The 55,746-nt window shown below is 37.5% G+C and carries 68 protein-coding genes, 1 tRNA gene, 3 pseudogenes and 1 riboswitch (1 of these 73 cut by a window edge); of the genes and pseudogenes, 12 read left to right on the top strand and 60 right to left on the bottom strand.

Annotated elements, in window-relative coordinates:
* Positions 1 to 131: 131 nt before the first annotated feature.
* The 7 genes from IQ10_RS18710 to queC form a co-directional block, all read right to left on the bottom strand.
* Positions 132 to 260: a tyrosine-type recombinase/integrase gene (locus IQ10_RS18710; RefSeq protein WP_144449438.1), complete on the bottom strand. Its 129-nt coding sequence runs from the start codon at positions 258 to 260 to the stop codon at positions 132 to 134.
* A gap of 25 nt (positions 261 to 285) precedes the next feature.
* Positions 286 to 807, bottom strand: coding sequence for a hypothetical protein (locus IQ10_RS04625; RefSeq protein ID WP_144449306.1), 522 nt, complete (start codon positions 805 to 807; stop codon positions 286 to 288).
* 359 nt (positions 808 to 1,166) lie between these two features.
* Entirely contained in the window at positions 1,167 to 1,382 is a 216-nt protein-coding gene (locus IQ10_RS04630) for a hypothetical protein (RefSeq protein ID WP_144449304.1), read from the bottom strand.
* A 135-nt stretch (positions 1,383 to 1,517) separates the two neighbouring features.
* Positions 1,518 to 2,018, bottom strand: coding sequence for a preQ(1) synthase (gene queF, locus IQ10_RS04635; RefSeq protein ID WP_144449307.1), 501 nt, complete (start codon positions 2,016 to 2,018; stop codon positions 1,518 to 1,520).
* A gap of 18 nt (positions 2,019 to 2,036) precedes the next feature.
* A complete protein-coding gene (gene queE / locus IQ10_RS04640) occupies positions 2,037 to 2,750 on the bottom strand; it encodes a 7-carboxy-7-deazaguanine synthase QueE (protein ID WP_144449308.1) in 714 nt (237 codons plus the stop codon).
* Complete coding sequence (gene queD, locus IQ10_RS04645; protein ID WP_144449309.1) at positions 2,747 to 3,172, bottom strand: 6-carboxytetrahydropterin synthase QueD; 426 nt, start codon at positions 3,170 to 3,172, stop codon at positions 2,747 to 2,749. Before queD ends, queE begins: the two co-directional genes overlap by 4 nt.
* Positions 3,169 to 3,837 carry a 7-cyano-7-deazaguanine synthase QueC gene (gene queC, locus IQ10_RS04650; RefSeq protein ID WP_144449310.1) on the bottom strand — a complete coding sequence of 223 codons (669 nt, stop codon included), beginning with the start codon at positions 3,835 to 3,837 and terminating at the stop codon, positions 3,169 to 3,171. Before queC ends, queD begins: the two co-directional genes overlap by 4 nt.
* A 223-nt stretch (positions 3,838 to 4,060) precedes the next feature.
* Positions 4,061 to 4,104: riboswitch (PreQ1 riboswitch) on the bottom strand.
* Positions 4,105 to 4,228: 124 nt separating this feature from the next.
* Between queC and IQ10_RS04655 the strand changes: the two genes are divergently transcribed.
* Positions 4,229 to 5,461, top strand: coding sequence for an aminopeptidase (locus tag IQ10_RS04655; RefSeq protein WP_144449311.1), 1,233 nt, complete (start codon positions 4,229 to 4,231; stop codon positions 5,459 to 5,461).
* A 99-nt stretch (positions 5,462 to 5,560) separates the two neighbouring features.
* Here IQ10_RS04655 and IQ10_RS04660 read toward each other — a convergent pair whose 3' ends face one another.
* Entirely contained in the window at positions 5,561 to 6,031 is a 471-nt protein-coding gene (locus IQ10_RS04660) for a DUF948 domain-containing protein (protein ID WP_144449312.1), read from the bottom strand.
* Positions 6,032 to 6,078: 47 nt separating this feature from the next.
* Positions 6,079 to 6,420: a DUF5665 domain-containing protein gene (locus IQ10_RS04665; RefSeq protein WP_144449313.1), complete on the bottom strand. Its 342-nt coding sequence runs from the start codon at positions 6,418 to 6,420 to the stop codon at positions 6,079 to 6,081.
* A gap of 386 nt (positions 6,421 to 6,806) precedes the next feature.
* Between IQ10_RS04665 and IQ10_RS04670 the strand changes: the two genes are divergently transcribed.
* The gene (locus IQ10_RS04670) at positions 6,807 to 7,046 is read left to right on the top strand and encodes a DNA alkylation repair protein (RefSeq protein WP_144449314.1); all 240 of its coding nucleotides are present in this window, start codon (positions 6,807 to 6,809) and stop codon (positions 7,044 to 7,046) included.
* A 19-nt stretch (positions 7,047 to 7,065) separates the two neighbouring features.
* Here IQ10_RS04670 and IQ10_RS04675 read toward each other — a convergent pair whose 3' ends face one another.
* Positions 7,066 to 8,232 (bottom strand): alpha/beta hydrolase, encoded by a 1,167-nt coding sequence (locus IQ10_RS04675; RefSeq protein ID WP_242009742.1) that lies wholly within the window; start codon positions 8,230 to 8,232, stop codon positions 7,066 to 7,068.
* A gap of 181 nt (positions 8,233 to 8,413) precedes the next feature.
* The gene (gene msrA, locus IQ10_RS04680; RefSeq protein ID WP_144449315.1) at positions 8,414 to 8,953 is read right to left on the bottom strand and encodes a peptide-methionine (S)-S-oxide reductase MsrA; all 540 of its coding nucleotides are present in this window, start codon (positions 8,951 to 8,953) and stop codon (positions 8,414 to 8,416) included.
* Between the two features lie 178 nt (positions 8,954 to 9,131).
* Here msrA and IQ10_RS04685 point away from each other — a divergent pair, with 178 nt between their 5' ends.
* Complete coding sequence (locus tag IQ10_RS04685) at positions 9,132 to 9,374, top strand: YuzF family protein (RefSeq protein ID WP_144449316.1); 243 nt, start codon at positions 9,132 to 9,134, stop codon at positions 9,372 to 9,374.
* A 47-nt stretch (positions 9,375 to 9,421) separates the two neighbouring features.
* Here the strand turns inward: IQ10_RS04685 and IQ10_RS04690 are convergent, their stop codons facing one another.
* The 6 genes from IQ10_RS04690 to IQ10_RS04710 all read right to left on the bottom strand — a co-directional run bounded on the left by IQ10_RS04690 (position 9,422) and on the right by IQ10_RS04710 (position 13,848).
* Positions 9,422 to 9,721, bottom strand: coding sequence for a HesB/YadR/YfhF family protein (locus IQ10_RS04690; protein WP_144449317.1), 300 nt, complete (start codon positions 9,719 to 9,721; stop codon positions 9,422 to 9,424).
* Positions 9,722 to 10,052: 331 nt separating this feature from the next.
* Entirely contained in the window at positions 10,053 to 10,265 is a 213-nt protein-coding gene (locus IQ10_RS04695; protein WP_144449318.1) for a hypothetical protein, read from the bottom strand.
* Positions 10,266 to 10,348: 83 nt separating this feature from the next.
* Entirely contained in the window at positions 10,349 to 11,269 is a 921-nt protein-coding gene (locus IQ10_RS04700) for a chemotaxis protein (protein ID WP_144449319.1), read from the bottom strand.
* 250 nt (positions 11,270 to 11,519) lie between these two features.
* Positions 11,520 to 12,293 (bottom strand): SurA N-terminal domain-containing protein, encoded by a 774-nt coding sequence (locus tag IQ10_RS04705; RefSeq protein WP_144449320.1) that lies wholly within the window; start codon positions 12,291 to 12,293, stop codon positions 11,520 to 11,522.
* A gap of 294 nt (positions 12,294 to 12,587) precedes the next feature.
* A complete protein-coding gene (locus IQ10_RS18850; RefSeq protein WP_437177656.1) occupies positions 12,588 to 12,857 on the bottom strand; it encodes a HesB-like (seleno)protein in 270 nt (89 codons plus the stop codon).
* 61 nt (positions 12,858 to 12,918) lie between these two features.
* Positions 12,919 to 13,848, bottom strand: coding sequence for a dipeptidase (locus tag IQ10_RS04710; protein ID WP_144449321.1), 930 nt, complete (start codon positions 13,846 to 13,848; stop codon positions 12,919 to 12,921).
* 98 nt (positions 13,849 to 13,946) lie between these two features.
* Between IQ10_RS04710 and IQ10_RS04715 the strand changes: the two genes are divergently transcribed.
* Together IQ10_RS04715 and IQ10_RS04720 are read left to right on the top strand one after the other, a co-directional pair.
* A complete protein-coding gene (locus tag IQ10_RS04715; protein WP_158639987.1) occupies positions 13,947 to 14,381 on the top strand; it encodes an Hsp20/alpha crystallin family protein in 435 nt (144 codons plus the stop codon).
* A gap of 14 nt (positions 14,382 to 14,395) precedes the next feature.
* Positions 14,396 to 14,749, top strand: a complete 354-nt coding sequence (locus tag IQ10_RS04720; protein ID WP_144449323.1) for a YppG family protein — start codon at positions 14,396 to 14,398, stop codon at positions 14,747 to 14,749.
* A gap of 5 nt (positions 14,750 to 14,754) precedes the next feature.
* Here the strand turns inward: IQ10_RS04720 and IQ10_RS04725 are convergent, their stop codons facing one another.
* The 4 genes from IQ10_RS04725 to metA form a co-directional block, all read right to left on the bottom strand.
* Positions 14,755 to 14,964: a hypothetical protein gene (locus IQ10_RS04725; RefSeq protein ID WP_144449324.1), complete on the bottom strand. Its 210-nt coding sequence runs from the start codon at positions 14,962 to 14,964 to the stop codon at positions 14,755 to 14,757.
* A gap of 245 nt (positions 14,965 to 15,209) precedes the next feature.
* Positions 15,210 to 16,370: an MFS transporter gene (locus IQ10_RS04730; protein ID WP_144449325.1), complete on the bottom strand. Its 1,161-nt coding sequence runs from the start codon at positions 16,368 to 16,370 to the stop codon at positions 15,210 to 15,212.
* A 222-nt stretch (positions 16,371 to 16,592) separates the two neighbouring features.
* Positions 16,593 to 17,810 (bottom strand): EAL domain-containing protein, encoded by a 1,218-nt coding sequence (locus IQ10_RS04735; protein WP_144449326.1) that lies wholly within the window; start codon positions 17,808 to 17,810, stop codon positions 16,593 to 16,595.
* Between the two features lie 244 nt (positions 17,811 to 18,054).
* A complete protein-coding gene (gene metA, locus IQ10_RS04740; protein WP_144449327.1) occupies positions 18,055 to 18,963 on the bottom strand; it encodes a homoserine O-acetyltransferase MetA in 909 nt (302 codons plus the stop codon).
* Positions 18,964 to 19,138: 175 nt separating this feature from the next.
* Between metA and IQ10_RS04745 the strand changes: the two genes are divergently transcribed.
* A complete protein-coding gene (locus IQ10_RS04745; RefSeq protein WP_144449328.1) occupies positions 19,139 to 19,798 on the top strand; it encodes a reverse transcriptase-like protein in 660 nt (219 codons plus the stop codon).
* 37 nt (positions 19,799 to 19,835) lie between these two features.
* Here the strand turns inward: IQ10_RS04745 and IQ10_RS04750 are convergent, their stop codons facing one another.
* The 8 genes and pseudogenes from IQ10_RS04750 to hxlR form a co-directional block, all read right to left on the bottom strand.
* Positions 19,836 to 20,702 (bottom strand): PHP domain-containing protein, encoded by an 867-nt coding sequence (locus IQ10_RS04750; protein ID WP_144449329.1) that lies wholly within the window; start codon positions 20,700 to 20,702, stop codon positions 19,836 to 19,838.
* Between the two features lie 5 nt (positions 20,703 to 20,707).
* Positions 20,708 to 21,181 (bottom strand): DUF4352 domain-containing protein, encoded by a 474-nt coding sequence (locus tag IQ10_RS04755; RefSeq protein WP_144449330.1) that lies wholly within the window; start codon positions 21,179 to 21,181, stop codon positions 20,708 to 20,710.
* Positions 21,182 to 21,279: 98 nt separating this feature from the next.
* Entirely contained in the window at positions 21,280 to 22,098 is an 819-nt protein-coding gene (nadE, locus tag IQ10_RS04760; protein WP_277877940.1) for an NAD(+) synthase, read from the bottom strand.
* 62 nt (positions 22,099 to 22,160) lie between these two features.
* Positions 22,161 to 22,469: a hypothetical protein gene (locus IQ10_RS04765; RefSeq protein ID WP_144449332.1), complete on the bottom strand. Its 309-nt coding sequence runs from the start codon at positions 22,467 to 22,469 to the stop codon at positions 22,161 to 22,163.
* A gap of 141 nt (positions 22,470 to 22,610) precedes the next feature.
* Positions 22,611 to 23,663 (bottom strand): alpha/beta fold hydrolase, encoded by a 1,053-nt coding sequence (locus IQ10_RS04770; RefSeq protein WP_144449333.1) that lies wholly within the window; start codon positions 23,661 to 23,663, stop codon positions 22,611 to 22,613.
* 288 nt (positions 23,664 to 23,951) lie between these two features.
* Positions 23,952 to 24,785, bottom strand: a complete 834-nt coding sequence (gene pgoN / locus IQ10_RS04775; protein WP_144449334.1) for a glyoxal/methylglyoxal reductase — start codon at positions 24,783 to 24,785, stop codon at positions 23,952 to 23,954.
* Positions 24,786 to 24,878: 93 nt separating this feature from the next.
* Complete coding sequence (locus tag IQ10_RS18855; RefSeq protein ID WP_242009762.1) at positions 24,879 to 25,172, bottom strand: winged helix-turn-helix transcriptional regulator; 294 nt, start codon at positions 25,170 to 25,172, stop codon at positions 24,879 to 24,881.
* 117 nt (positions 25,173 to 25,289) lie between these two features.
* Positions 25,290 to 25,550, bottom strand: a pseudogene (hxlR, locus tag IQ10_RS18860) (transcriptional activator HxlR); the annotation flags it as partial.
* Between the two features lie 209 nt (positions 25,551 to 25,759).
* Here hxlR and IQ10_RS04785 point away from each other — a divergent pair.
* A complete protein-coding gene (locus IQ10_RS04785; protein ID WP_144449336.1) occupies positions 25,760 to 26,926 on the top strand; it encodes an iron-containing alcohol dehydrogenase in 1,167 nt (388 codons plus the stop codon).
* A 48-nt stretch (positions 26,927 to 26,974) separates the two neighbouring features.
* On the opposite strand, the gene IQ10_RS04790 is transcribed toward IQ10_RS04785, so the two are convergent.
* The 6 genes from IQ10_RS04790 to IQ10_RS04815 all read right to left on the bottom strand — a co-directional run bounded on the left by IQ10_RS04790 (position 26,975) and on the right by IQ10_RS04815 (position 32,953).
* On the bottom strand, positions 26,975 to 27,385 hold the full coding sequence (locus IQ10_RS04790) for an acyl-CoA thioesterase (protein WP_144449337.1): 411 nt from the start codon (positions 27,383 to 27,385) through the stop codon (positions 26,975 to 26,977).
* A gap of 105 nt (positions 27,386 to 27,490) precedes the next feature.
* Positions 27,491 to 27,727: a small acid-soluble spore protein Tlp gene (gene tlp, locus IQ10_RS04795; protein WP_144449338.1), complete on the bottom strand. Its 237-nt coding sequence runs from the start codon at positions 27,725 to 27,727 to the stop codon at positions 27,491 to 27,493.
* A 61-nt stretch (positions 27,728 to 27,788) separates the two neighbouring features.
* The gene (locus IQ10_RS04800) at positions 27,789 to 28,211 is read right to left on the bottom strand and encodes an acyl-CoA thioesterase (RefSeq protein ID WP_144449339.1); all 423 of its coding nucleotides are present in this window, start codon (positions 28,209 to 28,211) and stop codon (positions 27,789 to 27,791) included.
* A gap of 3 nt (positions 28,212 to 28,214) precedes the next feature.
* Entirely contained in the window at positions 28,215 to 30,545 is a 2,331-nt protein-coding gene (locus tag IQ10_RS04805; RefSeq protein WP_144449340.1) for an AAA family ATPase, read from the bottom strand.
* Between the two features lie 44 nt (positions 30,546 to 30,589).
* Positions 30,590 to 31,519 carry a DMT family transporter gene (locus tag IQ10_RS04810; RefSeq protein WP_144449341.1) on the bottom strand — a complete coding sequence of 310 codons (930 nt, stop codon included), beginning with the start codon at positions 31,517 to 31,519 and terminating at the stop codon, positions 30,590 to 30,592.
* 150 nt (positions 31,520 to 31,669) lie between these two features.
* A complete protein-coding gene (locus IQ10_RS04815; RefSeq protein WP_144449342.1) occupies positions 31,670 to 32,953 on the bottom strand; it encodes a glycoside hydrolase family 18 protein in 1,284 nt (427 codons plus the stop codon).
* 156 nt (positions 32,954 to 33,109) lie between these two features.
* Between IQ10_RS04815 and IQ10_RS04820 the strand changes: the two genes are divergently transcribed.
* A complete protein-coding gene (locus IQ10_RS04820) occupies positions 33,110 to 33,751 on the top strand; it encodes a TVP38/TMEM64 family protein (protein WP_144449343.1) in 642 nt (213 codons plus the stop codon).
* Positions 33,752 to 33,770: 19 nt separating this feature from the next.
* On the opposite strand, the gene IQ10_RS04825 is transcribed toward IQ10_RS04820, so the two are convergent.
* The 7 genes from IQ10_RS04825 to acnA all read right to left on the bottom strand — a co-directional run bounded on the left by IQ10_RS04825 (position 33,771) and on the right by acnA (position 38,887).
* On the bottom strand, positions 33,771 to 34,229 hold the full coding sequence (locus tag IQ10_RS04825) for a VanZ family protein (RefSeq protein ID WP_144449344.1): 459 nt from the start codon (positions 34,227 to 34,229) through the stop codon (positions 33,771 to 33,773).
* 200 nt (positions 34,230 to 34,429) lie between these two features.
* Positions 34,430 to 34,570: a small acid-soluble spore protein N gene (gene sspN, locus IQ10_RS04830; RefSeq protein ID WP_144449345.1), complete on the bottom strand. Its 141-nt coding sequence runs from the start codon at positions 34,568 to 34,570 to the stop codon at positions 34,430 to 34,432.
* A 48-nt stretch (positions 34,571 to 34,618) separates the two neighbouring features.
* The gene (locus IQ10_RS04835) at positions 34,619 to 34,759 is read right to left on the bottom strand and encodes an FbpB family small basic protein (RefSeq protein ID WP_144449346.1); all 141 of its coding nucleotides are present in this window, start codon (positions 34,757 to 34,759) and stop codon (positions 34,619 to 34,621) included.
* A 67-nt stretch (positions 34,760 to 34,826) separates the two neighbouring features.
* A complete protein-coding gene (locus IQ10_RS04840; RefSeq protein WP_144449347.1) occupies positions 34,827 to 35,546 on the bottom strand; it encodes a DUF421 domain-containing protein in 720 nt (239 codons plus the stop codon).
* A gap of 125 nt (positions 35,547 to 35,671) precedes the next feature.
* Positions 35,672 to 35,878, bottom strand: coding sequence for a DUF1657 domain-containing protein (locus IQ10_RS04845; RefSeq protein WP_144449348.1), 207 nt, complete (start codon positions 35,876 to 35,878; stop codon positions 35,672 to 35,674).
* 10 nt (positions 35,879 to 35,888) lie between these two features.
* Complete coding sequence (gene ypzF / locus IQ10_RS18135) at positions 35,889 to 36,032, bottom strand: protein YpzF (protein WP_199757377.1); 144 nt, start codon at positions 36,030 to 36,032, stop codon at positions 35,889 to 35,891.
* 143 nt (positions 36,033 to 36,175) lie between these two features.
* Positions 36,176 to 38,887 (bottom strand): aconitate hydratase AcnA, encoded by a 2,712-nt coding sequence (acnA, locus tag IQ10_RS04850; protein WP_144449349.1) that lies wholly within the window; start codon positions 38,885 to 38,887, stop codon positions 36,176 to 36,178.
* Between the two features lie 262 nt (positions 38,888 to 39,149).
* Between acnA and sspO the strand changes: the two genes are divergently transcribed.
* Complete coding sequence (sspO, locus tag IQ10_RS04855) at positions 39,150 to 39,311, top strand: small acid-soluble spore protein SspO (protein ID WP_144449350.1); 162 nt, start codon at positions 39,150 to 39,152, stop codon at positions 39,309 to 39,311.
* A gap of 94 nt (positions 39,312 to 39,405) precedes the next feature.
* Here the strand turns inward: sspO and IQ10_RS04860 are convergent, their stop codons facing one another.
* Complete coding sequence (locus tag IQ10_RS04860) at positions 39,406 to 39,663, bottom strand: hypothetical protein (RefSeq protein WP_144449351.1); 258 nt, start codon at positions 39,661 to 39,663, stop codon at positions 39,406 to 39,408.
* A 109-nt stretch (positions 39,664 to 39,772) separates the two neighbouring features.
* Between IQ10_RS04860 and IQ10_RS04865 the strand changes: the two genes are divergently transcribed.
* Positions 39,773 to 39,910, top strand: a complete 138-nt coding sequence (locus tag IQ10_RS04865; protein WP_144449352.1) for a small acid-soluble spore protein P — start codon at positions 39,773 to 39,775, stop codon at positions 39,908 to 39,910.
* A gap of 147 nt (positions 39,911 to 40,057) precedes the next feature.
* Here IQ10_RS04865 and IQ10_RS04870 read toward each other — a convergent pair whose 3' ends face one another.
* From IQ10_RS04870 to IQ10_RS04880, 3 genes and pseudogenes are all read right to left on the bottom strand, one after another.
* On the bottom strand, positions 40,058 to 40,579 hold the full coding sequence (locus tag IQ10_RS04870) for an acyl-CoA thioesterase (protein ID WP_144449353.1): 522 nt from the start codon (positions 40,577 to 40,579) through the stop codon (positions 40,058 to 40,060).
* Between the two features lie 16 nt (positions 40,580 to 40,595).
* Positions 40,596 to 41,990 (bottom strand): L-seryl-tRNA(Sec) selenium transferase, encoded by a 1,395-nt coding sequence (gene selA / locus IQ10_RS04875; protein WP_144449354.1) that lies wholly within the window; start codon positions 41,988 to 41,990, stop codon positions 40,596 to 40,598.
* Positions 41,991 to 42,060: 70 nt separating this feature from the next.
* A pseudogene (locus IQ10_RS04880) lies at positions 42,061 to 42,252 on the bottom strand (Rdx family protein); the annotation flags it as partial.
* A 175-nt stretch (positions 42,253 to 42,427) separates the two neighbouring features.
* On the opposite strand from IQ10_RS04880, the gene selD reads away from it, so the two are divergent.
* A complete protein-coding gene (selD, locus tag IQ10_RS04885) occupies positions 42,428 to 43,477 on the top strand; it encodes a selenide, water dikinase SelD (RefSeq protein WP_144449356.1) in 1,050 nt (349 codons plus the stop codon).
* A 57-nt stretch (positions 43,478 to 43,534) separates the two neighbouring features.
* Here the strand turns inward: selD and IQ10_RS04890 are convergent, their stop codons facing one another.
* The 8 genes from IQ10_RS04890 to selB all read right to left on the bottom strand — a co-directional run bounded on the left by IQ10_RS04890 (position 43,535) and on the right by selB (position 52,056).
* Complete coding sequence (locus IQ10_RS04890; protein WP_144449357.1) at positions 43,535 to 44,266, bottom strand: hypothetical protein; 732 nt, start codon at positions 44,264 to 44,266, stop codon at positions 43,535 to 43,537.
* A gap of 131 nt (positions 44,267 to 44,397) precedes the next feature.
* Positions 44,398 to 44,931: a histidine phosphatase family protein gene (locus IQ10_RS04895; RefSeq protein WP_144449440.1), complete on the bottom strand. Its 534-nt coding sequence runs from the start codon at positions 44,929 to 44,931 to the stop codon at positions 44,398 to 44,400.
* 137 nt (positions 44,932 to 45,068) lie between these two features.
* Positions 45,069 to 45,815: a type I methionyl aminopeptidase gene (gene map / locus IQ10_RS04900; RefSeq protein ID WP_144449358.1), complete on the bottom strand. Its 747-nt coding sequence runs from the start codon at positions 45,813 to 45,815 to the stop codon at positions 45,069 to 45,071.
* A gap of 742 nt (positions 45,816 to 46,557) precedes the next feature.
* Entirely contained in the window at positions 46,558 to 47,292 is a 735-nt protein-coding gene (gene phnC, locus IQ10_RS04905; RefSeq protein ID WP_144449359.1) for a phosphonate ABC transporter ATP-binding protein, read from the bottom strand.
* A gap of 17 nt (positions 47,293 to 47,309) precedes the next feature.
* Positions 47,310 to 48,071, bottom strand: coding sequence for a phosphonate ABC transporter, permease protein PhnE (phnE, locus tag IQ10_RS04910; RefSeq protein ID WP_144449360.1), 762 nt, complete (start codon positions 48,069 to 48,071; stop codon positions 47,310 to 47,312).
* Positions 48,072 to 48,081: 10 nt separating this feature from the next.
* A complete protein-coding gene (gene phnD, locus IQ10_RS04915) occupies positions 48,082 to 49,026 on the bottom strand; it encodes a phosphate/phosphite/phosphonate ABC transporter substrate-binding protein (protein WP_144449361.1) in 945 nt (314 codons plus the stop codon).
* Between the two features lie 86 nt (positions 49,027 to 49,112).
* A complete protein-coding gene (locus IQ10_RS04920; protein ID WP_144449362.1) occupies positions 49,113 to 50,174 on the bottom strand; it encodes a glycosyltransferase in 1,062 nt (353 codons plus the stop codon).
* Entirely contained in the window at positions 50,146 to 52,056 is a 1,911-nt protein-coding gene (gene selB / locus IQ10_RS04925) for a selenocysteine-specific translation elongation factor (protein WP_144449441.1), read from the bottom strand. The genes IQ10_RS04920 and selB overlap by 29 nt, the downstream gene beginning before the upstream one ends.
* Before the next feature lie 179 nt (positions 52,057 to 52,235).
* On the opposite strand from selB, the gene IQ10_RS17965 reads away from it, so the two are divergent.
* Positions 52,236 to 52,332, top strand: a tRNA-Sec gene (locus tag IQ10_RS17965).
* Positions 52,333 to 52,433: 101 nt separating this feature from the next.
* On the opposite strand, the gene IQ10_RS04930 is transcribed toward IQ10_RS17965, so the two are convergent.
* The 6 genes and pseudogenes from IQ10_RS04930 to IQ10_RS04955 all read right to left on the bottom strand — a co-directional run.
* Entirely contained in the window at positions 52,434 to 53,054 is a 621-nt protein-coding gene (locus IQ10_RS04930; protein WP_144449363.1) for a site-specific integrase, read from the bottom strand.
* A complete protein-coding gene (locus IQ10_RS04935; RefSeq protein ID WP_144449364.1) occupies positions 53,055 to 53,588 on the bottom strand; it encodes a site-specific integrase family protein in 534 nt (177 codons plus the stop codon).
* A 128-nt stretch (positions 53,589 to 53,716) separates the two neighbouring features.
* Positions 53,717 to 53,899: a helix-turn-helix domain-containing protein gene (locus IQ10_RS04940; RefSeq protein ID WP_144449365.1), complete on the bottom strand. Its 183-nt coding sequence runs from the start codon at positions 53,897 to 53,899 to the stop codon at positions 53,717 to 53,719.
* Between the two features lie 379 nt (positions 53,900 to 54,278).
* On the bottom strand, positions 54,279 to 54,617 hold the full coding sequence (locus IQ10_RS04945; protein ID WP_144449366.1) for a DUF3221 domain-containing protein: 339 nt from the start codon (positions 54,615 to 54,617) through the stop codon (positions 54,279 to 54,281).
* A gap of 350 nt (positions 54,618 to 54,967) precedes the next feature.
* Positions 54,968 to 55,256, bottom strand: a pseudogene (locus tag IQ10_RS04950) (DUF1259 domain-containing protein); the annotation flags it as partial.
* 101 nt (positions 55,257 to 55,357) lie between these two features.
* A protein-coding gene (locus tag IQ10_RS04955; protein WP_144449367.1) for a hypothetical protein crosses the window boundary here: on the bottom strand, positions 55,358 to 55,746 show its 3' portion. 82 nt of this gene lie beyond the right edge of the window; the window shows 389 of its 471 coding nt (coding positions 83-471); its start codon lies beyond the right edge, outside the window; its stop codon occupies positions 55,358 to 55,360.

Consider the following 55,746-nt stretch of genomic DNA (forward strand, 5'->3'; position numbering starts at 1 on the left):
GAAGCCTTATAAAGGACTTCTGCCTCAATGCCCTAAGTAGCTCGGATTGTCGTTGGAGAGAGTTTAAGCTCTTCATGAAGTTTCTGATTGTAAGCTTGAATGATTGATTCTTCAAACTCACTCATTCGCACTTACCCGATATACGAAACAAGGTTGTAGCGGATTTGCTGCTCATAATTTTGAACTGTACTCGGCTTCAACTTAATTTTCTTTGCGTTGAACCACTGTTCTAGATACTTACGAAAATGAATGTCTAAAATCGCATCATTTTTTTATCTAAAGTTACTAATCTACTGGAATTAAGGTTGTTGAATCACCTGGAAGTAAAAGCTGAGGGATTTGATTGAGCCTATGGTTATAAACATCAATTTCCCAAATTAAATCAAAACGATCCGCAGGCCAAACTGTTGGTACATTAATTGCACCAAGAGCATCAGCAAGAATAGGGATATAGGAATGGCTCCAACAAATCAAAACCGTTTGACTTTGAAAGGACGGATTAGTGAGTATTTCTTTGGCTACGTCCTTCACTTCAAATTTTAAATGAACGGTGTTAATGGCTAATGCTTGATTAATATAAAGTAATACCTTAATAAGAAGAGGAATAATTGTTTGTATTTTCCTCTCACTTAAATCTGCTGGACCAGAACCAGCTGCGTATACGGCTTTCATTTGGGGATATTTTTTAATTAATAAGTCAGCCAGAAGCTCCGCCCTTAATTTTCCACTTTCGTTTAATCCATTTTCTTTTTCAAATTCGGGCTTTTCTGCATGACGGAAAATAATGATTCTCGAAGGACCTTTCATAGTGATTCACTCCTTTTTTAATGACCATTGTTATTAAAAAGTATGATGATTAACTTGTTTTATGAAACGTAACAGATTTACTACCTTCAAAAATATTGTATTAATTGCATGGTTTTTAATTGGAACGATGAAACTTTAATAACATTAGCACCCTTGTTTTTATCACTGATACGTTTTATTTCAGTTCTTTTCTCCCATTCATGATAAAACTTCACATTGCTCATATGTAGATTACGTCTAACATTTTTATTTTTTGTAAGGTACTTCGTATAGCGATAATGAGTTTCGTCTTGCTATGTATTATAAATAACAAACAAAAAGACCACTCTTTTGAGTAGTCTTAAGCAAATCCAAGATAACTATTTGATGATTTCTATTGATGAGATATGAGATGGGTTTATCATAATTGTTCCTTCTCTGCTCAACTGGACTAGGTAGTTTTTTATAACTTTAACACTGCCCCCCATTGGAATTTCATTAATATCGTAAAAACTGTTTAAGAAACTGTCCGCAGAATAACCAATTTCATTTAACAAGTATTCTTTTCCACTGTCCATTATTATTTTAACCTTCATCATTATCCCTCCCTAGCCCATACATTCGGCAAAAGGAAGAAAATTCCCTTCAATAAACTACTTATGGTGTAAAGAAATAAAAAGCACCTGCCACTAATATGTGACAGGTGCAGCAAAAGAATTATGATGAAAAAATTATCTGTTATCAATCGTCTCTGGATACATATCATGATTCATTAAACGGTGCTCTGCTATCTTCTCATATTTCGTCCCAGGCTTCCCGTAGTTACAATACGGATCGATTGAAATCCCGCCCCGAGGCGTGAACTTGCCCCACACTTCGATATAGCGTGGGTCCATCAGTTCGATTAAGTCATTCATGATGATGTTCATGCAGTCCTCGTGGAAATCACCGTGGTTACGAAAACTAAATAAGTACAGCTTTAGTGACTTACTTTCGACCATCTTCACATTAGGGATATAGCTAATGTAAATTGTCGCAAAATCGGGTTGATTGGTTTTTGGACATAGTGAAGTGAATTCAGGGCAATTGAATTTCACGAAATAATCACGGTTTTGGTGCTTGTTTTCAAACACTTCTAAAACGGATGGATTATATGAGAAATCATATGTTGTTCCCTGATTACCAAGTAGACTAACGCCTTCTAATTCTTTTTCATTTCGACCACTACTCATAGCTGGATTTCCTCCTTCTTAAACGCCGCGCTTATTTCCCCAAATTAAAGTGTGAAGCTGCGGCAACACTTTCGCATCATTCATTATTACTGACTTCGTTGCTTGCTCAATTAACCATTCATATCGCTTTAAAAGCTTCGACACTAACGATGCATCGTCCGTTGATGAAATATCCTCGTTCCCAATCTGCAAGAAAAATGGTACTTCAGGATATCGCTCATGGATCATTTCGGCATATAAAAAATCTTCTTCATTAAATATGACAACCTTTAAACTAAAATATGAATTCGCATTTGTTAGCTCTTCGATATAATAATCAAGTTGTTTAACATTCGTTTTCATCTTTGAACTTGGTGGCTTTGGTGAGATTGTTACATCATCAATTTTCGTCATCCACTCTTGCCAAATTGACCCTTGTGTTTCGATTGCCACCTTCCAACCATTTTCATGACACAAGTCCACAAGCTGATCAATTCCTTTATGAAGTGCTGGATTCCCACCTGAAATCGTTACATGCGAAAAAGCGTCGCCTCCGATTTCCTTTAGCTTAGCGACGATCTCGCTTGCTTCCATAGCCGTACTTCTTGCTGATCCGTCCCATGTAAAGCTCGAATCACACCAAGAACAAGAGTAATCACAGCCACCTGTGCGAACAAACATTGTCTTTTGTCCAATGACCATTCCTTCACCTTGAATCGTCGGACCAAACACTTCCATAACCGGGATTTTCATTTTAATTCCTCCGGTTTTGGACGGTATACGACATAGCTTGTCGGCGTTTCACGAACGACGACTTGTAGACATTTTGGCTTATTAGCCTGTGTATTTAACTCTTTTTGAATGGCCGACCAAATTTGTTCAGCCACTCGTTCAGTTGTTGGAAATACTGCCTTGTACTCAGGATGATCATTTAAGACTGAATGATCATAGCGTTTATGAACAATATCTTTTATTTTTTTGAAGTCAACAAGAAATCCAAGTCCATCAAGAGTATCGCCACCAATTGTAATATTAATGAAATACGTATGACCATGCATATGCTGGCATTGACCAGCATCTTCACTTGGAATAAAGTGAGCTGCAGCAAGATGCATGTCTTTATTTAATTCATAGCGATAAGAGTGCTGGACTTGTGGGTAAAATTGCTGCATCATAAGCTACCACCTCCTTGCTTTTGTGCAAGATAGGAATCTAACCCTTGCTTCCGTAGCTTACATGCTGGACATTTTCCGCACCCATCTCCACGAATTCCTTCGTAGCAAGTAAGTGTCTTCTCTCTTATAAACGAAAGAGCACCTAAATCATCAGCTAGTTTCCACGTTTCCGCTTTATTTAACCACATTAATGGTGTGTGAATGACAAATTGTTCTTCCATAGCCAAGTTTAATGTGACATTCAAAGATTTCACGAAGACATCCCGGCAATCGGGATACCCGCTAAAATCTGTCTCACAAACACCTGTGATAATATGTCGAGCCCCGATTGACTGAGCATAGACAGCTGCAAATGATAAAAACAGATGATTTCGGCCAGGAACAAAAGTCGACGGTAATTCTCCGTTCTCCCCTTCTTTGACTTCTATATCACTGCGAGTTAATGCATTTGCAGATAACTGATTAATAAGCTTCATATCTAAAACGTGAAAAGAAACGCCTATTTCTTCAGCAATTTCACGTGCACATTCAATTTCATATGAGTGACGCTGTCCATAATCAAATGTGACAGTAGCGACTTCTTTAAATTGTTTAAGCGCCCACAATAAACATGTCGTACTATCTTGTCCGCCGCTAAATACGACAACCGCCTTTTCATTTCTCATGTCTCATTTCTCCTTTTTTGTCTGGCATTCGCATATACTCATGCCTTACCATGAGAACGAGCATTCGATAAACTCCTAAATTGGTATATCAGTTCTTTTGATACAGTCAATCATAATTTACATTTCTTCGGATAAACTATACAAACAACTTTTATCGGTAATCATTGCATGAACTGATTAATGTCTTCATAAATGACAAGAAAACTGTACTAAGCGCACAGTTTACACCTTAGTTTTTTATAGAGGGAGTTTGCGAACCTCTTTCTTTTTTATTCAAATTCTATAATAGCATAATAAACATATGTAGGGCTATTCTTTTCACTTCTTCAAAATCTTTGGTAAGATATGAGTGATACATCCACTTTTATACATAGAAATGAGGAATGCAATGATGTCTACCTTTCAAAAGAATGTAGAAAAATATGCAGAGTTGGCAGTCAAAGTCGGCGTTAATATCCAACTTGGTCAAACGCTAGTCGTTCGTACTCCTATCACAGCTGTTGAACTCGTCCGAATAGTGGCAAAAAAAGCATACGAAGCTGGAGCAAAAAATGTTCATGTTGACTTTAGTGATGAAGAGTTGACCAAAACAAAATATGAGCTTGCACCTGATGAAGCCTTTCATGAAGCTCCTGAATGGATTGCAAAAGGTTATGAAGATCTCGCGGCAAACGGAGCTGCTTTCTTGAGCATTACTGGCTCAGACCCTGATTTATTAAAAGGTGTTGACCCAGAACGCGTTTCAAATGCAAACAAGGCAAACGGTAAAGCAATGGAAGGCTTTCGTTCATACATCACTTCTGACAAAATTAGCTGGTCGATTGTCGCGGTACCATCTACTGGTTGGGCAAAAAAGGTATTCCCGAATGAAACAGATGAAAAGGCAGTTGAAAAGCTTTGGGATGCCATATTTGCCGCTACTCGTATTAATCAAGAAGATCCTGTAGCCGCATGGCAAGAGCATTTAAAAACACTTGATGAGAAAATGAATACATTAAATGAAAAGCATTATAAAGCTCTTCATTACACATCTGAAGGAACTGATTTGACAATCGAGTTACCTGAAACTCATCTATGGGTTAGTGGTGGTAGTGAAAATAAAGAAGGCGTTTCATTTGTGGCGAATATGCCGACAGAAGAAGTATTCACATCAGCGAAGAAATCAGGCGTCAACGGCACAGTTGTCAGCACAAAGCCTTTAAACTATGGTGGAACAATGATTGATAATTTCTCACTTACATTTAAAGACGGGAAAGTCATTGATTTTAAAGCAGAAGAAGGATATGAAACATTAAAACGTTTGTTAGAAACAGATGAAGGTTCAAGCTTTATTGGCGAAGTTGCACTTGTACCACACCGTTCACCGATTTCAGATACAAATATCATCTTCTTCAATACGCTTTTTGATGAAAATGCCTCTAACCACCTTGCTCTCGGGTCTGCATACGCATTTTGCATCGAAGGCGGAAAAGAAATGAACAAAGAAGAGCTTGAGAAAAATGGCTTAAACACAAGCATTACCCACGTTGATTTCATGATCGGCTCAGCTGATATGAACATCGATGGGATAACGGCTGATGATAAGCGTGAGCCTATTTTCAGAAATGGAAACTGGGCGTTCTAATAAACAATCTAATATCAATAACAAAGATAGTCGTATTTTGTTTAAACAAAATACGACTATCTTTAACATAAAAATGACTGAGACAACAGTCAATCTTTCTTATTTAGCTACTTCATTCCTCAACTTTACCTCTACTGGCTCTTGCTTAAATTTATTCTTCCTCTTCGCTTCACGTAAATAATAAATAAGAGCGACACCTTTCATTAACCCTTTAAAATGATGCTTATTAACCACTTTGTTTCCATCTTTCACTCGTTCGATACGCTTCTCTGTAAAATCAGCAATTGTAGACGTCACACTATGAGCCGCTTGTCCTGAATCTTCTACTACATCAAAAATCGGATCAAGTTTAGCGATTTTATCATTTACGTCCATCAGTGTTTCGTTTGTATTATACAAAATTAATCTCGTTTCATTTGTTAACTCAGCCAAACTTTTTTCTGCTTGATCTACCGTATCAGCCGTTTTACTAATCGTTACCGTTAATTTTTTCAATACTGGAATAATGAAGGCTACTAGTACAGCAAACCCAATAGCAAGAATAAAGACACCAATACCTAACCAATCCATATCTATCACCTCTTTATTTCGTTTATATTTATGAACGTTTCATTCACTTACTCCCTATATTGATCAACAACTTCAAGTAAATTAGCAATCCACTCCCCAATTACTGGTAGAGAAAGCATCTGACTTAAAATAAAAACGAATAGTGCAATAAAAATGGCCGTACCAAGCGTTAAGCCTACACCTCGTGCTAAACCAGCTAGGAAGTTTACCTTTATTACTTCTTTCTTGTTTGTAAAATGATAGGCCATATCTTTTAATCTACCATTCGTCGTCATATTTTCGAGCTTGTCTAGTAATTTTTCAAAACGCTCATTTTCATCAAGCCGCTTTTCATCTCTCCTATATTTAGGAGGAAGTTTTCTGCTTTCTTGCTCTTTCGAAAGACCCATTTTTCCACCTCTTTCTTAATCAATCCATCTTTTTTTGAAAATAGTTATATTTATTTTTCTACCCTCTATAAAAATAGCTAAACTCTCCAACTAAATTAAATTGGTATAAAACCTAACGCATTTCCTTACAACATTTTTTATCGATGTTATCATCAAGTTAACCAAATAAACGAAACGACTTGAGGAGGTACTTCACATGACAAACAGTAAGCTTAGAAATCCAGGAATTCTATCATTACTAGCTCTCACGATGTCCGTATTCTTTCAAAAACCAGCCAACTAATGAATAAAGAAGAGCACTCATTCCACCCACGAGTGCTCTTCTTTGTGTCAGTAGTTATAATTTCTCCCGATTCAAGAAATACTATATTTAAGGAGGAATTAACATGCCTAATCCCTATTTATGTCCAAATTGTAAAACAAATCGTTCACGTTTTAATATGATTCAGCAAATAGCAACACCTGTCAAATTGGATCCAAAAAGTGGAGATATTATTGAGCAATATCAAAATAGTGATGCTGGTCCCTTCCATTTGACTTATCAGGGTCCTGAATTAAAAGTACAATGTGCAGCATGTGGGTTAATTGAAGATGAACGGATGTTTATTAAACGAGCACAACAATAGGCATTTAGGTGGAATCTTTTTATTGAGATTCAAACAGAGATAAGCCTTGCTTTCCGATGAGAAAACTTCCTATCGCATAAGCTTCGATATGATCACGCACTTGCGTTGGACCATTTGTTCCATTATAAACTTGAAGGTGATAGGGTTGATAAACAGGCTTATCTTCAAATGACGATTTGAGAAATTTAGCGGTTTGAGCAAGTCCGTGATTACCCCTATACATCACTTCGTAAAAGGAGATAAATCCATGCATGACGCCATTATACCTAATCGTTTCAACAGGTACACTGTGCTCAGCTAATCGACGTGCATAAGCTTCACCTTCGTCACGTAAAGGATCAAACTCTGCTGTAATCACTAGTGCAGGTGGGAGCTTATATAAATGCTCTGCTTCAAGTGGCGACGTATACGCAAGGTTCCACATCGATTGATCAGGTGTATACGTATCTCTTGCACGCATCATCACTTGACGAGATAGTAAGTAATAGCCACTGTTATATTTCATCCGTGATTCAAATTCTATATCTTGAAATGTTGTTAATGGGTAAAGGAGAGCTTGTGCCTTTATATTAGGACCTTGTCGATCTCTTGCCATTAGTGATACAACCGTAGCGATATTCCCTCCTGCACTATCACCAACGACTGCAATGTTAGTAGGATCTCCTCCAATTTTCCAAGCATTTAATTCAGCCCAGACAAGTGCATCATAGCTATCTTCAATTGCTGCAGGAAACGGATAAGCAGGGGCAACTCTGTAGTTAACGGAAATGACAATACTATCTGTTCTAGCAGCTAGAGCTCGTACAATATTGTCATGCGTATGAATGTCACCATATCCCTCCATAAAGGCTCCACCATGGTAATAAAGAATGATTGGATGAGGGCCCTCTGCTTTAGGTTGGTACATTTTCGTCTCGATCTTTGTTCCATCAGATACAGGGATTTCAATCATTTCGCTTGTATAATTCACAGTTTCAATCTTCGAAAAAAATTGAGGTGGTTTCATATCTGTTGTAACAAGATTATGATGAACAGCATGGAGTAGGACCGCTGTTTTAGGTGGGACTTTTCCAGCTTCAGTGTGAGCCCAATAATGAACCGAAATGATCACCGTCAGTACGATCAAAATTAGGCCAAGTGATACAATACTAGTCCACATGAATAGTTTTCTCATAAGTCTCCTCACAAAGTTCCCCCCTTTCTATAAAATTCTAATTGTTCTTATTATTTATATTATATCAGAAAAACACTATTTCGTCAGAGGTTTTTACAAATTAATTATATATTTTTACACATTTATGAAATATTTGTCGAAATTAGTTAGAGATTTCGACAAATAGATATAAAAAAAAGATAACTCACAAGAGTCATCCTTTCTTTTCCCAATTCGCAGAGATAAATTCATCTCTTCCTGATTTCTTTCGATCATCTTTATAGGCCTTAGGACTTTTCTTGTAAAAATCCTGATGCTCTTCTTCAGCAAGATAAAGAGTGGATGCTTTTACAATACTCGTTACAATTGGCTTAGAAAACCGTTTGCTTTCAATAATCGCTTGTTTAGATACTTCAGCTGCTTCTTTTTGCTCATTTGTATGGTAAAAAATCGCTGTACGGTATTGCGAGCCACGATCATGAAACTGTCCATCTGGATCTGTTGGATCAATTTGCGGCCAATACAGGGAAAGAAGCTTTTCGTAGGAAAATAACGTTGGGTCATAAGTGATTTGTACGACTTCATAATGACCAGTTTCCCCTGACTTTACTTGCTCGTATGTAGGATTGCTTATAACTCCGCCCATAAAACCAGATTTGATATCGATGATTCCTGGCTGTTCATCAAAAGGCTGGACCATACACCAAAAACACCCTCCAGCAAACGTTGCCTTTTCATAATTATTTTCGATCATCACTTTCCCCTCCTTATATTCAAGATAGCCATTAGTATAACATAACAAGTTATATCGACGTAACTAAATCGTCTTCATTCGCTTTGTTAATCAACTGTAAAACTGGACAATGGCCCAATCAACGTAAGGGCTCCTACATAGGATAACAGTGGATTTTTAAAGAAAAGGAGGACTGAAAATGATTGATGATAGAAATCATTATAATTCTGAACATAACCGTCCACAAATGATTGCAAATGTTGATCCATTTGTTGTGCAAACATTACAATCCATTACTGGAAGTAACGTTGTCATCGAAACCACACGAGGTAATGTACGTGGCAGCATTTCAGATGTTAAGCCTGATCATGTTGTCATTCAAGCCCACAATGCTTCTTTCTTTGTTCGCATCCAAGAAATCGTCTGGATCATGCCAGTCTAACGATCACAAACCTTCACTAAAATAATGGTGAAGGTTTGTTTTTTTATTTAAGCTTGCTCTTCATAGACAAATTCAATTTCATCACTCTTACGACTATACTTCACTTTTAAATCATGTCCCTTAAAATACCATAAATCGTTCTCCTCAATATAAAATGTAATGCCTTCTGCTTCTTCTTTCGCTCCAATGATTAAAGGCTGTTCTTGACTAATTCCTAAAGAAAAGCCACTTTGAATCGATCCGCACCCACCGTATCTTGCAAAAAATCGAATGTATTCGCCTTCTCCTTTTAAATCCAGTTCTTCTTTAAACCATTGCAGTGCAGGCTTCGTTACTTGAATGTTCATTGCTGTCACTCCCTCTTTATCAATTGCACGTGTATTTCATCTTATCAATGTTCCTATTAGCTTGTCTATGATCAGACTCTCAAAAAAAATCATGCCTTACACCCAAAATGTTTCCTATTAACAACATTTTCTACAAAAATGAATATTGTGTATAAAAGGAGAATAGCAAATGAATGTTCATGATAAAAAAATATACTTTGCACACCTTTTATGCAAATTAGGTATTCTAGACGAACAGCAAAAAGAAGAATTAATTAAACAATCTCAACTCAAAAGATAAGGAAATAACGCAAAAATCTCTGCCCCTTTTTTAGCAGAGATTTTTATTTTCTTATTTAAAAGCCCTACCTTTAGTCAAAATACAAGGAACCCCGTGACCAACCGCTCCAGGCTTCTGCATTTTATCAAGATATGCTAACCCTCTAGTACAAGGCGTTTTACAAACAAAACACGTATTGGACGTGACCATTTTCATCGTATACTTATATTTTTCACTAGCACTAATTTTTGGTGTAGCTTTCTTTTTTTTACGTTTTGTTGACACTTGTCATCCCCTCATTCCATCAATGATGATGTATTTTATGTGGAGATGACATCGACGTGCCTTATCAACAATACATTTCGAATTTATTTTTCAAAAACGTGCTTATCAATCGTTTCAACAAGTTGAACAATCTCAGGTTTGCTAATTTGTGCATCCGCTCCAACTTTTTCACCTTTGTGAAAAAGATCCGTTGATATGAGAGATGAGAAAATAATAACTGGTACATGATTTAGGGACTGTTCACCCTTAATTCGTAATGTTAAGTGATGACCATCCATTTGAGGCATTTCAATATCTGTAATAATTAAGTCAACTTTTTGATCAACAGCTTCCCTTCCTTTATTGGAAAGCTCTTCAAGATAGTCCCATGCCATTTTACCATTCTCAAAGAACTGTAAATGATTATAACCAGCTTCTGAAAGAGTATCGTGTAACAGCTTACGTAAAATTGCCGAATCTTCAGCGATTAAAATTTGCTTTGTCGAGCGCTCTCTAGGACCCATTGACTTCACTCGATCAACACTTAACCCTGTATCAGGATTAATATCGACAACAATTTTCTCGAAATCGAGTAAAAGCGCCATTTCCTCTTCCATCTTCACAATTCCTATTGTATGACCTAAGCCACCTTGTGATAGTTCACTCGGTTTTTCAATTTGTTCCCATGAAATGCGATGAATACGTGAAACACTATGAACATGAAAAGCGACTTTCATTTGATTCAATTCTGAAATAATAAACTTATTCTGACTTGGATTTTCTGACGCAGGCAAATTCAGTACCTTTTCCAAATTAACAACTGGGATTACTTCTTGCCGCAAGCGAATGACTCCTTCAACATGCGCATGTCCATTAGGGGTATCTGTAATAGGCAAAGGATTGATAATTTCTCTGACCTTCAGTACATTGATTCCAAAAGTTCCTTGCGCGACCTTAAACATAACAATTTCTAATTCATTTGTACCGCTTTCTAGTAAAATACCATTATTATCTGATTGAATCATGATTTATCCTCCAGTTATCACACGTTCAGGCTGAGAAGTGCGATATGAATATATGTATGCCGTTCTCACTACGACTAATCGGGTATCATCCATTAGTTTCAGTGTATAAGAGGCGACTTTGCACCGCAAGTGAATTTTTTATTAATTCAAAAATGGCTGAGCTTAATATTCACTTTAAACATTAAGAGCATATTTGTCCAAATCCATATAAATTAGGACTTGTACGAAATGTACAAGTCCTTATCACTATTTAAATATGAATTGTAATTTCACTTTCTTCACGCAAGCTTTCTACTAATTCAGCAAGCTGTTGTTGATGCTGGTCATTTTGTAGTTGCGCTTCAAGTTCACCTCTATATTCTTCAAAAGTAGGAATGTCAGATTCTGCAGATTCTTCCGATCCCTCTGACATTGCAACTAATTCATCGTAAGCTGCTTGTAACTCATCTTCAGAGATCTCTTCAGTTGTTGTATTCTGTTCGACGTATTTTTCAGTCTTGATATACTCAGCAATGTTATTTCGAATTTCTTCGATTGTAACGCCTTCTTGTTCTATCGCTTCATTAAATTGCTCTTCAGATTCAAATTGTGCATTAACAAATGTCGAAAGCTCTGCATCAATTTCCTCTTCTGTAGCTTCAATGCCTTCATCGGTTGCCGCTTGAATAATCACTCGCTCATTAACAAGCTGTTGTAGGACTTGATCTTGAATCATATTAATATAATTAGCAGCCTCTTCACTTTGTAAGTCCATCCCTTGTGCTTGAAGCATAAAAGTTTGTTGTTCAAGTAGTGCCACATAATTTTCTTTTTGAATATCCTCACCATTTACTGTCGCTATGACCTCGGGAATACTTTCCATATCAATAGCTGTTTCAGGAGTTTGATCTGTTTCTTCACCTTCAGGAGCTTGTTCCTCTGTTGGTGTTTCTTGATTCGGATCTTCTTGATCAGCCTCATTACCACAAGCAGCAAGTCCTAATGCAAGAACTCCTACACCAATCATCATCGTTAATTTCTTCATACTTATCAATCTCCTTCCTCATCTCGAAAACCTTTAGTTATTGTAACACAAATGAAATGTTCGTACAGGTACAAGGCTCTACTTTAATGTCAATCATAGGACATATGGCATATAATTATGAGAACTTATGAGATACGGAAACTTTCTAAAACCTTACTAGTTCAAGGGATTTGATTTCATTAGATCCGTTTTTTCAAAAACTATGTAAAACTATATTTCTTTACATAATTTCAGGCGGTCTTCAACTTTATATTGAAAAAGGATGACTCTCTATCCATGAGTCATCCTTTCTTATTAACAGCAATCATCGTTTCCCACAAGGACAAGACCTGTTTCGTGATAATCGAGCGTTACAGTAGCAATATGATCCACAACATTTGCTTCAATCGCTACGTTAACTCCATTTATCGTATCCTTCTTATCCGTTTCTGCCGGCTCATCCAGAGCCAGTCCTAGCTTAGGACCTCCTCAGCCCATGCCAGCAAATACAACACGAACTGTATTTAACCCTTGCTCATTCATGATGTCTAAAATATAATCTCTTGCACGATCTGTAATATTCATTTAACTTCACCTCACTTTTGCATTTTTATTATAGCATGCTACGATCATGGTCTTCCTTCATTTAGCTTGGTAAATGTCTGATGAAATTTTCACAAAGAAAACCTTCAACAATTGATGTAGAATAATGTTTCTCAAGTTCATTAACAAGATTGTCATATTGACCACTATGTCGCAAGTTTTCAACATACGTGGAAATACCGTCGAAATCAGAGCCGAATCCAATATGCTTTTGAGCCCCTAAAGAACACATATGATCAAGATGCCTTAGAATATCAGTAATCGTGGCTTGTTTTACCGTCGTTAAAAAGAGTGGATGAAAGACGATTCCGATAAATCCGTCCTTTTTCACTAATGCTTCAATTTGCTCATTATACAAGTTTCGTGGATGATCGCATAATGCTCTGGCATTCGAATGACTTGCAATTGGAAAATCAGCTAACTCAATCACATCCCAAAATCCACTAATACTTAAATGAGACACATCTGTTAATACATTGTTCTCATTATTTAAGCGAACGACTTCTTTTCCAAGAAGCGAAAGTCCTGCACCACGGGGCTCTCCTACCCCATCGGCGCACAGATTTGCTTGATTCCATGTTAAACCAACCGAGAGTACCCCTAGTTGATTGAGAATCGCTAGCTTAGTTAAATCGTCTCCAATTGCATCCACACCTTCAAGTGTTAAGACTGCTCCTATTTCATGTTCCTTTAAAGTATCAAGTTCAGACCATTTTTTGATATGCCGTATAAAAGGGTTAATGGCAACAACCTTATCAAAGAAAAGATTAATTTGATCAAGGACCACTTGAAATTTTTGTTCTTGCTTTATCCACGGCTCTACAAAAATAGCAAATAACTGTACTTTAACATTTCCAGCCTGCAACCTCTCTAGATTCGTATCGATGTCTTCGGAATTACGATAATGACGTGCTGGCTGTTCCCATAGTTTTAAAAGTGCATCACAGTGCGTATCAATGATGGCTCTTTTCATTCTTTCCCCTCCCTATTTTGGTCATATGAGGATGCACACATGCTACAAGCTTACATATTAATAAATTAAGAATCGATATAAGAAACGGAGGGATTATTGTGTCTGATAAAGAATCATGGTCTAAAAAGCTACCACAAAGATATCATGACGCACTTAAATCTATAGATGATTTCTTTACACAAACGTATGAGCAAATACAAACGAATCCACTATTCCTTCCTCCAATTCCTATTCGAATTAGGGAGGAAAAAGATTTATGGATTGCTGAGGCAGAGCTTCCTGGAATCGACAAAAAACAAATTAACCTAGATATATATCGGCAATCCATTCGTATACAAGTCAAACACACAGAACAAACAGAAATAATCGATCAAGAAAAAAAGGTTACGGAGTGGCACGGTCAAACACAAGTTAGACAACGCGTCATTCCCGTTCCCTTTCTTATCAATGAACAAAGTGTAAAAGCTACGTATAAAAATGGATTACTAAGAATTGTGATTCCTAATAAACATAAGAATATATCAATTGAGTAAGGAGGGTCTTAAACATGTTTCCACCACGTTCCCAAAGACCATGGGCACAACATACAAACCATTACCAGAACTATCCTCAACCACACAATCCAATGCAGTACCAATACCCTACTCGTCCCTCGCAAATGAGTAGATATACACATCCCGAGCAACAAAGAATGAACATTCCTCCGTATCAAATGGGATATAGACAAAAGAAGCCCTCGATGATTAAGTCGGCATTCATAGGGGAAAACGGAACCTTTGATGTCGGGCGAACGTTTCAAACCGTTGATCGCGTAATGAAAACCTATAACCAAGTTACACCAATTGTTAAACAAGTGACTCCTTTTGTAAAACAAGTAACCAGTCTCTTTGGTAGAAGATAAGCAGATCAAGTGATTGCGTTTTTCAATTGCTGCGCATAGGCTAGTGTTTGACTTTGGTTAATTAATTTTAGTCCTTGCGACTGAACATAATCAATTTTTACAAATTGACCAATTTCGTCACTAGCCTTCTTATCATATATGAAAGTAAAACCTTCAATATAAGCATGTTTATCATCTTTCCTCGGCTCATCCAGAGCGAGGTCATACTCAATCATCGTACTTCATTCATATGTATCAACAGCACGAATGCGAATCGTACGATGATCAAGTTTTAATTGATTGAAATAACTAAGAGCATGTTCTGTGACGATCACTTCCATTAACATCTACTCCTTTCCTATCATTTAATTACAGTGTAGCAGATTTCTTGACGGCACACAGTAAACAATACAGTCACTCTACCTGCATAAAGAGTGAAGAAGGTTGATTCGTTATATTGAATCATTCTTCTTTCATTTATTTATAAAAACATTTCACTATTAAGATGCACAAACCTTTTATAAATCATGAGGCTGACTGCCCCAACTAGTGCACAAATTCCGAGTACTACATAAAATGTAGATAAATGCGCTGTTTCAATCATATAGCCCCCAAATAAGGAACCAATAATTCCAGATAAACCAAAGAAAGTCGTAATAAATAACACGTGCCCTGTCGCTTGCAAATGCTCAGGTACTAACTTACTGACATAATGAAATGAAGCGATGTAGAACAAACCAAATGACAGACCATGCGTCAATTGGAGAGGTAAAATAAACCACGGATTCGTCAGTAACCCCATTAAAAACCAACGGCCTGCATAAATAAGAGCTGCAATCATCACAAAAGTAAGTGGCGACCAGTTTTTAAACCAACGATAGCTTGTTGCAAAAACCAAAGCTTCAGCCGTCACACCAATAAACCATGCCCAACCAATCATAGCTTCAGGTCCACCTAGTTCAACGATATAAATACCAAGATATGTATCGTTCGCTCTATGTGTAACGGAAATCAACGTAACACATATTAAAAAAAGGATTAAATTAGGGTTAGCCCCAAGCCTCAGTGCACTTAATACCGTCACAGGCTTATTTACTCCTGGAACATCATGAATAGCAAAAGCTACCAAAAGAGCTATTACCGCCATGAATAACACTGGCAGCATAATATTCTCGACACCGATCCACGTTAATATATATCCAGTAATTAAAGATGTCACAGCAAATCCTATTGATCCCCACATTCGAATGCGCCCAAAGCTAATACGGTATTTAATCGCTGTCTTTTGAGAAAGTGAATCTCCTAAGGCAGTTATTGGCGATAAAAAGATAAATAAAATAAACATCATGATAAAATACCCTGCAAATGCATTAACAAACAGGAATACAGTCACTGATATAATAAAACCAACTAGGGCAATTAATAACATTCTTCTTATCGACTTGTACTTGTCACTCCAGTAACCCCAAAGTGGTTGAGCGAGTATCGTTGCAAATGGTCCAATTGCCATCAGCATTCCAACTTGCGCACCCGTTAATCCTTGGCTTTGATAGAAAACAGGAAGGTAACTCGCAATAATCGTCATTGTCGAATACGCAAAAAAAAGATACACCATTAAGCTATGCAAAGAACGGTTATCCATGTATGCCCCCTTTCATCATAAGAAACACATTATTTTTCAAGCTCTTTAATAGAGTGAACGTTTCCGTTACCCTTTACTTATTCAAAAAAAGAAGAAAAACAGTGCTCTCCTTAATCTTAGAAATCTGTGCGATTACGTTCACCTCACAACCTCACTGATCTTAGACAAGGAATACACTATTTTTCTCTTATTTCATTTCTTTACCATTTATTTATTCTACTTTTACAGCAATCCTTCTTGCTCAAAAAGATAATCATAAGGGATATCGAGAAATAAAAATAAGTTATCGGAAATAGGGTACGAATACGTCCTGATACGCTCATCACGTTCAATATCTGTATACAAGTCAGAGAGTATCCCCTTCTTTTCAATATTCATTCGAACAATGTTTTCTAGAAAATACGGCCGCCAACTCCAATTTTTAAACCGACCCTCTTCTAATAAAACCCACTTTTTCTCTAAGTCCTTTTCAGCATTTGACGATTGTTGAAATCCATCAGCATTGCACACATATACCCGGAACGCATACTCATCACAATTACGTGCGACTTTCATAATCATTTCATCATATGTATCTTCTGAATGGATCGTTTTCATCGCCATTTTAAGACGAGCGTTCATTTCGTTTATTAATGTCAATTGAGCTTCCATTTTCTTACGTTCGAACACGATAAAATGTTGAAAATCCTTTTTCATCTTATCTAAGCAGCACGTAGCATCTACAAATTCTGGTTTTGGAGGCTGCAAGTAAACACCCTGATAATAACGACCACCATTACGCCAAGCATAATTCAACTGATTAAAATTAGAAATCCCTTCGAACAAAAGAGTTGCTCCAATTTTTCTAGAAAGCATGGATAAAGAGTTATGAACCTCGCGGTAGAGATGAGGGAGCGCGTCATCTTCCATAAACGCAACGTCGACTTTAACAATATTTGGCTTCAACGTTGCAATTCGGTCTAAATTGCTACCTGCTTGCCCGACACCATCAATCGCAATGCGAATACCTAGGCTTTGAAGGTACGTAAAGAAGTGCTTATACTCACTTACTTGTTCAATAATATCGCTTTCCTTTAACTCTAAAACAATATGTCGGTACACTAAACCTTGATCTTTAAAACTTTCAAGCCGACTTAAAAATGTTTCCCCATTATCCTTTAACAAAAGAGCCGCATCATAGTTAAAAAACAGAATGGCAGACTGATCTGTCTCTATAAAAGCATTTAAAGCTCGCTGTTGGATATGATCATCTAATTCTAATCTATATTCATCTGGTATTGTCTTATCCTCAAAAAACCAATCAAGTCTTTGCGGACCCTCATCTGTTTGCATTCTGGCAACCACTTCATAGCCAACAACCAGCTGGTTATCAGCACTTACAATTGGTTGAAAATAAGGTGTCACATTATCTTTATTCATCATGACGTCTAAAGGATCCATTGTCCAACCTCCTACCTAAAAAAACCGATAACCTCAAGAAGAGTGAAGACATCTCTTTGGATACCATCATTTCATTTTTTCTTCTTATCCATTACTTATTATACCATAGCTTCTAAAATTGCGTGAGTTGTGACATCAACTTGCTTTTTTAATGAGACATTAATCCTAGATAAATAACGGCTAATTGCCTTTGAACGTAAAGAGTAAACAAAAAAGAGCAGATAGGATTGTCTGCTCTTCTGTCTTATTTCAAATGAAAAGGTGTTTCTTGGTAGACGTAATAATTCAACCAATTAGAAAAAAGTAAATTTGAATGTGCTCTCCAACGTAATTTAGGCTGTTTTTTATCATTATTATAAGGGAAATAATTTTCAGGTAAAGCGATATCTAGACCCTTACTAATATCTCTTTCATATTCCTCTTGAAGGGTACAGGTATCATATTCAGAATGACCTGTAACAAAGATCTGTTTTCCGTTCTTAGATGCAACGATATAGACCCCTGCTTCGTCAGATATACTTAACACTTCGAGGTCAGCGACTTGTTCAATTTCTTCTTGTTTTACTTCCGTATAACGGGAGTGTGGGGCAAGAAATTCATCATCAAAACCACGTAATAATTTTACGTTTTGTTTTTCGATCGTATGAGAAAAAACACCAAACTTTTTCTCTTCTAGAAGATGCTTGTTAATTCCATAATGATGGTACAGGCCTGCTAGGGCACCCCAACAAATATGAAGAGTGGATGTGACGTTATCAATACTCCAATCCATAATCCATTGTAGCTCTTCCCAATAATCTACATCTTCATATTGAAGCTTTTCAATTGGGGCTCCTGTAATAATCATACCGTCAAACTTTTGCGTTTTAATCTCATCAATTGTTTTATAAAATGATTGCAAATGCTCGTGAGATGTATTCTTTGATACATGCGTGTTTGGGTATAAAAAAGAAACTTCTACTTGTAACGGCGAGTTCCCGAGTAAACGTAATAATTGAGTTTCTGTTGTTTCCTTGACAGGCATTAAATTTAGAATAACAATCTTTAAGGGTCGAATGTCTTGAGAATATGCTCGACTCTCATCCATAACAAAGATATTCTCTGCATTTAACACCTCTTTAGCAGGCAGTTGATCAGGGATTTTAATTGGCATAGCAACATAAACTCCTTTACAATTAGTTCAAATTCATTTGTATGTTATCGTAGTTATACATAAATACTACATTAGAATTCTTTTAATAAATTAAAACGACGTAACATTTCGATAATTTAACTTATCATGAAAATAAATTTTTAGCAATTATATTACATAAGAAAGGATGTTTTTTATGCAAATTCGTTTAGAATGGTCGTATCATTTACTTAAAAGAAAACAAACGTATTTTATGAAATCAGAATGGATGAGTGTGGAAGAATCATTAGCATTAGTCGCTGACTTAGAAAAGACAGGACGTTTAAAGGAAGTTGTCTTTTTAGATCAAGAAGATTCGACATGGACAAAAAAAGAATTACTGCGGTTCTTAAAACAACTGGAATCAGAGCCTCATAATGTCAAAGCGTATGTAGATGGTGGCTATGATCTTTCATCTAAGAAAGCAGGCATCGGAATCGCCATCTACTTTCAACAAAATCATAAAAGCTGGCGTGTGAGATTTAATGACCAGCTAGAGTTACTTCAAGACAATAATGAAGCTGAGTACGCTGCCTTGTATCGTCTTATTCAACAGCTAGAGACAATTGGTATGCATCATCAACCAATCACCGTTTATATGGACTCGATGGTTGTTGTCAATCAAGCATCAGGAGAGTGGCCATGTCTTGAAGACCATTACATCCGCTGGCTAAACAGAATAGATGAACTTGCTAGAGTGCTCGGACTAACTCTTCAGTATGAATTAATTGATAGAAACGCAAATAAAGAAGCTGATCAACTAGCCACGCAAGCTCTAAAAGGTGTAGAGATTGAAAGTAAAATAGAGCGAGCATAAGCGAAGTATACTCTTGAAGTATCAACAAAGAGCGACCTTATGAGTCGCTCTTTGTTTGTTTTTCTATCATTTCACTAGCTAATGCATTACTTAATCTCGTTATACCAAGTGGCTGTGGAACCCTTCCATAGTCTTCGTGATGGAAGTCAGATCCTCCTGTACGTAGAAGTGTTTTTTGCTGATTCAATTCGATTTGATCACAAAGCGATTCAAAACGTTTGATAGCTTCTTCATTATGATCGCGATGATAGATTTCAATTCCATCTAATCCTAATTCATGAACCCACTCTACAATATCTTGATCAAAATCGTAGTAAACAGGATGAGCAACAATAGCTAGTCCACCCGTTTGATGAATCCAATCAATTGCCTCTTTCACAGTCATCTCTTTTGACTTTTCGACGTAACAAGGTTTTCCCTCTGCTAAAAACCGATCGAATGCTTCTGCTACCGTTTCCACGTAGCCCCCTTCAATTAACGCTTTTGCTACATGAGGTCTACCAACACTTCCACCGTCAACATGCTTTAACACACTCTCAGGTGATAATTTGACACCAACGAGATCAAACTTTTCGATCATCGTATCTAATCGTTCTCTTCTTAGCTCTTTTTGTGTACTCAGAAACTCTCGTAACTCTTTATTTTTCCAATCGAATCCATATCCTAATATATGAACACTTTTGCCTTTATGCTTTGTTGAGAATTCAATTCCCGGTATTACTTTTATACCTAGCTCCTTGCCTGCAAGTAGAGCTTCTTCAATGCCATCAACAGTATCATGATCGGTCAAAGCGACGATTTCTAATCCATTCTCCTTACATTTACGCATCAACTCAGAAGGGGAATATCCCCCATCTGATGCCGTAGAGTGCATATGAAGATCACTATTTTTTTGAGAATTCATTTATGTCATTCCTTTTCAACTGATACGTCCCAAATTACTTGACCTGTTCGTAAATGATCTGTATAAACAAGCTCATAATTGGTGCCAACTGGGACAGAAAAAGCGACTTCACCACGATTCGATCTCCCTGGATGAAGTTGTCCACCAAGAATACCCTTCGTATCCACATACGATACATGACTATGCGCGAATCCTTCTTGATCGACCATTGTCAGTTTATACGTTGAGAACTCATAAACAGTATCACGAACATTCATTAATGTTAAGTCTACAATAACAATTTGATTTCCTTCTTCCCTTGTATCTGGCTCAATTCGAACATCATTTAATGTTATTTCAAGACCATTCACTTCTCTTGACTGTTCATTATCTCCAAATGATAAAGCCTTCTGTGAATTTGGTTTGTTAAAATTTTGATAGCCTACAAGTAATACAAGGCCTAAACATAAAGTAAGTAAGATTAAAATTTTCCCCTTCATCATTGTCTCTCTCCTCAATAGGTGTGTTCTTTGTTTGTTTTTTCTAAGTTGACACTCATATTAAGCTACGATTCACGGAGAAATTATATGTCAACTTTTCACTTCCACCATGAATCAAAAATAGTCACTGGTAGCTGACGTTTATGCTCCGTTTGTATATAACGAGCTTCAATTTTTTCAACAATTGTTGGTTCTACTTCCTTGCCTTCCAAATAATCATCAAGCTGCTCATAGGTCATCCCTAATGCCAATTCATCTGGTAGCCCAGGTTTGTCATCTTCTAAATCAGCCGTTGGGACTTTTGTATACAGATGCTCTGGTGCATTAAGTTCAATAAGTATGGCTCTTCCTTGACGTTTAGTCAGACCAAATAAAGGAGCGATATCACATGCCCCGTCACCATGCTTCGTAAAAAAGCCAGTAATCGCTTCTGCTGCATGATCTGTTCCAATGACTAAACAACCGTAATGTGCAGCAAGGTCATACTGAGCCTTCATTCTTTCACGAGCCTTTGTATTTCCTTTGTTAAAATTCGATAAATGCTCTCCTGTTGCTGCTTCAAAAGCTTGTACTGACGCATCAACAGCTGCTTTAATATTTACTGTTAGTGCCTTTGATGGTTCAATAAAAGTCACGGCATCCATTGCATCTTGCTCATCTGCCTGCTCACCATAAGGAAGCCTAACAGCAAAAAAAGTGACTTTCTTATTCGTTGCTTCTTCATTTATTTCATTAATAGCCATTTGAGTTAATTTCCCAGCAAGGGTTGAATCTTGTCCTCCTGAAATTCCAAGTACATAACCATTTGCACCCGTATAAAGTAAATACTCTTTCAAGAAATTGACACGTCTACGAATTTCAGTTTTGGGATCAATTTTAGACTGGGCTTGTAAGTCAGCAATAATCGTACTTTGCATAGTCATTTTGTCATCCTCCTAAAAATTGTTTAAGTAACTCTATTATAGCAAGTTTTTTATCCTTATTGGTAGGATTCACCAAGTTGAACAAGTTGGTTTTCTTTTCCCTCTCTTTTTAAAATAAAACGTTGTCTCTCGCCTAATAAATCAAAATGAGGATACTCCGCTCTGTGATGAATCCATTCTTCCTTCAGTCCATATTGCTCGCCCCACTTTACAAGCTTTTCTATATCGACACAAGCTACTTTTGTCACAGTTGTGCAGTCTGGAAAACGCTCATCAATCCAAAAGTGAGTCAAAAATGCAATTTCACCCGCATTTGCTTGTTGTTTCCATTCACTGAGCTGTTGTTTCGTAATGCCAAACGCCATTTCAATCACCTATTTTCAACATATCTATAAATTATAGCACAAGATAAGAAAAATTCGATTGACGACGATTGTAACTAATGAATACACATAAAAAATCCCGAAATAAGGACAACACTCACCTTATTTCGGGGGACGTTTCATTTATACGTTTGTTTCAAGTAAATCATTTAAATGCTTATCGATCTGATCGGTATAATACTTACCTTCAGCAGCAAATAAGCCAAAATGTCCGCAGATACTATTAATAACTCTTAGCTCGCTATTTGGAATCAATTTCTGCTCCGCTTCACAATCTCTCGGTGGGAAGAACATGTCTTCATCAATTGGCATCACAAATACTTTCGCTTTTATTCGACCAAGGGCCTCTTCAAGATTTCCACCAGTCATTCTACTCACATCTCCTCGCTGCCACTTCCACGCCATCGTTAACAGGTCATTCGGATCCATGACTTCAAAAAATGGTTGTAGAAATCCTGAAATAAATTCCTCACACGAATCAACATCGAATAATCTCCATTTTTCTTGTTTGTAAAATTCCGTACTGAGTCCCATCACTGCCCAAATTTTAGCATGTCGCTTCAATCCAGCGGAAACATCCCCCGCTGATTGATAAACTCCTCCATTCCAGCCCGGATCAGAGGTGATCGCCTCAATTAATGTATCTGTATATAAAAAATCATGATCAGTATTTTTCGCTGTTCCTGCTATAGGTGCTGCACGCTTAACCATATTAGGAAATCTGACTGCCCATTCATACGTTTGCTGAGCACCCATTGATCCGCCGACAACTAGAGCGATTTCCTCCACACCAAATTTTTCAGTTATTAATTGATGTTGTGCTCGGACATCGTCGCTAATTCGCACATGTGGGAAATTGGCAATACTAATAGGTTCGGGACTATTATGTGGCGAACTAGAGAGGCCGTTTCCAATTTGATTAATCATAATGATAAAATACTTGTTAGGATTAAGAGCTCGATCCTCACCGATATACGTTTCCATAATTTTTGTCGTGCCTGAATACCAAGTCGGGATCACTATCACGTTATTTTTTTCCTCATTTAAAGTACCAAACGTAACATAAGCCAGTTTACATTCAGGAATTATGCCACCGTCCTCGAGTTGAAAATCGCCAATATTATAGACTTCATAAGGTCCATGATTTTCTTGTGAATAGTAGTTGTTTTCGATCATGATTCATCAACCCTTCATCCTAAATTTTGTTTATCTTTATGCGCAATTTTAAACTCCATTATCATAAGTAAACGCTTACATATTTATTCTACTACTTTCGATTTTATTCCTTCTTTTGTGTCTATCTTTTTATCATAAAACTTTCATCATCTTCTACTCTCAACTTAGAATGAAAAAGCATGATTCTTTTTCTATCCAACTAGAAACGAACCAACTATTACACAAAAAAGCACACTCACTTAACGAAGATAACATTAAGTGAATGTACTCTTGCACTTGTACTATTTATTAGAAATCAAAATTATCAGGATCCGCACCAACCCGAGTGTTTTCATTTAAGGCACTGATCTTATCCATTTCGTCTTCAGTTAATTCAAAATCAAAGATATCAGCATTCTCAATAATACGATGTTCTTTTATTGATTTAGGAATTGTTACGACTTCATTTTGAAGATCCCAACGTAAAATGACTTGGAAAGTCGATTTGTTATATTTCTTAGCCATTTCTTGTAATGTTTCATTATCAGCAAGCTGCCCACGCATAAGTGGTGACCATGCCTCAAGCTGTATGTTATTCTTTTTACAAAATTCGTGAAGCTCTTCTTGCGTTAATCGCGGATGATATTCAACTTGATTGACCATCGGTTTAATTTCAGCATCAATCATTACATCTTCTAAATGATGAATATTAAAATTACTAACGCCAATCGCTCGCACGCGACCCTCTTTGTATAATGTCTCAAGAGCCTTCCACGTTTCTTTGTATTTTCCTTTTACAGGCCAGTGAATTAAATACAAATCTAAGTAGTCGATATCGAGCTTTTTCATGCTTTTTTCAAAAGCAGCTAAAGTCGAGTCATAGCCTTGGTCAGCATTCCAAACCTTCGTTGTAATAAAGATCTCCTCACGAGGAACACCAGACTCCTTAATCGCTGTTCCTACGCCTTCTTCATTATCGTAAAAAGCTGCCGTATCAATACTACGGTAACCATTTTTCAGTGCAGCTTTTACAGAATCCATTACTTCGTCTCCATCTTCTACTTTATATACTCCTAGTCCAAACCAAGGCATTTTCACAACATTATGAAGCGTCGTTACATCTTGTAGATTTTTTACCATCATTGAACTCCTCCTCTGCTTCTGTTCACTCTTGAACAAAGGTATTTTCTCACAAACTATTCGAAAAAGGAAATATATTGCTTTTTTTAAAAGCGCTTAACCTGTGATCTTCATTTCTAAATTTTTCATATATTTTTTTCCCCACTCTTCAAGGATTTTAATCATTGGCATGAGGCTTTTTCCCTTATCCGTTAACGAATATTCAACTTTTGGTGGTACCACTGGGTAAACTTCGCGATGTACTAAGCCGTCATCTTCTAATTCTCTTAGTTGATTTGTCAACATTTTTTGTGTGATTGCAGGGATCAATTTTTTTAGTTCACTAAATCTCTTTGTCCCCTTGATCCCTAAATGACATAAAAGTACTAATTTCCATTTCCCTTCAATCATTGACAAAGTGCGCTCTTTTACATCGTGTGGTCCCTGTACCTCCTTTTCGTCAAATTTCTGATGATTCTTTCCCCATTCATCTAACATTTTAAGAATTGGGATTAAACTTCTTCCTTGTTCTGTTAAGGAGTATTCGACTTTAGGTGGAACAACTGGATATACCTCGCGATGGACGAGCCCATCTTTTTCTAATTCTTTTAATTGAAGCGTCATTGTTTGTTGAGTAATGCCTGGAATTAAATCTTTTAATTCCTTAAACCGTTTTGTCCCTTTTAAACCTAGATGACATAAAATCGTTAATTTCCATTTACCCTCTATCACCGATAAAGTTAATTCTTTTTCGCAGTTTAACTTCTTTAATTTCGCATTCGTTACCATGTTGATCTCTCCTATAGTATACTTTTTTTCACTATAACAAAAAATAGTGCCTACTTACAATTTATAAGTATAGTATATATTATTGTGCATAGAGCTTCCATATGTAGTTTACGTTCATAAGAAAGCAGCGATAGGGAAATAATAAATAAGAAGCATTCTTGTGAAGTAGAACTAGGCTAATCAATTATTTATTTAAGGAGATGTTGCACATGTTTCGTTTTACCATACCAAGAGACGTTTACCATGGTGAAGGTTCATTAGAAGTATTAAAAAGTCTTGAAGGTAAAAAAGCTACCATTGTTATCGGTGGGGAATCCATTAAAAAGTCAGGCTATCTTGATCAAATTGATTCTTACTTAAAAGAAGCGGGTTTTGAAACTCAGCTTATTGAAGGTGTTGAAAACGATCCTTCAGCAACAACTGTCCTTAATGGCGCGAAAAAGATGCAAGAATTCCAACCAGACTGGATCATTGGAGTAGGTGGGGGTTCTCCAATTGATGCTGCGAAAGCAATGTGGGTTATTTATGAAAACCCAGAATTAACATTTGAAGACATTAAAGCTCCAAATCCACTTCCAACTTTACGTAAGAAAGCACGCTTTGCAGCTATTTCAACGACAAGTGGAACTGGTACGGATGTGTCACCTTTCGCTGTTATCACTGATCGTGACAAGGACGTAAAATACCCAGTATTCGGCTACGAAATCACACCTGATATCGCAATTGTTGATCCAGTGTTAACTTACTCAATGCCACCAAACATTGTTGCTTACACTGGAATGGATACAATTACACACGGGATTGAAGCATATGTTTCTTTAATGCATAACGCATTTACTGATCCTTTAGCTATGCAATCAATTAAAATGGTTGTCGATAACATCGAAAAATCATATGCAGGTGATAAAGAAGCAAGAGCAGAAATGCATTATGCTCAAGCAATTGCTGGTATGGCCTTCTCAAACGGTTTTTTAGGAATTGTTCACAGCTTAGCTCATAAGAGTGGCGCGATCTTTGGAATTCCACACGGACTTGCTAATGCTCTTTATCTACCGTACGTTATTGATTTCAATAAAAAGGCTGACACATCACGTTTTGCTGATATCGCAAGAATGCTTGGACTCGCTGGAAACACTGATGATGAGCTAATCGATTCATTAACAGAACTGCTTATCAACTTAAATAAAGCAATGGATATTCCAGTAACACTTAGAGAATTCGGTATTGACGAGCAGGAATTTGAAAAACACCTAGATAAGATGGCAGCAGGGGCTGTTGAAGACCCTTGTACACCAGCTAATCCACGTGAAGTTTCTGTGGAACAAATGAAACAAATTTACATCGCTGCATTTAAAGGCGAAAAAGTTAACTTCTAATCAGTAGAAAATTACTTTACACTTTAAAGGATAACTCCAATTGATGAGTTATCCTTTTTCTTTTGGTTCCTCATAAAAATGTTCTTGTAACTTATTTTTTATAGGTGCTGAAATGGATTCAGATCGCTGTGTGTGTCGGTTGAAATTGACATATGTAGAGTTCCCCTTTGCACATATTTGACCTTCTTGCTCCATTTCCTCATATACTTCAAAGCTAGAATTCCCAATCCTCGAAATCCATGTACGTATCTTTACTGGCTGGCCATAGTAAAGTTGCGCAATATATTCAACATTCATCTTTATAATGACGCACCTCCAGTCCTTAAAGGATAAGTCTGGGTTAAAGATTCGAAAAATACCCTGTCTACCTGACTCAAACCAAATCGGAATCGTCGTATTATTAATATGACCAACTCCATCTGTTTCACATACTCTTGGTTCAATAACCGTTTCAAACATCTGTGATTCCTCCTCCTTATTTGATTGTTAGCTATAACGTTTCTATTCGCTTAGATGAACTAATTTTCCTGTGTATACAAAGAAAACGAGCAAGGCTTATTAGCCTTACTCGTTTTCTTTGTAACCATTTTTACGTGCATGCATTTCATCAGCCATTTCAGCATCGAAAGCTTGCATACTGTGTTCACGTCTTTTGTTTTTCTCTTTCACGGCTTGTTTTTGTTCTTCACTCATATCTGTATGCGCAATTGATTCTTCTGCTGCCTCGATATTATGTGCCGTATTCTCTTTCATTTGCTTAAGCTTTTCTGCATTATCACTACGATCATCTGGTTTTGCCATAAGTCATCCCTCCATATACTAAAGTAACTTACCTACTTTAGTATGGAGTTTTGCGACTTGATTATTCAGGATGCTTTATATTTTCGTACACAGCATGCCACTCTGGCAAATGCTTACGCATCGAAAGGGGACGGAAGGTATCTTTTCTCACACAGACGTGCGTGCTTTCTCCAAGGACACATATAGTGCCTTGTTCATTTAAAATTTCATAGCGGTAGGTCACACGGAGCCCATCGTATGCTTGTACCCACGTTTTGACGACGACCGTTTCCCCGTATGTTGTTGGATGCTTATACGATACTTGAATGTCTGTAACAGGAGATAAGATGCCCTCCTTCTCCATTTGGGCATAGTTAAATCCAATTTCTTTAATCAGCTCTGTTCGGCCAAGCTCAAACCAAACGACGTAATTTGAGTGATGCACAATTCCCATTTGATCAGTCTCAGCATAACGAACTGGAATTTTTGTCTCTGTAATATGCATGCCTTATTCTCCCCTTTCAGATATCAATTTGTCCACATCTTCTTTTATAATAGTCGATAAAGATTTCATGTCATATTGATTTTGTTTCGTTAAGCGCAAAGATTGGAGCTGCACAAGCCGTTCAAATACATCGACAGCATAGCGTCCGTTTGCAGGATGTCCATTCCTTTCAATTCCACTTATCAAAGCTTCCTTTGCCTCTGTTGAAAATAGATAACCCGATTGCTCGGTCCAATACAATATAATCTCAATTAGTTCATCTTTAGAGTAATCATCAAAATGAATATGTTTTTTAAAACGTGATCGCAAACCAGGATTGCTACTTAGTAGTAATTCAATTTCATTTGCATAGCCCGCAAGAATAACGACGAGGTTATCTTTATGCACGGTCATTTCCTGAACAAGTGTATTTATCACTTCTTTTCCAAAATCACCTTGCCCAGTAGATAAAAGCGAATATGCTTCATCAATAAATAGGACGCCACCTAATGCATCTTTAATTTTTTCTTTTGTCTTATGTGCTGTTTGCCCTACATATCCCGCTACTAAATCAGCCCGACTTGCCACAATTAAATGCCCTCTTTTTAATAAACCGATCTCTTTTAAAGCTTCGGCAAATATTTGCGCTACTGTTGTCTTTCCAGTTCCTGGATTCCCGCTAAAAATAGTATGTACTTGCAGCGGTAATGCCTTTAGGCCTTGTTCTCTTCTTATTTGTTGGATTTTCACAAAAGAGGTTAACTGATGGATCTCCTGCTTCACATTTTCAAGTCCTGTCAGTTCGTCAAGTTGTTTAAGAGCTTTCTTCTCATCATCCATTTCCTTCTCTTTAAAATCACCTGCTTCAAGAAAAACAAAATCATCCGTTTTTACGTTATCAAGTGATAATTGTGAGCCTTTTTGAAAAATCGCATTCTGGATAATATTTTTTGTCGTACGAGCATTACCAAAGGAATCATCAACTTGCGCGCGTTCAATACGCTTCTTCAACTCTACTTTTGCTCCATTCGTTAACAAATAATCGTTTTCTAAAGCGACCAATTCACCAATCTGTAAAAGCTCACTAACAGAGTAATCCTCAATATGAATATGATTTTGCTCAGGAAAACGGCTACGCAAACCAGGATTAGCCCTTAAAAAAGCCCGCATTTCATCAGGATATCCAGCTAAGATAACGGCAAATGTTCCTGCATATTTTCCACTTGTCATAGCAGAGACAAGTGTATCAATCACCGTCTGTCCGTAATCATTGCCTGCAGCACCAGCTCGTTTTAAGCTATATGCCTCATCAATAAATAAAACTCCGCCAGACGCACGCTCAATCGCTTTTATTGTATTTTCTTCTGATTGACCGACATACGCACCAACAAGATGAGTTCGATCCACTTCATATACTTCATCTCGTGTAAGTAGGCCAAGCTCATAGTAAATTTTCGCGAGTAATCTTGCAAGATGTGTCTTTCCCGTACCAGGATTCCCTGTTAAAATCATATGTAGATTAATGCCGTCCTTAGATTGAAAGCCTTGATTTAATCGGACCTTTTGATAGTGCAAAAATTGATATAGCTTTTTAATTCTTCCCTTTACACCTTCTAGCCCTATCATTTTCTGAAGTTCTTCAAGAGCTGTTCCATCACTTTGTTTTATTTGAGTCGTTTGAATCAAAGCATTCCATTGTTCATTTACCTCCTCAATTTCCTTAGTCGCACGAACAATTTGTTGGAATTGAGCCGCTGAATAGTAGACACCTGTTAATGAATGAGCATACTCATCAGTAGCTGTTTCAATCGTGGCAAACGGTTCTCTTAGCTTATCGATGTATAAGAGAAGCTCTTCAATCACAGTCATTCTTTTATTTTCTTTTAACCTTTCAATCGAATCGCTCAAATCCTCTCGCATCTTGTCTACATCTTCCATATAACGAAAGAAGTGTTTAGCCATTTCGTTATATTCTTCGGCCGTTTTTTTCTTCGCAGAACCATGATCCGTTTCACGTATAGGTGGAAATTTCGTCGGAATTTTCAACTCTTTCACAAATTCTATAAGTCCTTCAAGCTTTAGCTCATGAGCCAACTTATTTTCGCTATCTTCTTTTAAAGCTTGGTTTACCCAGCTTTCAACTAAATGGTCCTTACGCCCCATTCGTTCATATCTCGCTTTTGCGAGCAACGAATATAACTTGGCAGAGATTGTTGAAGTAAGTTCCTCATCTGTATGTTTTCCGAAACCTTCAAGGATTTCCCACGCTTTTGTCTCTTGGAATAACTCTTCACCTTTTTCAACAGCAGAAAGCCACTGTTGTACCCTCTCTAATGACCATCGTTCTTGTAACATCAAAACCACCACTTTCTACAATTCACGCCTCTATTTTATCACGCTTACCCACTCTCTGCATGATTAACAGGTTGTCGCTTCTGTCTTCTACCTGTAGTTCCAACATAGACACCTGATAAGACAAAAATAGCCCCAATAATAATCACTCCTGTTAATGCCTCACCTAGAAAAATCGTTGCCATGATTACAGCAGAAACTGGCATTACGTTGATAAATATTGATGCTTTCGCTGCACCAATTTGTTGTATGCCGTAATAGTACAAAATAAAGCCAATAACCGTCACAAATACACTCATGTGAGCAATAGCAAGCCATGCAGATAATGAACTTGATGCAAGATCATTCCAAGGCTGCTCAAGTAGAGAAAATGGCATTAAAAAAAGCGTCCCAAATCCGACAGCGTAGGTCGTGGAAACGATTGAGCTATATTTTCTTAAGACGACTTTTCCGATGACACTATAAAGCGCCCAACTTATGACAGCACCAAGTAAAATAAAATCCACTGGCTCAAACTGAAAACCAACAAGCATCAATAGGTCACCTTCCGTTATAATAATAATCACCCCAAAAAAAGCAAGAATTAAACCAATGACATTTCTTTTTGTAATCACTTCTTTCAACATCAACCCTGATAAAAGCATGATCAACATTGGATTAGAGGCAATAAAAAGGGAGCTTTTAATAACTGGTGCGTACTTACTTGCAAAAAAGAAACAAATATTATAAATAGTAATTCCCGTTAACCCCAGAATCATAAAAAGTAGCCAATCTTTTTTCGTCGGCTTCGGTCTATTCTTTTCGACCATCCACATAATTGGGAATAAAAGTAAAGCAGCGCCCAAAAAGCGTAGAAAGGATATTGTTGCTGGTTCAAAACTTTCAACCGCAATTTTCCCTGCTATAAAACCACTGCCCCAAGTAGACGTCGCTAATGTCAGCATGCCATAGATCAACCATTGCCGTTTTCTCTCCATCTTTAAGACTCCTTTTTTCCTTTCATTGTACTCCTTTCCTTCGTGTTGCGAAATAGTTATTTCATTATAATGATCCATTAAGAGTGATATTGATAAAGAAAAAGGTGTCACAAAAGGGCTTTCAACCTTTTATGACACCACCCATGAGTATTAGACCCGTTTTCTAACATTAAAATTATCTTCAACTAACAACCAATTTTGCGGAAATTCAATTCTAAGTACCCAATAACTGACTCCACGTAAATTTAACTCTTTGACCAAATCAAATTTCGCTTGAATACTTCTTGCATCCTCAAACCATACTTCGTGGTCTTTTCCTTGCTCATCGCGATAAGTGAAATAAGGTGATTGTGCCTGTTCATCGTATTGAATCGGTACACCATATTTTGCAGCTATTTGAATAGCTTCTTGTGGACTGATCGCCCGTGCAAATGCGCCTCCTGGTACATAAGGGAGTGTCCAATCATACCCGTAAAGGGGGATTCCCATCAAAATTTTATCATTTGGCATGACCGATACCGCATACTCAACAACTCTCCTTACTTGATTCAACGGTGCTACAGCCATTGGTGGTCCACCACTCCAGCCCCATTCGTACGTCATCAGTACGGAATAATCAACTATTTCCCCGTGAGCAGGATAATCATGCGCTTCATACCATGCACCAACTTGTTCACCACTTACTTTAGGAGCAAGTGCTGTTGAAATAGTAAATCCTTGTTCACGTGTCCGTTTAGCCGCTAATCTTAAAAAGTCATTATATTGCTGGCGATCTTCTGGCCTTAAATGCTCAAAGTCAATATTTAACCCGAGATAGCCTTTTTCACGCATTACAGCAAACGCATTATCAAGAACCTTATTTTGTAATTCAGAACTCCTAAGGATTGCTTCACCTAGCTCTGTATTGAAATTATCCCTGTCAATATTTGTTAACACTAGAACAGGAACGATTTTAAAGGGATATGCGGCCTGAATAGACGGCGTATCTTCAACTGGAATTAACTCTCCTTCCTTCGTTACCTTATAACTAAAAATAGATAAATAGGTTAAATGTCTCCCTACTTTCTTTACAACTCTCGGTTCAGTATCAGCAGGTGGTTTAGGCTCAATATAACCATTTACATCTAGTTGTACTTTCGGACGTGGAGGTAGATACAACCTCAAACCAACTGGCAATGGTTGATCTGGATTTAATTGATTCAGAGAAACGATTTCATTAATTGGAACGCCAAATCTTCTACTAATTGAATATAAGCTGTCTCCTTTTTGTACAAAATAATAGCGTCCGACAATCGGAATAACAAGAGCTTGCCCGATGACTAAATTATTAGGATTAGGCAGTTCATTCGCTTGAATAATATCTTCAGGTCTAGAATTGTATGCTCTTGCAATTCCTTGTAACGTCTGACCTTGCCTCACAACATGAATTTGCACCCTTTCCCCTCCTCCGTGCACTTTTCTCCGTTCCATTGTATGTCCAACGAACTTGGCTTATTACGAAAATTTCTCAATTTTAGCATGACTGACAAGACAGGTATATGAAAATATGAGAAAATAATAGAAGTGTTGAAAATAGAAAGGAAAGATCCTATGAGAAAAGCTCTTGTTCTCCTCGGATATGTCTTCATTGCTCTGTCAATGTATATGTTCGAAGATTCATTATTACAGTGGGTTCGTCAAGGTGGAACGGACTATTTATTCTTAACAGCTATTTTAGCGACATTCTTTGCCTTGTTTCCAATCATTCCTTATCCACTCATTGGTGGGGTGCTTGGTGCGGCCTATGGACCAATCATTGGAAGTTTAGTCACGTGGATTGGATCTGCATTAGCATCAATCATTATGTTCTCATTTGTTCGATATGGATATCAAGACTGGGGACAAAAATGGCTTTATCGCTATGATAAATTATCTAAAGTGACCATTTTATTTGAACGTAATGCCTTTATGACAATCTTTTTGACAAGACTGATACCAGTTATGCCATCCATTATTGTGAACATTTATTCAGCATTAAGCCGAGTGACTTTTGTAAATTATACAATCGCCTCATCTCTTGGCAAAGTTCCATCTATGATTTTATTTGCTGTAGTAGGTAATTCGATCGTCTCAAATCCTAGAGACTTACTTTATATTTCACTATTCTACGGTGTATTTCTCCTCATCGTTTATGCTCTATTTCGTCTCTTTAGTCATTTTTCATCCATACCAAAAGAGAAGCTCCCTGATTAATTTTTAACGAACTTCTCCTTTACTTAGTTATGATTAAAACATGTTGTTTAGTCCATAAGTAAAACGAAAAAATCATAAAGCCAATCCATGTTCCGAACGAATTCAGAATGACATCATCAATATTTGCGACACGGTGAGTAAAAAGAAACTGACTTAGCTCAATCGAAAATGAAAACAAAAAACCAATCGTAACAATAGTCATTTGTTTTCGCATGTTTCTCCAAATCGTTGGCAACAAAAAACCGAGTGGAACAAACATGATCACATTTCCAAGTAATATACGAATTGGATCTATAATTGTTGGACTAAACGTTGCAATTCGATAGATGCTACGAAACGGGATGACATTGTAATTTCTCCCTCCAGGTCCCGCTGGACCAAGAGAGGCACCATAATTCCACGCAAGCAATGTTATATAAAGTACTGCAATGATATAGATCAATAAAGCTGATTTTAACATGAATGACTGATGCTTCATTTGCCTGACAACCCCTTCGGAACAAATTGATTTATCATTCATTATTTCGCGACTTCGTTTAGTTGGCAAGTTCTTTTCATCGACAATAACTTCTGTGAGTAATAACTCATGCTCTTAATCCACTGGGGAATAGTCTTTAGCTATATTCCTAATAAAAATAAAGGAAGCTCCCTTAAATAAGAATTTAAGGGAGCTTCCTTTTAACCTTTTGGTGGTACATAATCAGGTTGTTTATTACCTTTTGTATTCATTTTTTTACCATTATTTGCATCAACTGCAACTGACTGTGTTCCAGGATGATAAGGACGGAACTGAGCAGAAGTTGAATTTTCACCTTTCATAAATAACCCCTCCTTCATGATTAGGTTACCACGAAAGGCTTTCCTTATTCACATCTCAACTTGGTTTTTCGCAGCTCTTCTTAGTTCCCATTTTTCTTCAAGTCGATCCATTGCTTCTTTATCGTTTAAAATATTTTCTTTATTTTGCCTCACTAATTCTTCAAATGAAAATTTTTTGACTCTTCTCAATACAAACACTCCTTTACTGATTTTTACTCATTCTGATGCAAAAGGAGCATTTTTATACATGATTTTTTTATTTGGCTGGCTTTCTAGTTTTCGGACTAATAAAGGTCTTGCCTGATTCGTCAATTGTCATAACAAAAATTTCTAACGGATTTGCATAGCCATGCTTATGAATTTGTTCGCGTAGCCAATCAAGGTTCCCAACCTTATTCACATTTGCTTCAATGATTCTCCCATCTTCAATTAACACACTAGGATAACCTTTTGAAGGAACATTTTTATTTAAATCGCTAACTGTAGCACTGTCATACTTCGATTTTTTAATGACACTAATTGACCCATTCATTTCTAAGACCGCATAATCAATTTCACTTAAATCACTTGCGCTGTTTAAACGTAAATCCATTAGAAATGACTCAAGCGTAATTTTAGCCTTTCTTAATTCTTCATGTAAAATGACTCCATGTTTCATTAATATAATCGGCTCATCTTCTAACACTCGACGAAAACGCGGCATTTTTAATGCTACAAATGATAAAGATAGATGAAATCCAGCAATGAGAGCTGCTGCACTGATTGGACCAGCTAGAGGAAGTTCTCCATCTGTTAATGGCTCCCCTAGAATATCACCAATAACCACGCCAAAAATAAAATCAAGTGCATCAATCGAACCCGTAGATCGTTGCCCTAACACTTTTACAATAAGAAATATATAGATATACACGATTGCTGCACGAATTAAAAAACCATAGACCGGCAATATATCAGAACCGTTCCAAAAGTCAAACATACCGTCACCTCCATTTGACTTTTTTAATATGTATAGGCATTTCAAGAAGCTGACTGATCGAGTATATAATGATTTTCGATTCTTAAGTCAGCTCTTGATTTGTCGGCTTAGTATCCAAAGTAAAACTAAGTTTGAAAAAATTGTGGTTCTTCCTGCAGAATCTGATGATATCTTCCCTCAAGTAAGGTTAAGATGTTCTTTTGTTGTTCTGCTAGGTTTTGAAATAACTGTTTCGCTTGTTCATTTTCCGTTTCAAGGGAAAATTGAATTAAGCTTGACTGAACAGCTTGTGCTGAAGCAATAGCCTGTTGAAGCTGTGTTTGAACAGTCAATGTTGGTCACCTAAGATTGTTGATTTCGGTTCATTTTCTTTGCTTCTATGTCAGCGTAAGAACCGAATTCAGTTTCTGGATGATTATTTTTCCCTTGTTTCTTTGCATTGTTATTTCGTTGAGCATTTGCATTTCCTTTTTTTTGTTTGCCCATATTTTTTCCTCCTTTTTCTTTCCTTCATAGGATGCTCAGCTTTTTAAGTCTTATTAGCTTGAATATATTACTAATATGGTATGTGAAATTATTTATAATCGTAAAAAAACCTCCTCTTCCAGAAGGAAAAGGAGGTAGTAATATTAAGCAAGCTTATTACGAAGTACCATTTGTAGGATGCCACCATGACGGTAGTAATCCATTTCAACTTCACTATCAAAACGAACAAGAACATCAAATTCAGTTTTCTTGCCATTTTTATCTGTAGCAACGACTTTAACCATTTCACGAGGTTTTACATCGTTCGTAATTTGAACGTCGAAAGATTCTTCTCCTGTTAAACCTAATGATTCAGCGCTATCGCCATCCTTGAATTGAAGTGGTAATACACCCATAAGTACAAGGTTACTACGGTGAATACGCTCATAGCTCTCCGCAATAACTGTTTTAATTCCTAATAGGTTTGTACCTTTTGCAGCCCAGTCACGCGAACTACCCATACCGTAATCTTTACCAGCAAGGATCGCAAGACCTGTATTTGTTTCCTTATATTTCATTGCTGCATCATAAATCGCCATTACTTCACCAGTTGGCCAGAACGTTGTATAACCACCTTCTGTTCCTGGTGCAATTTGGTTACGAATACGGATGTTAGCAAATGTACCTCTCATCATCACTTCATGGTTACCACGACGAGAACCATATGAGTTAAAGTCTTTAGGCTCGACACCTTTAGAAATGAGGTATTTTCCAGCTGGTGTATCTTTACCAATCGCACCTGCTGGTGAAATATGGTCAGTTGTAACTGTATCACCAAATTTACCAATAACGCGAAGTGCATTAAGAGGTTTAATATCTTCAGGGTCTGGAGAAAGACCTTCAAAGAAAGGTGGATTCGCGATATATGTAGAATCATCATCCCACTTATAAAGCGCATCATCAGTTGTTTCAATTTCGTTCCAACGTGGATTGCTGCTGAATACATTTTCGTACTCGCGACGGAATAACTCAGGAGTTACCGTTTCTTGAACGACTTTTGAAATTTCATCAGCAGATGGCCAAATATCATTGAAGAATACGTCTTGACCGTCTTTATCTTTTCCAATCGGATCATTTTTAAGATCAATATCAACCGTTCCAGCAAGTGCATAAGCAACTACAAGCGGTGGTGATGCAAGATAGTTTGCTTTTACTAGCGGGTGAATACGACCTTCAAAGTTACGGTTACCTGATAAGACAGAAGTGACAGTTAAATCATTTGCTGCAACTGCTGCTTCGATTTCATCCTCTAGTGGACCTGAGTTACCGATACAAGTTGTACAGCCGTAACCAACAATATTAAAGCCAAGCTTCTCCATGTATGGAAGAAGGCCTGAATCTGTTAAGTAACCAGTTACTACTTTTGAACCAGGAGCTAGTGAGGTTTTTACGTATTCAGGAACTTCAAGTCCCAGTTCTACAGCTTTCTTAGCGACTAGACCTGCACCAATTAATACATAAGGGTTAGATGTATTTGTACAGCTTGTAATAGCCGCAATAGCAATTGAACCAGTCGTCATCGTTGTTTGGCGTCCGTCTTTAAAGCTAACAGAAACAGCCTTATTAAATTCATCTTCAGATAGTCCTAGTCCTTGTGTTCCTTGTGGAGCCACTACTGCATTATGGAATGATTTCTGCATATCAGAAAGTGGAACAAGATCTTGAGGACGCTTAGGACCAGAAAGGTTTGCTTCGATTTGACTTAAATCGATTTCTACTGTGTCCGTGTATGTTGGGTCTGGTGTTTCACCAGCTACATAGAACAAGCCATTTGCTCTGCTGTATGCTTCAACAAGCTTAATTTGTTCTTCAGACCGACCAGTCAGACGGAGATAGTTAAGTGCTTCCACATCAACTGGGAAGAAACCACAAGTTGCCCCGTATTCTGGTGCCATATTAGAAATCGTTGCACGGTCAGCTAAAGGCATCGCTGCTAAACCTGGACCGAAAAATTCAACAAATTTACCAACAACTTTCTTCTCGCGTAGTACTTGCGTTACTTTAAGCGCTACGTCCGTTGCTGTTGTTCCACTTGGAAGTGAACCGATTAATTTCACACCGATTACTTCAGGCACTGGGAAGTAAGAAGGTTGTCCAAGCATTCCTGCTTCTGCTTCAATACCACCAACACCCCATCCAAGGACACCAATACCATTGATCATTGTAGTATGAGAATCCGTTCCAACTAATGTATCTGGGAACGCCACTGTTTCACCATCTTGTTCAACCGCATGAACGACATTTGCAATATGCTCAAGGTTTACTTGGTGAACGATACCGGTTGCAGGTGGTACCGCACGATAGTTATCAAATGCTTTCTTAGCCCAGCTTAGGAATTGATAACGCTCTTCGTTTCGTTGGAATTCAAGATTCATATTGAAGTTTAAGGAGTCATCTGTTCCTGCTTTATCAACTTGAACAGAGTGGTCAATAACTAAATCAACCGGGATTTCTGGATTAATTTGATCTGGATTTCCGCCTAAGTCAGCCATTGCTTTTCTTAGAGAAGCAAGGTCAACTACTGCTGGAACCCCTGTGAAATCTTGAAGAATAACACGCGATGGTTTGAATGGAACATCAATATCCTTGAGTTCACTCGTTCCCCACTTTGCTAAGTTCTCAATGTGTTCTTCTTTGATGACATAGCCATCATATTGACGAAGAACCGACTCTAGTAATACCTTTACTGAGTATGGTAGTTTCGAAACCTTACCTACACCAGCATCTTCCAAAGCCTTTAACGAGTAATAGTTAATTGTTTTCCCATCCAAAGAAAAGGATGAACGTGCATTAAATACATCATTGCTTTTTGACATATGTATTACCCCTCCTTCACAAGACTATCATACCGCAAACTGTAAAAATTGTCTAAATCAAAGTGAGAAGACCGTCAGTCAATTAGGAGAAGCTAGTAAGCGCTTCCCATATTGAAAAAACAATCCCTTCTTAGCATAGCAAAACTTGCTTAAAGAATAAATGGATTTTTCACATATTGTCCAAAGTTTTGAAAAAAATATTTAAAATTTTGCGTATAGTTAGCATAAATTTTACAAAAATTAGGAAATGGAGGTGAAAAGAATGACGAAGAAAAAAGCAAATCATCAAGTTTCGGGGATGAATCATGCAAAAGCGCAAGGGAAAGATGTTGGATATAACGGCGCCTTCCAAACAGAAATAGGAGATGAGCCTTTATCAGAAACACAGCGCCAGAATAATAAGAAAACAAAAAAGCGTCAATAGGAATGAATAAGGCAGCCATTTATTCGAATGGGCTGCCTTTTTTAAAGATCAAATAAAGTGTCATGTCCAAAATCATACCTTATGCAATAGTCTATTATTCATTTGGGAGCTGCTGTTTAAGATTTGCTATCGTTTGTTGATACTGGTCTAGCTGCTGATGTTGATGCTCCGACGAAATCGTTAATGCCTTATTGATTTGCTGTTCGGCTTCATTGATTTCTTTCTCTGCTCGTTTTATGTGAGCACCTGCGTCTGCTGGATAACTGTCAATGTTTCCAACTGCTTGGGTTGCTTCTGCAACAGCCTGCTCTGCTGCTTGAAAAGCTTGTTGTTTATCTTTTCGATAAGGCATCCTACTCTCCTCCTTCATTAAAGTCTTTACTAGCATGTAACAAAACTCCTGATTTATACGCATAAACGAGGTTCCAATAGACATACTACTAGCAAGGAGGGATGAGGATATGACTGAACATAATACATTTAAAGACCAGCGTAGAAATTCGCATAAAGGAAAAGATTCTAGCCAACCAGAACCAATGAGCGGCTCTAAAAAAGTGAAGAAAGCTAATCATAAAGGCCAAACTGACGGAGAAGGATAATAGCGCCTTAGCGAGCTAAAAGTGCTGGAAGACAGTCAATGTGTTGCGTGGTATTAGGCAACCATTGACTAACTGAAGCAACCTCGAGCGGCTAGGATGCTTCAGCTAGACATCCTCTAATTTTCTTATCTTTTAAAAAACAACGGATTACAATTCCGTTGTTTTTTTAGCAGCTGCTTCTTCGATTTTTTGTCTTTCTTTGCGTTGCTGTCTTCGTTTTTTCCGTTGCTCATGGCGCTCTTTGGCACCTTCATATTGCCATTTTTCTTCTTCTGACTCAGGTAATACAGGGGGAGCAGGAGTTGGTTTTCCGTCTTCATCAAGTGCAACAAAAGTCAGATAAGAAGTTGCTGTTAAACGCTTTTCTCCTGTTAAAAGATCCTCAGCCTCAACCTTAACATACACTTCCATTGACGTGTTTTTCGTAAACGAAACATACCCCTCCAAACAAATTGCTTCGCCTGTTTTAATTGGTGAGATGAAATCCAAACTATCGCTTGAGGCTGTCACGACCATTGTCCTAGCATGTCGCATTGCTGCAATACTTGCGACTTTATCAATATAAGCCATCACATTGCCACCAAAAATCGTCCCATGATAATTTGTATCTGGTGGTAAAACAATATCTGTTAAAATCGTCTTCGATGCGGATGGATTTTTTCCGTTCATTCTATTCCTACTCTCTTTAGTCAAACTCTTTAAGCCGAAGATGTAAATCAGTAAACTCATGCTCTTCTATCGTTCGAAAATCTATTGCAATTTGATCAGCAATGATACGCGTTACAACAGCTGGTGCGCCTTTTCTCAGTCCATCATAGATATGTTGGGTTTTCAATGTCGGGTGAGACAAATGAAGAACAAATGTTGCTAGCTCCACTTCTGGCATTGTTCCGCCACCAACTTGCGATACATCCTGCTTGATTTCAACCTTCCAGCTTGGCGATAAATCTCCCACAAAGTAGTCGATTTTATTTCGAATCTCTTCCTTTGTTAAAAGAACAGCCCGTAAAGTTGGTAGTCGTTTTGTCACTGTCTCCTCGTTCACATACTCCTTTAACGTCGCTTCAAGAGCTGCTAATGTCATTTTATCAACGCGGAGAACTCGAGCAAGCTGATGCTTTTTCAATTGATCAATCCATTTCTTTTTTCCAGCAATGATCCCAGCTTGTGGTCCTCCGAGCAATTTATCACCACTGAACGTTACGATATCTGCTCCATTTTGCAAGGACTCAGCAACTGTAGGCTCCTGACCAATGCCATGTTTCCCTAAATCATATAGTGCACCACTACCCAAATCCTCATACAAAAGCAAATCATGTTTAGCCGCAAGTGGCTTTAACTCTTCAACTGGTACATCTTTCGTAAAACCAATGATCTTAAAGTTACTCGTATGAACCTTCATCATCATTGCCGTCTCATCCGTTATAGCCCGTTCATAATCAACATAATGCGTTTTATTTGTGGTACCAACTTCCTTTAAATTCGCACCACTTTCTTCCATGATCGATGATACACGAAAAGAACCACCAATCTCAACGAGCTCTCCTCGTGAAACGATCACTTCTTTATCTTTTGCCAAAGCAGTGAGAACAAGATAAACAGCTGCAGCGTTATTATTGACGACCATCGCCGCTTCAGCACCAGTCGTTTCTTTTACTAACTCTTCAATTAAATCATGACGAGAACCACGTTTCCCAAGCTCGAGATTGTATTCTAAATTCGAGTAGGAATGGGCTGTTTCAAATACCTGTTTAATCGCCTGCTCACTTAAGCGCGCACGACCTAAATTTGTATGTAATACCGTACCAGTGCCATTTATGACTCGTCTAAGTGTATATGTTGAATGAAGACTAAGACGCTTTGACAAACGATGAAATATAAAGTCATGAAAGCGAATGGGAATCGATTCATCGACTTTCCAGTTCCCTTCAAGTATATCTCTTCTAATATCAGCAACCGTCTCTTGTAACCACTCAGTCAATTTCTCTTTTGATACTTGTTTAGACTCTAATATGGCAATAAAACGTTCATCCTGCTGCAATTCATGAATAGCAGGTAATTGTCTAACGATTGTATTCAAGTATAGTTACCACCCTTCTTTGTTCACAGCATGCATGAAAAAACACCTGAGAAGAAGGGTGCCTTTTCAGTTACTTGCCCATTTGGACCATTTTTTCAATTATCTCTTCTGAATCAGGAAATACACCTGTTTCTTTTTTAGAATAAATCTTCTCACCATTAACGGTTACCTCAAATACACCGCCAGAACTAGTTATTAATTGGATTTCTTTAATATTTGCACGAAAATGATCCAATATATCATCCGTGAAACTCACGGCTTTAGGTGCGTAGTTTCACATCATACAAAATTCAACAGTCACCTTGTATTCCATGTAATTCAAACTCCTTTACTTTAGTTTCATCTCTATTGTAGGATAAGATGGAACAGGATGCAAAAAAAGTGCAACCACAAGGCACACGAATCGTGCTTGAACGATAGATAGGAGGTGTCCTTTAATGGACAATAGAGAACAAATTCGTTTAACTTCATTCTCGACAAAAGCTGGTTGAGGATGCAAAATTGGTCCAGAAGACCTGGCGCAAGTTTTGCGTCACTTACCTAAACAAGATCACGATCCTAACTTACTAGTAGGACTCGACACATCCGATGATGCAGGTGCTTATCGTTTAACAGATGATTTAGCCATGATTCAAACCGTTGACTACTTTACACCTGTTGTCGACGATGCTTATATGTTTGGACAAATCGCTGCAGCAAATGCTTTAAGTGATGTTTATGCAATGGGTGGAAAACCAACAACAGTGATGAATATTGTTGGGTTCCCGATCAACACCCTACCCCCAGAAACACTAGCTGATATTCTTCGAGGTGCAGCTGATAAAACGAAAGAAGCTGGAGCGATTATCGTTGGTGGTCACTCAATTGATGACCAAGAACCAAAGTTTGGTTTGTCCGTAACAGGACTAGCGCATCCAGACCGTATTTTCAAAAATGTCGGGGCAAAGCCTGGTGATACGTTAGTCTTAACGAAACCAATTGGTGTTGGAATTCTAACAACTGGTATCAAAAGATCCGCCGTCACTGCTGAACAAGAAAAGGCAGTAACTGAAACGATGGCCAAGCTTAATAAGGAAGCAGCTGAGCAGCTTGAAGGCTTGCATCCAAATGCCGTAACAGACGTAACAGGCTTCGGCTTACTTGGTCATAGTTTCGAAATGGCAAAAGGAAGCGACGTGACATTCGAGCTTGAATTATCTTCTATCCCCATGCTAGATGGAACTCGCGAGCTTGCTGAAAAAGGCATTATTCCAGGCGGTTCTAAAGCAAATGAACGCTGGTTAAAAGATTCTGTTCGATACGCTGAGCATATTACAGACGTCGAGAAAAGTATTTTATGTGATGCGATTACATCTGGTGGATTGCTCATTAGCTTACCCCAAGAAGAGGCAGTACGCTATGTAGAAGCAATGCATAGTGTAGGAGCACATGCATCTATTATCGGATCTGTTACAGACAAACAAAACAAACCGATTATTGTGAAATAATGAAACAGGAAAAGAGCACTAGCAAAACTGCCAGTGCTCTTTTCCTTCTATAAAAGCTTACGATTCTTTTGAAACAGTTTTCACCAACGCCTTGTATCCAGATCGCGTTAATTTAAAGTCCTCATCAATATAATCATTTTTCTGCAATGTCTCAACCGTTTCCTCAGATAGAGAAGTGATAATTGTTTGAACTTCATCATTTAACGTTGTAATCGATCCTTCTAAAATTTTATCAGGTTCTATTGCCGCAGCCACTTCTTTCATCGGATCAACTTTGACAAAATATTTTTTCGTTTCAAGGACAGCAGACTGTAGCCTTCCTTTTATATTTAATACTTCTTGCATAATCGTTGACTGCTCTGAATCCTTTTGCTTAATTTTTTCTCGATAAGACTGTTTAACAGCTTCATCTAACTGAGCCTTTGTAAAGAGCTCCTCAAGCAATTGTGTTCGGTCTAAATCAATCTTCTTCAGTTCCTGTTCTTTTTCTGTCAGATCGACTTCAAAAATTCTCGTTGACTCTGTATCATCATACGATTTATTAACTTGCACATCCATTTTGGGAACTTGAGCTGTATTTTCTTTTAATTCCTTAAGCTTTTTATTTACAATATACGCAAAACCAACCAAAAAGAGAATGACAAAAAGCCTAAACAATACTTCGTTATTACTAATAGTATATATAAGTGCTACGCCTAAAAGAACACTAACAAGATTAATAGTCCAATTCAGTTTCGATTTCGAACGAACTGCATGCTGGACATTTTCACGGATTTGTTTTTGTCTCATCCTAATTACACCCCTATATTTACTTTTCATCGCTTAAGAGCGACTAAATCAAATGATATCACATTTCCAATGAGACTATAGATCTATTTTATTTATGTTGATCAGTTACATAACCTCACTCAAATCAAAACCTACTCCTTTTCAAAAACATAGACTTGTCCATTCTCTGGTCTATTAAATCTAGGTCCAGTAAATCCTCTTTTCATTAATTCCTTCCTCATAAACATCATCATCCCACCGTGCCCAACAATAAGAACATCTTCATCATCGTGCAATATTTTATCTAATGTATCATTAATTTGCTTGATCACTTCGCGTTTGCTTTTTGGTTGGGATTTATGGTTAAACATCCACGCAATCCTAATGAAAAAGATATTTAAAAAGAGTGGGAGTTTCACTTTAGAATGAAAGAGTGGTGAAAAAGTTATTTCTCTTAATTCCTTTAAATATATAATTTCTCCATTGCATGCCTTTTGAGCAGTGGTTTTTGCTCGTGGTAGATCACTTGAGTAACATTTTTGCCACTTTATCTGACAGTTTATTTCATTTTCCCATACATCTGAAGCGTCATATTCATCAACCCATTTCATTAGCTCTTCGCTTGTAATGATTTTATTTGGATATCCCCTCTTCACTCTAAAATGCCGAATTAAACCAACTTTCATTCTCTTCACCTCTACCTCTTATTCTTATCAATATACTAGTTCTTGTTTAAATTATACTATTTTTATAGAGATGAACATGATAACGATATTTGAAAAAGGCGTTTCTACCTTGAAGTAGAAACGCCTCACTCTTCAAATTACTGTTCTGTTAAAATCAACGGGCCATTTTTTGTAATCGCTAAAGTGTGCTCATATTGTGCGGATAACTTACCATCAACCGTTCTTGCTGTCCATCCATTTGAGTCCATTTTACTATGCCATGTTCCCTCGTTAATCATTGGTTCAATGGTAATAACCATACCTTCTTTTAATCTGAGACCTTTTCCTTTTGAACCATAATGTAAAATTTGTGGTTCTTCATGGATTGTCGGTCCAAGACCATGCCCAGTAAAATCTCGAACGACAGAAAATCCTTCAGCTTCTACATAAGATTGAATCGCATGCCCAATATCGCCGACTCTATTGCCAATAATAGCTGCTTCAATTCCTTTATTCAGTGATTCTTTCGTTACTTCCATCAATTTACTTGTTTTATCATCAATATCTCCAATCGCGTACGTCCAAGCAGAATCTGCCAAACCGCCATTAAGATTGACCACCATATCAATGGTAACGATATCGCCATTTTTAAGTTCTGATTTTCGTGGAAAGCCATGACAAATCTCATCATTAATAGAAGCACATGTAGCAAATTGATAACCTTTGTACCCTTTCTGCTCTGGTGTAGCACCATGCTTCTTTAAAAAGCTCTCTACAAACTGATCAATTTCTGTTGTTGTCATTCCTGGTTCAATCATCTTTGCAATTTCTTTATGACAAGCAGCTAATAACTTTCCTGCTTCATGCATTAAATGGATTTCTCTTTCTGATTTTAACGTCAACATTCGATTCACACCTTATTCTATGTATTTGCGTATCCATAAGAATTTTACCACATTGTCATCATTTCATTTAATTTTACGCTTTTAATATAGATTTTTAAATAAGCGAACGACCAACTTGGGAAGAAAAGTTAAACTACTCCATATAATCGAAAATAAAATCGAGTCTCGAATTTCAATCCAAATAGCCTTCATAAACCTTCTTACACAAAGATGTCTTTTTTTTCATAGCTTTCCTCACGAATCAATAAAATTAGTGACTACTCTGTCGCTAAGATTATTATGTCCACTTTAACCAAACCAAAAAAATACCCTCTCACACAATGTAGTGTAAGAGGGTAATATATCATATTAGCAGTAAAAAGAACGATTCTTGATCATTTCTTCTACTCGTCTTTGCTGATTCTTCGTCATGTTTGTTAAAACCTTTGAAAAGAAACTCTTCATGTTAATTCCTTCTTCCATTTAGAATGTACTCTCATTATGCGCTCACGGCGCTTATTAATCAAAACGGAAAAAAGGTAATGAAAACGAAAACATCTTTTATGAAAACGCGTATCATTATGTACTATCTTACTCATTCGTCTTTTTCCTTTCATTTACGACCATATCCAATAAATAGCTTTTCCTGCTATTTTTTCACACCTAGTCACGCAAAAAAACAACGCTGTTTTAAGCGCTGTTTTAAATGAAATGTATACTTATCTCTTGGCTTTGGTCAATATATCCGGAATATCCTGATCTATTACTGATAAATATATGCAAACATCTTATCATCGACTTCATCTGGCTTTCCATCAAAAATTAATTGACCATCACGAAAAGCAATGATTCTTGTTGCAAATTCTTTTGCTAAGTTCACATCATGAACATTAATAATCGACAATAATTCACGTTCTTCATGAATCTTTTTAAGCAACTCAAAAATTTTTCTGGATGTTGATGGATCCAAGCTCGCAACTGGTTCATCACCTAGTATAAGCTTTGGAGACTGAAGCAAAGCTCTCGCAATGCCGACACGCTGCTTTTGGCCGCCACTAAGAGCTTCTACACGTTTATCGGCATGATCAGTAAGCCCTACCTGCTCAAGCGCCTCGATTCCACGTCTTTTCTCCTCAGCAGTGAAAAGTCCAAGAAGGTTCTTATAAGAAGGACGATGACCAAAGGCACCTGTTAGCGTGTTTTGAAAAACGGTCATCCGCGGAATTAAATTAAAATGTTGAAAAATCATCACCATTTCCGTTCGAACCTGTCGCATTTTTGCTTCTGATAATGTGGTTAGTTCCGTTCCATCCCATTTGATTAAGCCAGAAGAAGGTTGCATGAGGCGGTTAATCGAACGAATAAACGTTGATTTACCAGCACCACTTTTTCCAAGCACGCAAACAAATTCGCCCTTATTTAATGTCAATGATACATGATCAATCGCGTTCTCCTTCGACTTCGGATAGCGAACGACTAAATCAGAAATTGAAAGCATCAGATCTTCCTCCTACTTTAAATGACTCTTGCGCGAATACGTCCACCAATGAAGTCGACGAGAATGACAAGAATCATGATACAAATGATGTCAAGAGCAACAGCTGTATAACGGAAGCTTTGAAAATGGTTAAAAAGCTGTTGTCCAATTCCACCGCCACCAATAAAGCCTAAAATGAGTGATGTTCGAATCGCAACTTCAAAACGATAGAAGTATTGCGATAATACATTCGGCCAAATTTGCGGCAAAATCGAGAAAAGATGACCAACCCATCTCGTTGCTCCAACTGATCTCATTGCTTCTTGAGGGCCAGTATCTGCTGATTCAATTAATTCTGAAATAAGCTTTCCAAGAACGCCAATATTATGCAAAACAATTGCGATTACTGCCGCAAATGGTCCAAGCCCAAACGCCGTTACAAAGATTAATCCGAACACAATTTCAGGAATCGAGCGTAATCCACTAAGAAAAGAACGAGATGCCCAATACGTCGCAATTGACCCACTCGTATTTTGTGCAGCAAAAAAACTAAATGGCAAGGCAATAACAAGAGCGATAATCGACCCTAAAAACGCCACCGCAAGTGTTACAAGACTGTGATAAGCCATACTAGGAAAGAGTGACCACTCAATCGGAAAAAAACGAGTGGTCACCATTTCATAAATATTCCCGAATTGTGTAAGCTTGCTCCATTCAAAGCCTGTCATGTACATGCTCCACCAGCATGCCAAAATAATCAGCAGGACATAAACGATATATCGCTTACGAAACCAAACCATAGAACATCCCTTACTCTTCTTCTAAAGTAAGCATATCGAATTCACGAGCTGCTTCTAATACATCCGCATATTGACTATCATCCGCTTCAACAAATTTTGTTGCTCCACCAAAGATACGTAGAATCTCTTCATCCTCAATTTCATAGAATGCTTCTTGAACTTGAGAAATCAGCTCATCATCCATCTGAGCAGGTACTACCCAAGGATATTGATAAAGTTGTTCTGACTGCCAAATCACTTTGATATCGTCACGTAACGTACCACCATTGTTTTCGTCTTCCGTCATTAATGCTTCAAGAATCGCACTATCAATTGCTCCAGCATCAACTGTTTGATCTTGCACTAAAGTCGCAACAACATCGTGAGATCCAGCAAATTGAATTTGATTAAATTCATGATTATCTTCACTCTCGTAGTAACCAAGATTACGTAACTCTAGTCCAGGAATTAAATGACCTGAAGTAGATGAAATGCTCGCAAATGCAAAATCAACTTCAGCCCGGTCCTCAAGCATGTCCTCTAGATTCTCCCATTCTGCATCTGCATGCGTAATAATGTTTGAATAATAGTAAGGACTTCCATCAATTTCTTGTGTAATAATGGCCTTGGCTCCGCTCTGTTCATGAGCAATTAAGTACGTTAGAGGTCCTAAGTATGCCAAATCAATGTGATTGTAGTTAAGAGCTTCAACGACCGCATTATAGTTAGGGTACTGTTCTACTACCACTTCACGACCTAGACGATCTGCAAGATGCTCTTCTAAGTTGTTTAAGCCTGTTTCCATTTCACCGATAGATTGTGACGGGATAACAGCTATTTCAAATACTTCATCTGAACCTTCTTCAACGGCCTCTTCTGACCCTTCTGCAGGAGTTTCAGTTGTTTCTTCCGTTTCTGATCCACCGCATGCCGTTAACACAAGGGCAAGACCAAGAGAAATCATCCATTTCTTCATTCTTTTCTCCACCTTTTCTTTATACTGTTGACTTGTAAAAATCTATCACCGGTTACTCAGTTTGTAAAGTAATATCACTTGAACAACTAATAGATATTTTCTTCCTTTTTTGCTAAACAATGATGATACACATGAAGGAATTGCTTTATTTCCTGCTCTACTGAATGATGAAGGGAGACATGCTGCTTTGCATTTTGACAAAGTTGTTCGTTCAAGTTTTCTTTTTGTAAAAGATCAGTTAACAATAGAGGAAACTCTGTAGCCGTTTCAAACAATAGACCCGTTTTTCGATGCTTAATGATGCTTTCATTTCCAGGGATTTTCCTCGCCATAATTGGTTTACCCACATACATCGCTTCAAGCAAAGACGTAGGCTGTCCCTCTGAAATCGATGTATTTAAGACAACATCAAATTGGTCATATACATCAAACATCTGATCAAGAGCCACTTCCTCTAAGTAGTAAAACCAGTCATATTTAGCTTGTAACCTTTTCACTTCTTGCAAAACATCATCATCAAGGGCAGCCCCAAGGATCGAAAAGGTTAACTCTGGCCAAGTTTCTCTCATTTTCACTAACTCTTCCAATAAGAAAAATACATCTTTAACTGGTCGCAACCCCGCAGGAAGCAAAAGTTTAGGATAACCTTTAACTGGATTGATAGGGGCAGGCTCTTTGCTTTCTGGAAGCCACACACTTTGCGGAATAACATATACACGATCTGTCAGTTCTGGATAAGCGTCAATCATTTTTGATTGTCCGTTTTCACTGAAAACTGTAATCGCACAAGACTCATCCGCTACTGATTTCATGAGCGTTACCGCATCAGGATTCTTTAAATCTTCATTAATATCAGTGCCGCCTGAAGTGAGAATGTATGGTTTCTCTAACATTAAGTGCGGAAGACGTTTAAACCATTGTGCAAATCGTTTTAAATGAAGAACATGATAAAGAGCTGCCTCTTGAAAATGGTTGTCCCATTTCGCGTTCCACGTATCCTCTTCATAAGCGAAGACGACTACATTCATCCCTTGGCATTTCAGCCCATTTACTATCCTTTTTGCCGTCGTTGAATTACCTCGATTTTGTTGATAATAGGGCGTGAAAAAGAGGATTTTTTTATCTTTTATAAAGCCATTCTTGTTCATAATCGTCTGTCCACCTACGTTCTTGTTCTTGTCTTATCGTCAACCCCAACTTGTCTATCTTCTCAAGAAATGGAACCAAATATTTCCGAGATAAACCTGTCACTTCCTTAGCCTCTTGTAAAGAAAACGATTCATTTGTCTTTTCTTTCATTTCTCTAATAGCTTGTTTGAAAGGCTCTGCATGAATCGAAAGCTTATCATCGATCTGAAAGAGAATTTCCTGCTGATGAAAGTAGTGAATTAATTCCTCAAAAAGATCTTGCGGTATTTGCTGTTTCTGAATATGCTCGAATACTGGTGAAACTTGCAAGTCTTCCTCTTGAATCGCTTTCATCACATGCTCTACTCGTTTCGCCCATTTTTCAGGAGGATGAGGACTGTGGGAGCCTAGTGCAACATATGGACCTTCAAGCGTAAGCCATTGCTTATCGCCCCCTTCTTCAATCATCCATTCTAGTATTTTTTTTGGATATGTTTGAAGATAACTTTGAACGAGCTCAGCCTTTTTTATTCCTTGACGTAATGGATATTCTAGGTGATAGTGAGCCAATTCCGCCTCAATAGATTCACGTAAAGACTGAATCACTTTTTCACTTGTAATCTCACCAGTTGGTAGAATGATGAATTGCGCTTGCTCATCCATCCATTTAGCAAGCTGTTCTTCAGATAAATGAACACTATTACTTGCTTCTTTAATAGTCAGGAGTTTTTTCTCAAGTATTAGTTGTTGGAATTGTTCTTCTGGTGTTGCTGCTTTCTTCTGCTCTAATGTTCGTACCGTCTCTTCTCCAAAACGGTATTTTTGCCCATGAGCGTCAATGACAGTTCCTCCACCGATCGTCTCCATTGGTGTAGGACGACGAAGAATAAAACGATCCCCTCTTCGTGTCACGATCGGTTCATCTAATCGAAGCTGACACACCATTTCTTCATTTCCTTCAGTTAGTTCATTTCGATCAAAGAAGACAATCTTTCCGTACACTTCTGCTGTTCCAATATGAAGCTTAATCGCGCTCCGTTGTTTTATACTATAGCGAAGCTCGGCAACTGTATGTAACGAAACATCAATCGTATCTGTTGCTTCATAATGACCACTTGCAGCTAGCACATCACCACGTTTTATTTCATCTTTTCCAATACCGCCTAAATTAACTGCAACCCTCTGACCAGCTCTCCCGTTTTGACGTGGTTCGTGATGAACTTGCAGCTGCCTTGCACGTACCGATTTTTTTTGTGGGAGAATTTCAAGTACGTCTCCTTCTTTTACCACACCCTCATATACCGTGCCACGAACAACTGTCCCTTGCCCATGAACCGTAAATACCTGATCGATTGGCAACCTGAAAGCTCCACTTGCATCACGACTAGATAACCCTGCAAGCTCATGCGCGAGTTCTGTTTTCAACTGATCAATCCCCACTCCGCTCTTACTATCGACAAAGAACACTTTTGCATCTTCTAAAAATGTTCCTTCGACTGTTTCACGAATATCAAGCTCAACCAATTCATGCATTTCTTCATCAACACGATCCATTTTTGTCACAACAATGATTCCTTGTTCAATCCCAAGTAATCGTAAAATATCAATATGTTCACGTGTTTGCGGCATAACACCTTCATCTGCTGCAACAACGAGCATCACAAGGTCGATCCCTGCGACTCCAGCAATCATTTGACGAATAAACCGTTCATGTCCAGGAACATCAATCAACGAAACTTCCATTTCATCGTTCAATTTCAATGGAGCATACCCCAATTCAATTGAAATCTGTCGTTCCTGCTCTTCCTTTAAACGATCTGTATCAATATTTGTCAGTGCTTTTGTTAATGTTGTTTTACCATGATCAATATGACCAGCCATTCCAACCGTATAATGATTCATCAATTCAAAATCCCTTCTACATTACTGCTTATTTCCATTCTTTAATCATACTATATGCGTGTAATGAAGGAAAATAAAAAGAACAAGCACTCACGAGGGGCTTGCTCCATCAAGTAAACGATTTGCACAAATGAAAGCATGATTGTATAATGAATTCTGTTGCTTAAATTTTATAACACGGGGCTGGCTGCGACACTGGTGTTCGCCACGGTCTTCAAAACCGCTTGGGAGGCGCGTGCCGTCTCCGCTAGGTTCGATTCCTAGACAGTCCCGCCAAACCTTACATATCAAGGGTTTGAGCTTTCTCCTTATTTTAACAACAAAAGGAAGAACCGAACCTAAAACATAAATAGGTGCCGAAAAGGTGCCATTTTTTTTTACTGATCTAAGGCAGCATCGAAAACGGTAACCGCACCATCTTGAAGGGTGGGTAGGACATGACTATATAAATCTAAGGTTATGGAGACTTTGCTATGTCCTAAGCGTTCACTGGCAACTTTAGGGTGTACATTATTTTGAAGTAGTATAGTTGCATGTGTATGGCGTAAATCATGAAGTCGACTATTCGGTAATCCTGCTGTTTTTAGTGCTTTTTTATACGCCCTACATAAGTCACGCGCATCAAAAAAGTGTCCTTTAGAGTTGGTAAAAACCAAATTTTGAGGATTAAAAGATTCTCCTAACGCCTTTTTCGTCTTTTTATGTTTATTCCAATGTTTTTTTAGAAACTCCGATAAACTCTTCCCCATAATAATCGATCTTTCTTTGCCGTTTTTGGTACTATTTTTAATTATGACCCCTTCACCTTTCACAACACACGCTGTTGATCGAATATAAATTTTTCGATTTTCCAAATCTACATCATCCCACTTCAACGCTCTAAGTTCACCTACGCGAGCACCTGTTTGTGCAGCTGAAAAAATGATAGGATAGTAAATCTCACTTGACTTAGCACTTTCAAAAAGTCGAATTAACTGTTCCGGCGTAAAGGTTGTAATTTAAAATTTGACTGGTTTAGGAGCTTTTGCTTTTAGGGCAACGTTATGGTTTATAAATTCCCAATCCACGGCATCATTTAGTGCTTTACATAACAAGCGATGATGATACTTAACTGTTTGTGCAGATAATCCCGCATAATTTTCGCTTGAATCTATCTTTAATTTTTCCATGTAATAATTTTGCACATCCTGCACAGTTAAGTCACGTAATTTTATGGTTCCTATTCCTGTCAGTAGATGAACTCTAATGATTCCTTCATAGCCCCTAAAAGTATTCGGTGAAGTACTTGATTGAACATAGGCTTTAAGCCAATAATCTAGATATGCTCCTAGTGTGATATCATTGTTGGTTATTTGATTGATTTCTTCTTTTTTAAGCTCGTTGGTGGCTAATGCCATAGCTGTCTTTGCTTCTTTTTTAGTTCTAAACCCTTTTTTAACGATACGTTTTCTTTTTCCATTTTGATTGAATCCTGCCTCAATACTATATAACCACTTTTTACTGTTTTTATCTTGTCTAACGTGTCCAACCATTACTTCATATTCCTCCTTATAAATGGATGGGCACCAAGTTTGCACCACTCTCAGTATCGTAAAAAGATCCGTGCTTTAAACAAAAATTGGTTAATTTAATGGCCCCCAAACCTTTTTATGCGCTTTCATTAATATGGTCCTTTTAACCAGCTAAGAAAGGATCTCTTAGGGATTAATATTCTACTCCCAACTCTAACTACATGAAATTGCTTTGAATGAACTAAATCGTAAGCTTTTCCTCTACCAATATCCAAAAATTTTTCAATATCTTTAACTGTTAAGATGTCATTTAATTCTACTATCCTTCGCATAGCTCCCCCCTACCTTTGCGATTTGATTAGTTGCCTGATGTATCGAAATAATTAATAGAACTAATTCCTAACCTTTCATCTAAAACAAAAAACCTCCCTAATACAATAGTAATAAGAGGTTTCACAAAATTATTAAAAAGCTTACTTTCACCCTTAAGATAGGGTGAAGTGTATCGTATTACGTGATAATAAAGATGTTTAATTTTGAAGCTTCAAATACGCATTACACCGTCCAAAAATATGGACGGTGTAAAAATAAGGTTGTTTAACTTTAGGTGCAATTGCTGAATAACACTTCGTAGATGTAATAATATAGTCGTTTAAAAATCTAAGTTTTCTGCAACAATCGCGCCCTTTAGTTGAAGAAGACAAGTTAAAACTATCGTAATTTATTTATTTCTATAGCATCCATTCGAGGTGGAAGGGATGTTTCAACAACATTTCCAGCTTTCACTTTTACTCTATCTCCAATTTTAATATCTTCTAATTGATTCTCTGATGTATAAAACCAAATCGAATCATTCATATAAGTTCGAATTAATTCCTCAGTGGGTTCACCTTCAATTTGAATCTTGGTGTCTGTAACAACTAAAACAGTGGTATCGTCAATTTGAATTACTGTCCTTCTAAAAGACGGACTTATAACATTATCATAGAGGACATAAGAAGCGATAATTAATACTATAACTGCAATTATTAAATACGTTATTCTCTTCAATTAACTCACCCCTTTTAAAAATAACGATATCAATAGTTTTTACATCATTCCTCAAGTATTCTGCCCGTTAGTCGAACAAGGAAAGCGATACTTTTTGTTCAAGCATCGCACCCAATTGTTGAAGATTGTTTTAAAGACTTTATTGAAGAAAAGCATTGGTTTCGTTTAATAACAAAGAGGATTAATTTATAAAATTAACGGTTTTCTTAAGACCAGGACTTCAATTGTTCTATCGAGTCTGTTTGAAACACCATTGCCAGAAGCCAAGAGGTAAATACCTAACAAACATAAAACTCCCCCTTTATTGATATTAGACGAAGTTGATAGACTACGTTGCATCTTTTTTATCGCTAAACTGTCCTATAGTTTAAGTAGACTCCTTCACAACCCTTAGCTATTTCAACATAAATATCCAACTTTTTTGCAAAACTTGATGGGGGCTCTATCGATTGGATATGAATATACATTATTTGAGGGTTCATAAACAGCCAGTGATTATGCAGGGCACTCACTATCAACCCCTGGTGGACAATTGAAGACATAAAGCTGGGGGATCTCTTCTTGTAAAAGTGCAAATTCAGCCAGGTTAAATGCATTGCCGCTATCGTCCAAGGATTCAAATAATACACCTACTGGCAAAAAATCAGCCATATCCAGTTAGGAAATGGCTGTATGTATGTTATTGAAGAAGCACATCGGATGTATGATCTTAGAATTCCCCATCAAATTATTAGATAAGATTAGTGAGTGTCGTTTTCAACTATCAGTAAATCAGTTTCAATCATAGCCTCATTACCTTTAAATTCACTTTGTCTCTCTGAGAAGTTAAAATCTAAGAAAACTTTATCTCCTTCACTAATCTCATTAACAGTCATTTCGTTTCCGTTTGTACTTACTACCTTTAAATTCTGTGTAAGCTTGACGTGTAAAAATGTATGAACTGCCTCTACTGTTGCACCTCTCTCTTGTGCATATTGCCAAAAAAACTCTGTAATGTCCAATGTAATATAATCATCATAGAGACTACCACTATAATAACTCATAAGCGGATTATCTAAACTCTCTAATATAAGCTTGTCTTCTTCTACTGTAACATCAACATTAGAACTTTCTTTGCCTGGTTCTACTT

The sequence above is a fragment of the Halalkalibacter nanhaiisediminis genome (assembly GCF_007830185.1).
GTDB classification, from domain to species: Bacteria; Bacillota; Bacilli; order Bacillales; family Bacillaceae_D; genus Halalkalibacter; species Halalkalibacter nanhaiisediminis.

What these genes read in the sequence shown, in the direction of transcription:
- IQ10_RS04625 (WP_144449306.1), bottom strand. Translation starts at nt 807, where the DNA reads ATGAAAGGTCCTTCGAGAATCATTATTTTCCGTCATGCAGAAAAGCCC.
- IQ10_RS04630 (WP_144449304.1), bottom strand. Translation starts at nt 1,382, where the DNA reads ATGAAGGTTAAAATAATAATGGACAGTGGAAAAGAATACTTGTTAAAT.
- queF (WP_144449307.1), bottom strand. Translation starts at nt 2,018, where the DNA reads ATGAGTAGTGGTCGAAATGAAAAAGAATTAGAAGGCGTTAGTCTACTT.
- queE (WP_144449308.1), bottom strand. Translation starts at nt 2,750, where the DNA reads ATGAAAATCCCGGTTATGGAAGTGTTTGGTCCGACGATTCAAGGTGAA.
- queD (WP_144449309.1), bottom strand. Translation starts at nt 3,172, where the DNA reads ATGATGCAGCAATTTTACCCACAAGTCCAGCACTCTTATCGCTATGAA.
- queC (WP_144449310.1), bottom strand. Translation starts at nt 3,837, where the DNA reads ATGAGAAATGAAAAGGCGGTTGTCGTATTTAGCGGCGGACAAGATAGT.
- IQ10_RS04655 (WP_144449311.1), top strand. Translation starts at nt 4,229, where the DNA reads ATGTCTACCTTTCAAAAGAATGTAGAAAAATATGCAGAGTTGGCAGTC.
- IQ10_RS04660 (WP_144449312.1), bottom strand. Translation starts at nt 6,031, where the DNA reads ATGGATTGGTTAGGTATTGGTGTCTTTATTCTTGCTATTGGGTTTGCT.
- IQ10_RS04665 (WP_144449313.1), bottom strand. Translation starts at nt 6,420, where the DNA reads ATGGGTCTTTCGAAAGAGCAAGAAAGCAGAAAACTTCCTCCTAAATAT.
- IQ10_RS04670 (WP_144449314.1), top strand. Translation starts at nt 6,807, where the DNA reads ATGCCTAATCCCTATTTATGTCCAAATTGTAAAACAAATCGTTCACGT.
- msrA (WP_144449315.1), bottom strand. Translation starts at nt 8,953, where the DNA reads ATGATCGAAAATAATTATGAAAAGGCAACGTTTGCTGGAGGGTGTTTT.
- IQ10_RS04685 (WP_144449316.1), top strand. Translation starts at nt 9,132, where the DNA reads ATGATTGATGATAGAAATCATTATAATTCTGAACATAACCGTCCACAA.
- IQ10_RS04690 (WP_144449317.1), bottom strand. Translation starts at nt 9,721, where the DNA reads ATGAACATTCAAGTAACGAAGCCTGCACTGCAATGGTTTAAAGAAGAA.
- IQ10_RS04700 (WP_144449319.1), bottom strand. Translation starts at nt 11,269, where the DNA reads ATGATTCAATCAGATAATAATGGTATTTTACTAGAAAGCGGTACAAAT.
- IQ10_RS04705 (WP_144449320.1), bottom strand. Translation starts at nt 12,293, where the DNA reads ATGAAGAAATTAACGATGATGATTGGTGTAGGAGTTCTTGCATTAGGA.
- IQ10_RS04710 (WP_144449321.1), bottom strand. Translation starts at nt 13,848, where the DNA reads ATGAAAAGAGCCATCATTGATACGCACTGTGATGCACTTTTAAAACTA.
- IQ10_RS04720 (WP_144449323.1), top strand. Translation starts at nt 14,396, where the DNA reads ATGTTTCCACCACGTTCCCAAAGACCATGGGCACAACATACAAACCAT.
- IQ10_RS04725 (WP_144449324.1), bottom strand. Translation starts at nt 14,964, where the DNA reads ATGATTGAGTATGACCTCGCTCTGGATGAGCCGAGGAAAGATGATAAA.
- IQ10_RS04730 (WP_144449325.1), bottom strand. Translation starts at nt 16,370, where the DNA reads ATGGATAACCGTTCTTTGCATAGCTTAATGGTGTATCTTTTTTTTGCG.
- IQ10_RS04735 (WP_144449326.1), bottom strand. Translation starts at nt 17,810, where the DNA reads ATGGATCCTTTAGACGTCATGATGAATAAAGATAATGTGACACCTTAT.
- metA (WP_144449327.1), bottom strand. Translation starts at nt 18,963, where the DNA reads ATGCCAATTAAAATCCCTGATCAACTGCCTGCTAAAGAGGTGTTAAAT.
- IQ10_RS04745 (WP_144449328.1), top strand. Translation starts at nt 19,139, where the DNA reads ATGCAAATTCGTTTAGAATGGTCGTATCATTTACTTAAAAGAAAACAA.
- IQ10_RS04750 (WP_144449329.1), bottom strand. Translation starts at nt 20,702, where the DNA reads ATGAATTCTCAAAAAAATAGTGATCTTCATATGCACTCTACGGCATCA.
- IQ10_RS04755 (WP_144449330.1), bottom strand. Translation starts at nt 21,181, where the DNA reads ATGAAGGGGAAAATTTTAATCTTACTTACTTTATGTTTAGGCCTTGTA.
- nadE (WP_277877940.1), bottom strand. Translation starts at nt 22,098, where the DNA reads ATGCAAAGTACGATTATTGCTGACTTACAAGCCCAGTCTAAAATTGAT.
- IQ10_RS04765 (WP_144449332.1), bottom strand. Translation starts at nt 22,469, where the DNA reads ATGGCGTTTGGCATTACGAAACAACAGCTCAGTGAATGGAAACAACAA.
- IQ10_RS04770 (WP_144449333.1), bottom strand. Translation starts at nt 23,663, where the DNA reads ATGATCGAAAACAACTACTATTCACAAGAAAATCATGGACCTTATGAA.
- pgoN (WP_144449334.1), bottom strand. Translation starts at nt 24,785, where the DNA reads ATGATGGTAAAAAATCTACAAGATGTAACGACGCTTCATAATGTTGTG.
- IQ10_RS18855 (WP_242009762.1), bottom strand. Translation starts at nt 25,172, where the DNA reads ATGATTGAAGGGAAATGGAAATTAGTACTTTTATGTCATTTAGGGATC.
- IQ10_RS04785 (WP_144449336.1), top strand. Translation starts at nt 25,760, where the DNA reads ATGTTTCGTTTTACCATACCAAGAGACGTTTACCATGGTGAAGGTTCA.
- IQ10_RS04790 (WP_144449337.1), bottom strand. Translation starts at nt 27,385, where the DNA reads ATGTTTGAAACGGTTATTGAACCAAGAGTATGTGAAACAGATGGAGTT.
- tlp (WP_144449338.1), bottom strand. Translation starts at nt 27,727, where the DNA reads ATGGCAAAACCAGATGATCGTAGTGATAATGCAGAAAAGCTTAAGCAA.
- IQ10_RS04800 (WP_144449339.1), bottom strand. Translation starts at nt 28,211, where the DNA reads ATGCATATTACAGAGACAAAAATTCCAGTTCGTTATGCTGAGACTGAT.
- IQ10_RS04805 (WP_144449340.1), bottom strand. Translation starts at nt 30,545, where the DNA reads ATGTTACAAGAACGATGGTCATTAGAGAGGGTACAACAGTGGCTTTCT.
- IQ10_RS04810 (WP_144449341.1), bottom strand. Translation starts at nt 31,519, where the DNA reads ATGGAGAGAAAACGGCAATGGTTGATCTATGGCATGCTGACATTAGCG.
- IQ10_RS04820 (WP_144449343.1), top strand. Translation starts at nt 33,110, where the DNA reads ATGAGAAAAGCTCTTGTTCTCCTCGGATATGTCTTCATTGCTCTGTCA.
- IQ10_RS04825 (WP_144449344.1), bottom strand. Translation starts at nt 34,229, where the DNA reads ATGAAGCATCAGTCATTCATGTTAAAATCAGCTTTATTGATCTATATC.
- sspN (WP_144449345.1), bottom strand. Translation starts at nt 34,570, where the DNA reads ATGAAAGGTGAAAATTCAACTTCTGCTCAGTTCCGTCCTTATCATCCT.
- IQ10_RS04840 (WP_144449347.1), bottom strand. Translation starts at nt 35,546, where the DNA reads ATGTTTGACTTTTGGAACGGTTCTGATATATTGCCGGTCTATGGTTTT.
- ypzF (WP_199757377.1), bottom strand. Translation starts at nt 36,032, where the DNA reads ATGGGCAAACAAAAAAAAGGAAATGCAAATGCTCAACGAAATAACAAT.
- acnA (WP_144449349.1), bottom strand. Translation starts at nt 38,887, where the DNA reads ATGTCAAAAAGCAATGATGTATTTAATGCACGTTCATCCTTTTCTTTG.
- sspO (WP_144449350.1), top strand. Translation starts at nt 39,150, where the DNA reads ATGACGAAGAAAAAAGCAAATCATCAAGTTTCGGGGATGAATCATGCA.
- IQ10_RS04860 (WP_144449351.1), bottom strand. Translation starts at nt 39,663, where the DNA reads ATGCCTTATCGAAAAGATAAACAACAAGCTTTTCAAGCAGCAGAGCAG.
- IQ10_RS04865 (WP_144449352.1), top strand. Translation starts at nt 39,773, where the DNA reads ATGACTGAACATAATACATTTAAAGACCAGCGTAGAAATTCGCATAAA.
- IQ10_RS04870 (WP_144449353.1), bottom strand. Translation starts at nt 40,579, where the DNA reads ATGAACGGAAAAAATCCATCCGCATCGAAGACGATTTTAACAGATATT.
- IQ10_RS04890 (WP_144449357.1), bottom strand. Translation starts at nt 44,266, where the DNA reads ATGAGACAAAAACAAATCCGTGAAAATGTCCAGCATGCAGTTCGTTCG.
- IQ10_RS04895 (WP_144449440.1), bottom strand. Translation starts at nt 44,931, where the DNA reads ATGAAAGTTGGTTTAATTCGGCATTTTAGAGTGAAGAGGGGATATCCA.
- map (WP_144449358.1), bottom strand. Translation starts at nt 45,815, where the DNA reads ATGTTGACGTTAAAATCAGAAAGAGAAATCCATTTAATGCATGAAGCA.
- phnC (WP_144449359.1), bottom strand. Translation starts at nt 47,292, where the DNA reads ATGCTTTCAATTTCTGATTTAGTCGTTCGCTATCCGAAGTCGAAGGAG.
- phnE (WP_144449360.1), bottom strand. Translation starts at nt 48,071, where the DNA reads ATGGTTTGGTTTCGTAAGCGATATATCGTTTATGTCCTGCTGATTATT.
- phnD (WP_144449361.1), bottom strand. Translation starts at nt 49,026, where the DNA reads ATGAAGAAATGGATGATTTCTCTTGGTCTTGCCCTTGTGTTAACGGCA.
- IQ10_RS04920 (WP_144449362.1), bottom strand. Translation starts at nt 50,174, where the DNA reads ATGAACAAGAATGGCTTTATAAAAGATAAAAAAATCCTCTTTTTCACG.
- selB (WP_144449441.1), bottom strand. Translation starts at nt 52,056, where the DNA reads ATGAATCATTATACGGTTGGAATGGCTGGTCATATTGATCATGGTAAA.
- IQ10_RS04935 (WP_144449364.1), bottom strand. Translation starts at nt 53,588, where the DNA reads ATGGTTGGACACGTTAGACAAGATAAAAACAGTAAAAAGTGGTTATAT.
- IQ10_RS04940 (WP_144449365.1), bottom strand. Translation starts at nt 53,899, where the DNA reads ATGCGAAGGATAGTAGAATTAAATGACATCTTAACAGTTAAAGATATT.